Consider the following 55,095-nt stretch of genomic DNA (forward strand, 5'->3'; position numbering starts at 1 on the left):
TAGGCGCGGGTCAGGGCGGCGCCGCCGAGGATGACCGGGTAGCCGGAGGCCAGGCCGCGCTGGTTGAGCTCCTCCAGGTTCTCCTTCATGATCACGGTGGACTTCACCAGCAGTCCGGACATGCCGATCACGTCGGCCTTGTGCTCCTCGGCGGCTTCCAGGATCGCGGAGACCGGCTGCTTGATGCCCAGGTTGACCACGTTGTAGCCGTTGTTGGACAGGATGATGTCGACGAGGTTCTTGCCGATGTCATGGACGTCGCCGCGCACCGTGGCCAGCACGATGGTGCCCTTGCCGGCCTCGTCGCTCTTCTCCATGTGCGGTTCGAGGTGGGCGACGGCCGTCTTCATGACCTCGGCGGACTGCAGGACGAACGGCAGCTGCATCTGGCCGGAGCCGAACAGCTCGCCGACGACCTTCATGCCGTCCAGCAGGGTCTCGTTGACGATGTCGAGTGCGGGCCGCTCCTGGAGGGCCTCGTCGAGGTCGGCTTCGAGGCCGTTGCGCTCGCCGTCGATGATGCGGCGCTTGAGGCGCTCGTCCAGGGGCAGGGCGGCCAGTTCCTCGGCCTTGCCGGCCTTGAGGGACTTGGCGGTGGCGCCCTCGAAGAGCTGCATGAGCTTTTGCAGCGGGTCGTAGCCCTCGGCGCGGCGGTCGTGGATGAGGTCCAGGGCCGTCTGGACCTCCTCCTCGCTGAAGCGGGCGATCGGCAGGATCTTGCTGGCGTGCACGATCGCCGAGTCCAGGCCCGCCTTGACGCACTCGTCGAGGAAGACGGAGTTGAGCAGGATGCGGGCGGCCGGGTTGAGGCCGAAGGAGATGTTGGACAGGCCGAGCGTGGTCTGCACCTTCGGGTGGCGCCGCTTCAGCTCGCGGATGCCCTCGATGGTGGCGACACCGTCCTTGCGGGACTCCTCCTGGCCGGTGCAGATGGTGAAGGTGAGGCAGTCGACGAGGATGTCCTCCTCGCGGATGCCCCAGTTGCCGGTCAGGTCGTCGATGAGCCGTTCGGCGATCTCGACCTTCTTCTCGGCGGTGCGGGCCTGGCCCTCCTCGTCGATGGTCAGCGCGATGAGGGCCGCGCCGTGCTCCTGCGCCAGGGCGGTGACCTTGGCGAAGCGGGACTCGGGGCCGTCGCCGTCCTCGTAGTTGACCGAGTTGATCACCGCGCGGCCGCCGAGCTTCTCCAGGCCCGCCCGGATGACGTCGACCTCGGTGGAGTCCAGCACGATGGGCAGCGTGGAGGCGGTGGCGAAACGCCCGGCCAGCTCCTCCATGTCCGCGACGCCGTCACGGCCCACGTAGTCCACGCACAGGTCCAGCATGTGCGCGCCTTCGCGGATCTGGTCGCGGGCCATCTCCACGCAGTCGTCCCAGCGGCCCTCCAGCATGGCCTCACGGAACTTCTTCGAGCCGTTGGCGTTGGTGCGCTCACCGATGGCCAGGTAGGAGGTGTCCTGCCGGAACGGCACGGACTGGTACAGCTCGGGCTGCGGAGCGCGCTCGGTCGGGGTGACGTCCCGGACGCGCTCGACCAGCTGACGCAGGTGCTCGGGGGTGGTGCCGCAGCAGCCGCCGACGAGGGAGAGTCCGTAGTCCCGGACGAAGGTGCCCTGCGCCTCGGCCAGCTCGGGCGCGGTCAATGGATAGTGGGCGCCGTCCTTGGTCAGCACCGGCAGGCCGGCGTTGGGCATGCAGGACAGCGGGATGCGCGAGTGCCGGGAGAGGAAGCGCAGGTGCTCGCTCATCTCGGCGGGGCCGGTGGCGCAGTTCAGGCCGATCATGTCGATGCCGAGCGGCTCCAGTGCGGTCAGGGCCGCGCCGATCTCGGAGCCGAGCAGCATGGTGCCGGTCGTCTCGACCGTCACCGACACGATCAGCGGTACGGCGTGCCCGGTGGCCTCCATGGCCCGGCGGGCGGCGATGACGGAGGCCTTGGTCTGGAGGAGGTCCTGCGTGGTCTCCACGAGCAGGGCGTCGGCGCCGCCGGCGAGCAGGCCCTCGGCGTTCTGCTGGTAGGCGTCGCGGATGGCGCCGAAGGTGGTGTGGCCGAGGGTGGGCAGCTTGGTGCCAGGGCCCATCGAGCCGAGTACCCAGCGCTGCCGGCCGGTGCTGCGGGTGAACTCGTCGGCCACCTCGCGGGCGATCCGGGCGCCGGCCTCGGACAGCTCGGTGACGCGCTCGGGGATGTCGTACTCGCCGAGGGCGGTGAGGTTGGCGCCGAAGGTGTTGGTCTCCACGCAGTCCACACCGGCGTCGAAGTACTCGGCGTGGACCGAACGGACGATGTCCGGCCGCGTCAGGTTGAGGATCTCGTTGCAGCCCTCGAGGTTCTCGAAGTCCTCGAGCGTGGGGTCCTGCGCCTGGAGCATGGTGCCCATGGCTCCGTCGGCCACGACCACTCGGGTGGCCAGGGCTTCTCGGAACGCGGACACACGGGCCCGGCTGTCGGTGGAAGGGGTCGGCGGCAACGCGGCCATGGAAGAGGCTCCCTCGGATGCGACGGCTGTCGGCTTTGCGTCTTCCCGGACAGCCAGGGGGCATCCGGGGACGGGCGCACCGCGCCAGCGTAACCGGGAGTGGGCTTGGATGGGCAGCGCGTCCACGGGGCGGACTCCGGTGGCATCGGACCGGCCGTCCGGGTGACACGTCGGTCATCCTGGCGCAACAAAAGGCGACGAGCCATTAGCGAGAGGTCGACATCGACCGGTAGTGTTCGACATTGCCGAACGAGGGCTGTGGTGACGCTCGTCGGCGGTCGAAGGGGACGGAGGCAGTACGGCGATGGCACGGAACATCCAGTCGCTCGAACGGGCGGCCGCGATGCTGCGGCTGCTCGCGGGCGGCGAGCGGCGGCTCGGCCTGTCGGACATCGCCTCGTCGCTGGGCCTGGCCAAAGGCACCGCCCACGGCATCCTGCGCACCCTCCAGCAGGAGGGCTTCGTGGAGCAGGACGACGCCTCCGGGCGCTATCAGCTGGGCGCGGAGCTGCTGCGCCTGGGCACCACCTACCTGGATGTGCACGAACTGCGGGCGCGCGCCCTGGTGTGGGCGGACGACCTGGCCCGGTCCAGTGGCGAGAGCGTCTACCTGGGGGTTCTGCACCAGCAGGGCGTTCTGATCGTGCACCACGTCTTCCGGCCCGACGACAGCCGCCAGGTCCTGGAGATCGGGGCCATGCAGCCCCTGCACTCCACGGCGCTGGGCAAGGTGCTGTCCGCCTACGACCCGGTGGCGCACAGCGAGGCGCTGGAGGCCGACCGAAAGGCGTTCACCGACCGGACGGTGTGCGAGCCCGAGGGCTTCGAGCACATCCTCGACGTCACCCGCGCGCGTGGGTACGCGGCGGACGTGGAGGAGACCTGGGAGGGCGTGGCCTCCATCGCCGCCCCCATCCACGACCGGCGGCGCATGCCGGTCGGCTCGGTGGGCATCACGGGCGCCGTGGAGCGCCTGTGCCGACCCGACGACGAGGCAGCGCTGCGGCCCGAGCTGATCGCGGCCGTACGGGACTGCGCCCGCGCGGTCTCACGGGACCTGGGCGCCGGGCGGTTCTGAGGGCACACGAGCGGACCGGGGCGCCACAGGGCGTTCCGGTCCTCGGCATGTCCGCGCTCACCTGCGGCAAAGATCACTGGGGCGGCGGCGATCAGTAACGATCAGATTTTCGAGTCCACAGCCCTTGACGTGCTCGTAACGCCGAAGCAAGACTCCCGTCCATCGGTCGACATTGTCGAACAGCTACCGGCAATACGCGCTAGAGTGTGACAACGCCAGGCCGGTATCGAACTTCCCTGGACGTAGGACAAAGGAGTCGCGGGTGTCCAGCTCCGACATCTTCATCGGCGAGACCATCGGTACCGCCATACTCATCCTCCTCGGCGGCGGCGTCTGTGCCGCCGTCACGTTGAAGGCCTCCAAGGCTCGTAACGCCGGCTGGCTCGCCATCACCTTCGGGTGGGGCTTCGCGGTGCTCACGGCCGTCTACACCTCGGCGCCGCTGTCCGGCGCCCATCTGAACCCGGCCGTGACGCTGGCCATCGCCATCAAGGACGGCGACTGGAAGAACGTCCCGGTCTACTTCGCCGGCCAGCTCCTCGGCGCCATGATCGGTGCCGCTCTGGTCTGGGTCGCTTACTACGGTCAGTTCCACGCGCACCTCACCGACCGCGAGATAGTCGGCGGGCCGGGTGCGCAGGACACCACGGCCAAGGCCGTCGAGGCCCAGGAGCAGGGCGCCGGCCCCGTGCTGGGCGTCTTCTCCACCGGTCCCGAGGTCCGGGTCGCCTGGCAGAACATCGCGACGGAGGTCATCGGCACCATCGTGCTGGTGCTCGCCGTGCTCACCCAGGGCCTGAACGACAAGGGCAACGGCCTGGGCAACCTGGGCGCCCTGATCACCGCGCTCGTCGTGGTCTCGATCGGCCTGTCCCTCGGCGGCCCGACGGGGTACGCGATCAACCCGGCCCGTGACCTCGGTCCGCGCATCGTGCACGCCCTGCTGCCACTGCCCAACAAGGGCGGCTCCGACTGGGGCTACGCCTGGGTCCCCGTGGTGGCTCCGCTGATCGGCGGCGCCATCGCGGCGGGCATCTACAACGTCGCATTCGCCTAGGAGCGATTCCCCGTCCTGACGGGAAACTTCCAGCACGCGCCGTACGTAAAGCCCCATAAACCCGGAATTACCAGGAGCACACAGTGACCGACGCGCACACCGCCGGCCCGTTCATCGCCGCCATCGACCAGGGCACGACCTCCAGCCGCTGCATCGTCTTCGACCGTGACGGCCGGATCGTCTCCGTCGACCAGAAGGAGCACGAGCAGATCTTCCCGAAGCCGGGATGGGTCGAGCACAACGCCACCGAGATCTGGACGAACGTCCAGGAGGTCGTCGCCGGAGCCATCGAGAAGGCCGGCATCACCCGCGACGACATCAAGGCCATCGGCATCACCAACCAGCGCGAGACGACCGTGCTGTGGGACAAGAACACCGGTGAGCCCGTCCACAACGCCATCGTGTGGCAGGACACCCGCACCGACGCCCTCTGCCGCGAGCTCGGCCGCAACGTCGGCCAGGACCGCTTCCGCCGCGAGACGGGCCTGCCGCTCGCCTCCTACTTCGCCGGCCCCAAGGCCCGCTGGCTGCTCGACAACGTCGACGGCCTGAAGGAGCGCGCCGAGGCGGGCGACATCCTCTTCGGCACCATGGACACCTGGGTCATCTGGAACCTGACCGGTGGTGTCAACGGCGGCAAGCACGTCACGGACGTCACCAACGCCTCGCGCACGATGCTCATGAACCTGCACACCATGCAGTGGGACGACAAGATCGCCGAGTCGATCGGGGTGCCGCTGCAGATCCTCCCCGAGATCCGCTCCTCCGCGGAGGTCTACGGCGAGATCACCGGCGGGAAGCTGGGCGACCTGCTCGGCGGCATCCCGGTCGCCTCGGCGCTCGGCGACCAGCAGGCGGCCCTGTTCGGCCAGACCTGTTTCGCCGAGGGCGAGACCAAGTCGACCTACGGCACCGGCACCTTCATGGTGATGAACACCGGTGACAAGATCATCAACTCCTACAGCGGCCTGCTGACGACGGTCGGCTACAAGATCGGCGACCAGAACACGGTCTACGCCCTGGAGGGCTCGATCGCCGTCACCGGTTCGCTGGTGCAGTGGATGCGCGACCAGATGGGCCTGATCTCCACCGCCGCCGAGATCGAGACCCTCGCCCTGTCGGTCGAGGACAACGGCGGCGCCTACTTCGTGCCGGCCTTCTCCGGTCTGTTCGCCCCGTACTGGCGCTCCGACGCCCGCGGTGTGATCGCCGGCCTCACCCGGTACGTCACCAAGGCGCACCTCGCGCGCGCCGTCCTGGAGGCCACCGCCTGGCAGACGCGGGAGATCGCCGACGCCATGACGAAGGACTCCGGCGTGGAGCTGACCGCCCTCAAGGTCGACGGCGGTATGACCTCCAACAACCTGCTGATGCAGACCCTCGCCGACTTCGTGGACGCCCCCGTGGTGCGCCCGATGGTCGCCGAGACCACCTGCCTCGGCGCCGCCTACGCCGCCGGTCTCGCCGTCGGCTTCTGGAACAGCACCGACGACCTGCGCGCCAACTGGCGCCGGGCCGCCGAGTGGACCCCCCGCATGGACGCGGAGACCCGCGCCCGTGAGTACAAGAACTGGCTCAAGGCCGTCGAGCGGACCATGGGCTGGCTCGAGGACGAGGAGTAAGAAACAGCATGACCACCAAGTCCACCCTGCAGTCCGTGCCTGCCCTGGGGACGCACCCGGCCTCCGGCTCGAACCCGAGCCGAGCCGAGACCAGGGAGCAGCTCTCCAAGGCGTCGTACGACCTTCTCGTGATCGGCGGCGGCATTCTGGGCATCTCCACCGCCTGGCACGCCGCGCAGTCCGGCCTCAGGGTGGCTCTGGTGGATGCCGGCGACTTCGCCGGCGCCACGTCCTCCGCCTCCTCCAAGCTGCTCCACGGCGGTCTGCGCTACCTGCAGACCGGCGCGGTGAAGCTGGTGGCGGAGAACCACTTCGAGCGCCGTGCGGTCTCCCGCCAGGTGGCTCCCCACCTGGCGAACCCGCTCACGTTCTACCTCCCCGTGTACAAGGGCGGGCCGCACGGCGCGGCGAAGCTCGGCGCGGGCGTCTTCGCCTACTCCGCGCTCTCCGCGTTCGGTGACGGCGTCGGCCACCTCCTGTCCCCCGCCAAGGCGGCGCAGGACGTGCCGGAGCTGCGCACCGAGAACCTCAAGGCCGTGGCCGTCTACGGCGACGACCAGATGAACGACGCGCGCATGGCGCTGATGACGGTCCGCGGGGCCGTCGAGGCGGGCGCGGTCGTCCTGAACCACGCCGAGGTGACGGGCCTGCGCTTCACGCAGGGCCGGGTCACGGGTGCAGAGCTGAAGGACCGTCTCTCCGGTGACGAGTTCGGTGTCAGCGCCCGGCTGGTGCTCAACGCGACCGGCCCCTGGGTCGACCACCTGCGCAAGATGGAGGACCCGAACGCGGCGCCGTCCATCCGCCTGTCGAAGGGCGCGCACCTGGTCCTCAAGCGCACCTCTCCCTGGAAGGCCGCACTCGCGACCCCGATCGACAAGTACCGCATCACCTTCGCCCTCCCCTGGGAGGACATGCTGCTGCTCGGCACCACCGACGAGGAGTTCGAGGGCGACCCGGCGGACGTCTCGGTCACCGAGAAGGACATAGCCCAGATCCTCGACGAGGCCGCCTTCTCGGTGCGTGACCAGCAGCTGGACCGCGACCTGATCACCTACTCCTTCGCGGGCCTGCGAGTGCTGCCGGGCGGCCCGGGCGACACCTCCAAGGCCAAGCGCGAGACGGTCGTCACCGAGGGCAGGGGCGGCATGCTGTCCGTCGCGGGCGGCAAGTGGACCACGTTCCGCCACATCGGCCGGACGATCATGAAGAAGCTGGAGGCGCTGCCGGGCCACCCGCTGGGCGACGACTTCGAGCCGATCAGCGCACTGCCGAAGAAGCTGCCGCTGCCCGGTATCGCCAACCCGCGCGCGGTCGCCCACCGGCTGCTCACCGACCGGCCGGCCCCGGGCCCGCGCATGGCGGCGGACACGGCCAGGCACCTGGCCACGCACTACGGCTCGCTGGCCTTCGACATCGCCCGCCTGGCCAACGAGAGCCCCGAGCTCGCCGAGCGCGTCCACCCGGACGCCCCGGAGATCTGGGCGCAGGTCGTCTGGGCCCGGGACCACGAGTGGGCCGAGACGCAGGACGACGTGCTGCGCCGCCGCACGACGCTGACGATCCGCGGCCTCGCCACGGACGACGTCCGCGCCAAGGTGCAGGACGTGCTCGACAAGAAGTAGACGCGGGTACCGGGGGACCCCATCCCGGCAGGGGCGGCTCCACGCCGACGGAGCCGCCCCTGCCGCGTTCCCGTGGCCGCATAATGACCTGATACGTCGGAGGTCTTAAACGCACAGGGAGGCCGCCATGGCAGTCACCGACGAGGCGATCGAGAAGATCAAGGGGATGATCGTCTCCGGCGCGCTGCGCCCGGGCGACCGGCTGCCCAAGGAGAGCGAACTCGCCGCCGACCTCGGGTTGTCGCGCAACTCCCTGCGGGAGGCCGTGCGCGCCCTGTCGCTGATCAGGATCCTCGACGTGCGGCAGGGCGACGGCACGTACGTCACCAGCCTCGACCCGCAACTCCTGCTGGAGGCGATGAGCTTCGTCGTCGACTTCCACCGCGACGACACGGTGCTGGAGTTCCTGGCCGTACGCCGCATCCTGGAGCCGGCGGCGACCGCCATGGCGGCGCTGCGGATCAGCGAACAGCAGCTGGACGCGCTCGGCGCCCAGCTGGACAAGCTCGGCGACACCCCGTCCGTGGAGGACCTCGTCGCCTGCGACCTGGAGTTCCACCGGGGCATCGTGCAGAGCTCGGGCAACTCCGTGCTGTGCTCGCTGCTCGACGGTCTGTCAGGGCCCACGACCCGGGCCCGCATCTGGCGCGGTCTCACCCAGGAGGACGCCGTCGCCCGCACCCTGCACGAGCACCGCGCGATCCTGGCCGCCCTGCGCGACCGGGACCCCGAGGCGGCGCGCTCGTGGGCGACCGTCCACGTCGCGAGTGTCGAGCAGTGGCTGCGCTCCACCCTGTGACCAGGGCCTCGCGGACTGTCCGGGCGCATCCGGGGTGTTCAGGAGCGGATCACGGGGCAGTGATGGGGTCACTCCCCCTGCAAGGGGGCTGCGGGCGCCCCCGCGGCACGCCGTAAGGTTGGGTGGTCAAGCGAGGGCACGTCGGAAGGAGGCGCTGGGTGATCGAGCTCGAGGGGGTTCCCGAGCTGGTCGACCCGGTCATGGTGGCCGCGTTCGAGGGCTGGAACGATGCCGGCGACGCCGCCTCCACCGCGGTCGCGCATCTGAACCGGGAATGGAAGGGCGAGGTGTTCGCGGCGCTGGACGCCGAGGACTACTACGACTTCCAGGTCAACCGCCCCACGGTGTTCATGGAGGCGGGCGTCCGCAAGATCACCTGGCCCACGACCAGGCTGTCGGTGGTCCGGGTCGGCGGTGAGAAGCCGCGCGACCTCGTCCTCGTCCGGGGCATCGAACCGTCCATGCGGTGGCGTTCGTTCTGCAACGAACTGCTGGGCTTCGCGCACGAGCTGGGGGTGGAACTGGTGGTCGTCCTGGGCGCCCTGCTAGGCGACACCCCGCACACCCGTCCGGTTCCGATCAGCGGCACGACGTCCGACCCGGACCTGGCCCGCCGCATGGACCTGGAGGAGACCAAGTACGAGGGCCCCACGGGCATCGTCGGCGTCCTCCAGGAGGCGTGCACGCACGCGGGTGTCCCGGCCGTCTCGCTGTGGGCCGCGGTGCCGCACTACGTGTCGCAGCCGCCGAACCCGAAGGCCACCCTGGCGCTGCTGAACCGCCTGGAGGACCTGATCGACGTGCGTATCCCGCTGGGCGAGCTGCCCGAGGACGCGCGCGCCTGGCAGGTCGGCGTGGACCAGCTGGCCGCCGAGGACAGCGAGGTCGCCGAGTACGTCCAGTCGCTGGAGGAGGCCCGGGACACCGCCGAGCTGCCGGAGGCGTCCGGGGAGGCCATCGCCCGGGAGTTCGAGCGCTACCTGCGGCGCCACGACGGCGGCGGGCCGTCCGCGCCCGGCGGTCACGCCACGGCGGACGGCAGCGACAGCACGTCGTACCTGCGGGACAACCCCAGCGGCCGCACCCGCCCGCCGAAGCCGCCGAAGCCGGGCAAGGACGACGACGAGTCGTCGGAGGACTGAGCACCGCACGCATACGCCGCAGGGGCGTCTCCCGTCCGGGTGACGCCCCTGCGTGTGCCTCTCGTTACAGCGCCACGCCCAGCAGCGCGTCCACCGCCCGGGAGACCACCCCGGGCGCGCCGATGTCCGTGCCGCCGTCACGCTCCTGGAGCGCGACCCAGCGGTCGACCGCGGCGAGCGCGGCCGGGGCGTCCAGGTCGTTAGCGAGGGCCTCGCGGATCTCGTCGACGAGCGCCTCCGCCGGCGGCCCGTCGGGCCGGGAGACGGCGGCCCGCCAGCGGCCGAGCCGCGCGACGGCGTCCTGGAGTACCTGGTCGGTGTACTCCCAGTCGGCGCGGTAGTGGTGCGCGAGCAGCGTGAGCCGGATGGCGGCCGGGTCGACGCCGTCGTGCCGGAGCCTGGAGACGAACACCAGGTTGCCCTTGGACTTGGACATCTTCTCGCCGTCCAGGGCGACCATGCCGGCGTGCACGTAGGCCTTGGCCATGGGGAACTCGCCGGTGAGGGCCTGGGCGTGCGAGGCGCCCATCTCGTGGTGCGGGAAGGCCAGGTCGGAGCCGCCGCCCTGGATGTCGAAGCCCATGCCGAGGTGGTCGAGGGCGATGGCCACGCACTCGATGTGCCAGCCGGGGCGTCCGCGCCCGAGGGATCCGCCGTCCCAGCTGGGCTCGCCCTCGCGGGCCGCCATCCACAGCATCGGGTCGAGCGGGTTCTTCTTGCCGGGGCGGTCCGGGTCGCCGCCACGCTCGGCGGACAGCAGCCGCATCGCCGCGGCGTCGAGGTTCGAGACCTTGCCGAAGTGCGGGTCGGACTCGACGGAGAAGTAGACGTCCCCCTCCAGTTCGTAGGCCGCGCCGGCGTCCCGGAGCCGCTCGACGAGCGGGACGATGCCGGGTATGGCCTCGACGGCGCCTATGTACTGGCGGGGCGGGAGCATCCGCAGCGCCGTCATGTCCTCGCGGAAGAGGGCCGTCTCCTTCTCGGCGAGCGCGGCCCAGTCGACGCCGTCACGCTGCGCCCGTTCCAGGAGCGGATCGTCGACGTCGGTGACGTTCTGGACGTAGTGAACCTGCCGCTTGGTGTCGAGCCACACGCGCTGCACGAGGTCGAACGCGTTGTAGGTCGCCGCGTGTCCCAGATGTGTGGCGTCGTAGGGGGTGATGCCACAGACGTAGATACGGGCGACGGGACCGGGGTCGAGGGTGACGAGGCCGCCGGTCGCGGTGTCGTGGATCCTCAGGTCGCGGCCCTGACCAGGCAGGGCGGGGACCTCGGAAGCGGGCCAGGCATGCATGCCATGAGCCTAACCGGACTGAAGTTCCATATACGAATGGGAGCGGGCCACACGACCGAGAAGGCGCTCTTGCGGTGGCCCTCACGACTGTGCTGCTACACGGGTGGCCAGGGGATCGCCGGCCACTCACCGCTCGGTTCCGGGTGGGTCCCCGAGGCGAGCAGGGCAGTGACCCGTGCGCGGGTGGCCTCGATCTCGGCGCCGGTGATCAGCGGTTCGAGCCGCGCGGCGAGCGTCCCGCCCTGCGCCAGGTCCTTCCTGAGCCCTTCGAGGACGTCGGTGGCCTCCTGGGTGAGGGGCTCCCCCGCCCAGCCCCACAGCAGGGTCCGCAGTTTGTTCTCGGCGTTGAAGGTGACGCCGTGGTCGATGCCGTAGAGCCGCCCCTCACCGGTGGGCAGCAGATGTCCGCCCTTGCGGTCGGCGTTGTTGATGACCGCGTCGAGGACCGCGAGCCGCCGCAGCCTTTCGTCGTCGGCGTGCACGAGCAGCGCGGTGCGTCCTTCGCCGACCTCTGCGAAGCCGACCGCCTTCCAGCCCGGCTCCGGTTCCTCCGCGTCGACCAGGGCGAGCAGTTCCGCCTCGGGGCTCACCTCGACCCACAGCTGGCACATGCCCTCGCCGTAGGGGCCGTCGCGCAGCACGGTGGGCGGCACGAGGCTCCAGCCGGTCGCCTCGGAGACCTCGTACGCGGCGACCTCGCGCTGGGCCAGCGTTCCGTCGGGGAAGTCCCACAGGGGCCGCTCCCCCGCGACCGGCTTGTAGACGCAGGCCGCGTCCTCGCCGTCGTGGGACACCGTGCAGTACAGGGCCGCGTTGGAGGCCTCGCGGATGCGTCCGCGTACGGTCAGCTCGCCGCGGGCGAGCAGCTCGGCGGCGTTCGCGGGAGTCGTCACGCTCCGCGGCGGTATCCGTTCTGGCGCGGACATACGTGTCCTTCCGGGTCGAGCGGGAGGCTGCACAGCGGGCACGGCGGCCGTCCGGCGTTGACGACGTCGAGGGCGCGCTTGGCGAAGGCCCTGGCCTGGGTGCCGGTGAGGCGGACCCGCAGCATCGGCGGCCCGTTCTCCTCGTCCTGGAGCAGCCGCTCCTCGGCCTCGGCGAGGTCCTCCTCGGATTCCGCTTCCAGCTCCACGAGCGCCTGCGCCTCGACGATCATGAGCTGCTCGTCACCGTCCCAGGCGAGCGCCATGGTGCCGACCCGGAACTCCTCCTCGATGGGGGTGTCCAGCGGGGCGGTGTCGGTGTCCGAGGGGGCGACGGCGGGGACGTGGGCACTGCCGCCGCTACGGCGCACGACCTCGTCGAGCAGTTCGTCCATGCGCTCGGCCAGGGCGGCGACCTGGGTCTTCTCCAGGGCCACGCTGGTCACCCGGGAGCCGGCGGAGGCCTGGAGGAAGAACGAACGGCGCCCGGGCAGTCCGACCGTACCGGCCACGAAGCGCTCCGGATGGTCGTAGAGGAACACCTGACGGGACACGTCCTGTCTCCATTGGAATCGTGGGAACCGTGTGACCACGGCACTGCTGCGACCGCTTCACCCTACTGCGGTGAACGATCACGGTGCGCCCGCACCACCCCCGACTTCGGCCTCGCCGCCCGGCGCTTCCTCGCGCGGCACGAGGGACGTGAAGTCACCCGTGTCGCCGAGCCGTACGAGAAAGGGCCGCAGTCGTGTGTAGCGGATCGCTGTGATGGAACACGGTTCGACGGAAATCCGCTGGAAGAGGTCGAGGTGAAGCCCGAGGGCATCCGCCACGAGCGACTTGATGATGTCGCCGTGCGAGCACATGAGGTAGACGGCGTCGGCGCCGTGGTCGCGCTCCACGCGCGCGTTCCACTCGCGTACGGCCTCGGCGGCCCGCGTCTGCATGGACCGCATGGACTCCCCGCCGGGGAAGGCCGCCGCGGAGGGGTGCGCCTGCACGACCTCCATCAGGGGCTCGTCCGTGAGTTCGGCGAGCTTGCGCCCCGACCAGTCGCCGTAGTGGCACTCGCCGATGCGTTCGTCGGTGTGCGGGCTCAGCCGCGGCCGGGCGTCGAGGAGGGGCTGGATGGTCTCCTGGCAGCGCTGGAGCGGGCTGGTGACGATTTCGGAGAGGGGCACTTCGGACAGTCGCCCGGGCAGCGCGGCGGCCTGCGCGGCGCCGCGCTCGTCGAGGGCGACGCCGGGCGTCCAGCCGGCGAGCAGTCCCTCGGTGTTGGCGGTGGAGCGTCCGTGCCTGACCAGGATCAGCGTGGGCATGCGCTCCAGCGTAGGCGCACGCGCGCGTGTGGTGTCGTTCGAGTGACGGGAGACTCGTTTCGTGATCGTCGACTGTGCCATCTATCGCGACGGACAACGGACGGAGGGCCCTGAGGACCTCTCCGACGCCCTGGGGGACGCCCGCACGGCCGGCGGTTTCGTGTGGATCGGGCTGCACGAGCCGACGGAGGACGAGTTCGACCATGTGACCCGGGAGTTCGGGCTGCATCCGCTGGCCGTCGAGGACGCCCTCAAGGCCCATCAGCGGCCCAAGCTGGAGGTGTACGACGACTCGCTCTTCGTGGTGCTCAAGCCGGTGGCGTACGAGCCGCAGAGCGACACCGTGTCCTCCGGCGAGATCATGATCTTCCTGGGCGACTCGTTCGTGGTGACCGTCCGGCACGGCGAGGGCTCCCCGCTCAAGGCCGTGCGTCACCGGTTGGAGCAGGAGCCGGAGCTGCTGGGCAAGGGCCCCACGGCCGTGCTGTACGCGGTCGCCGACGCCACGGTCGACCACTATCTGGATGTGGCGACCGAGTTGCAGACGGATCTGGAGGGTCTGGAGGCGGAGGTCTTCTCGCCGGACGGCGGTGGCTCCCGCAACACCGCGTCGCGGATCTACGACTTCAAGCGGCAGGTGCTGGAGTTCCGGCGGGCGACCGGGCCGCTGGCCCCGCCGATGAGCCGGCTGGCGGGCACGGCGTCGACCGGCGTGACCGTGCCGTTCGTGGACGACCGCGCCCGGCCGTTCTTCCGCGACGTCAGCGACCACCTCACGCGCGTGAACGAGTCCGTGGAGAACCTGGACCGGCTGGTGTCGGACATCCTCTCGGCGCATCTCGCGCAGATGAGCGTCCGGCAGAACGACGACATGCGGAAGATCTCCGCGTGGGCTGCGATGGCCGCGATCCCCACGATGTTCGCGGGGATCTACGGCATGAACTTCGAGCACATGCCCGAGCTGCACTACATCTGGTCCTACCCGGCGCTGATGGCCCTGATGGCCGTCCTGGAGGTCATGGTCTTCCGGCTGTTCAAGCGCCGGGGCTGGCTGTAGCGCTGCTCAGGCGAACTCGGGCTCCGGGGTCGCGGGGCCGCCCAGGGCGTTGCGGCGCTCGGGCGGCGTCAGTGACACCATCCGGCGCCAGCCGCCCACGCGTTCGTAGGCGTACATCGCGTGGATGCCCGCCACGAGTACCGCCGACTTGGCCTTGGACCAGCCGAGGATGCGGCCCATGTGCGCCATCACGGCGAGGCTGACGTCGCGGTAGATCCGGATCTCGGCGAGCGCGCACTCGCGCAGGGTGCGCTGGATGACCCTGCCGTGGCCCGCGTAGGCGAAGCGCAGCAGTTCCTCGTGGCAGTAGGCGAGGTGGTTGTCCTCGTCGTGGGAGATCTGCTTGACCGCGCGGCCGATGTCCGGGTGGTCGGCGAAGTGCCTGCGGAGCAGATCCATCTGCTCCGAGGCGCGCTGCTCGGTGACCCTGCTGTGCGAGAGGTAGGTGACGATGTCGCGGACCGCGAGCCGCTCGTCACGCCTGAGCTGCTCGTGCGCGAGGCCGATGCCGTTCTTCTCCAGGAGCATGGTGTAGTCGGTCTCGGGCGGGACCGGGACGGGGTCGAGGCCGCGCTTCTTCATCAGGGCGCTGAAGATCCGGCCGTGCTTGTCCTCGTCGGCGCCGTGCCGGCTGATCTTGGGGGCGAGTTCCCGCTCGGCCTCGGGCACGAGCGCGGCGATACGGGCGTTCTCCCAGCCGCCCTGGGACTCGCCGCTCGCGGCGATGGAGCAGAACAGGGCGAAGGACTCGTCGTTGTCGAGGATCTCCTGGAACAGACTCTTGGCCGAAAGCATCGTGGGCACCTCTCCCGCGCGCGTGGGCGTACTGCGGCCTTCCGCAGGGTTCCGCGAACAACGAGTCAAGTGCGGGGTGGAGGGTGCTGCAACAGGTGTGGGGGACAACTCCGCCGAATGGAGGACGCGGGGGCCGCGACAGCCGGGCCGGAGAAGAGGCGGCGGTGCCGTAACCGCGGGCGGTCCCGGCGCGTTGTTCCGCGTGACGGCCGTGGCGGGGAAGACCCCCGAGCCCCCACCACGGCCGCTGAACTTCCGGTCGGGTTCAGGCGAGCCCGGCGCGCTCCAGGGCCTCCGTGCCGGCCCGCAGGGACGCGAGCCGCTCGTCGAGCGTGAAGCCCGCCGGTGCGAGGGACAGAGTGGTGACCCCGGCCGCGGCGTAGGCCTTCATGCGGTCCGCGATCCGGTCGACGGAACCGAGCAGGGTCGTCTTGTCGATCAGGTCGTGTGGCACGGCGGCCGCGGCGCCCTGCTTGTCGCCGGAGAGGTACTTGCTCTGGATCTCGGCGGCCTCCTGCTCGTAGCCCATGCGCTGGGCGAGCTGGTTGTAGAAGTTCTGCTTGGGGCTGCCCATGCCGCCGACGTACAGCGCGGTGTAGGGACGGAAGGTGTCGGCCAGCGCGGCCACGTCCTTGTCGTCGCCGACGGCGAGCGGCAGGGTCGGGCAGACGTCGAACCCGTCGAGCGTCTTGCCGGCCTTCTCCCGCCCGGCGCGCAGGTGCGTGATCGTGGTGTCCTCGAGGTGCTCGGCGGACGGGAAGATCAGCAGGGCGCCGTCGGCGATCTCGCCGGTCTGCTCGAGGTTCTTCGGGCCGATCGCGGCGATGTACAGCGGGATGTGCTCGCGCTGCGGGTGCACGGTCAGCTTGATCGGCTTGCCCGGGCCGCCGGGCAGGGGCAGCGTCCAGTGCTGCCCCTCGTAGGACAGCCGCTCGCGGGTCATGGCCTTGCGGACGATCTCGACGTACTCGCGGGTGCGGGCGAGCGGCTTGTCGAACTTGACGCCGTACCAGCCCTCGGAGACCTGCGGGCCGGAGACGCCGAGGCCGAGGCGGAAGCGGCCGCCGGAGAGGGAGTCGAGGGTGGCGGCGGTCATGGCCGTCATCGCGGGCTGGCGGGCCGGGATCTGGAAGATGGCGGAGCCCACGTCGATGCGCTCGGTCTGTGCGGCGACCCAGCTCAGCACGGTGGCGGCGTCGGAGCCGTAGGCCTCGGCGGCCCAGCAGACGGCGTACCCGAGCCGGTCGGCCTCCTGGGCGACGGCCAGATTGTCCGCGTCCATTCCGGCACCCCAGTAGCCGAGGTTGATACCGAGCTGCATGCCACATCCCCTTACTGATCAGTAACGTGCCTGTGCGGGCACCTTAGCGCGCGGGCCGGGGAGAGGTACACGGCCGCAGCCCGACCCGCTGCGGTGGCCCCGGGGCAACGGACCGGCCACCCGGGGAAATCCGTCGACGGCGGCCACCCACACGTAGGTTCTGGCCAGTAATCTCGGCGTTCATGGAGCAGAGGCATCTCGGCCGCACCGGCCTTCGTGTGTCCCGCATCGGACTCGGCACCCTGACCTGGGGGCGGGACACCGACGAACACGACGCCGCGGACCTGATGAAGACGTTCTGGGAAGCGGGCGGGACCCTCGTCGACACCGCGGACGTGTACGGGGACGGTGAGGCCGAGTACCTGCTCGGCAGGCTCATGGACGGGCTGGTGCCTCGCCGGGACCTGGTCATCTCGACCAAGGCCGGCAGCGTGCCGGACCCCGACCGCCGGTTCGACGGCTCCCGCGGTCACCTCCTCACCGCGCTGGACGCCTCGCTCGCCCGGCTCGGCACGGACCACGTCGACCTGTGGCACGTGCACGCCTTCGACCCGGACACCCCGCTGGAGGAGACCCTCCAGGCCCTCGACCTGGCGGTCTCCAGCGGGCGTGCCCGGTACGCCGCCGTCTCCAACTTCTGCGGCTGGCAGCTGGCCAAGGCCGCGACCTGGCAGCTGGCGGCCCCCGGCACCCGGACCCGGCTGGCCGGTACGCAGTTGGAGTACTCCCTGCTGCAGCGCGGTGTGGAGCGGGAGGTGCTGCCGGCCGCGCTGGACCTGGGCATAGGCCTGCTGCCCTCCTCGCCGCTCGGGCGCGGCGTGCTGACGGGCAAGTACCGGGGGGACACGGTGCCGCCGGACTCGCGTGGCGCCTCGGAGCACCTCGCGCCCTTCGTCGCGCCGTACCTCGACGACACGGCGAGCCGCATCGTGGACGCCGTGGCGACCGCGGCCGACGGGCTGGCGGTGACGCCGCTCCAGGTGGCTCTGGCGTGGGTGCGCGACCGGCCCGGCGTGGCCGCCCCGATCGTCGGCGCGCGCAACGCGCAGCAGCTCACGGCGGCATTGTCAGTGGAGACCCTTAGTCTTCCTGACGAGATCTGCCGGGCGCTCGACGATGTGTCGGTGCCCGTGCACCGCTATCCCGATCACGACTGGAGCACGCTGTGAGCACGGAGCCCGAGACCACGGAGAACGCCGAGCCGGGGACGCCGGGCGCCGAGGTCACACCGGCACCGGCCGAGGGGGTCGGCAGCGGCGAAGGGACCGACGCGGGCGCCGGGGAGAACCCGGGGGCGCAGAGCGGTGACGCGGGAACCGGTGAGAGCCGCGATGCGGGTGCCGGGGAGGTGGCCGAGGCCGAGAGCGAAACCGCGAGCGCCGGAGAAGCAGCCGAGGGCGCCGGGCAGCTGTCCGAAGCGGAGGCCGAGCTTCGGGCGCAGCAGGTCGAGCGGGAGCGCATCGAGCAGCGCAAGGCCGAGAAGAAGGCGCCGATCGACAGCGGCACCAAGCTGAGCGGCAAGGCCGCCGATCTGCTCGCGGCCGTACGGGCCGTGGAGAGCGGCGAGAAGCCGGTGGCCACGGTGTTCGAGGAACCCCCGCCCGCCCCGCGGCGCCAGGCACCCGAGCCGGAACGGCGGCCGCAGCCGGTGGCTCCCCAGCCCGTCGCCGCGTCGGCGGCTCCCGTGCCGGAGACGGTTCAGGCCGTCCGGCAGGTGCTCGGCGAAGGCGGTGCGCCTGAGGTGCTCGCCCCGCAGATCGCCGCGGTTCTCGGTGAGGACGCCCCCGGACAACTGCGCGCCGACCCCTGGCAGCTGCTGCGGATCGCCGGGGTGCGTCCCGAGCAGGCCGACGGTTTCGCGCGGGCCTTGCTCGGCGCGGGGTGCGGGCCGGACGACGAGCGGCGCGGCCGGGCCCTCACCGGCTGGCTCCTGGAGCAGGCGGCGCTGGCCGGGCACACCGCCCTGGAGATGCCCGCGCTCCTCGAGGCCCTGGCGAAGCGGGGGGTGCCGGACCCCGACGGCGCCGTGCAGGGCGCGATCGCGGAGGGCGAGGCCCTGGTCTTCCAGGACGCCCTGGAGACGGAGGCCGGCACCCCCAGCCGGGCCGACGAGGACGGCACGGAGGAGGACGAGGAGCGTCCGGTCCGTGTCCTGATCGGGCTGGAGCGGTACGCCCTGGCGGAGGAGAGCCTGGCCGACGGCCTGGCCCGGCTGGTCAACTCGACTCCGAAGCAGGACGGTTCGGCCTCGGACTGGGAGCGGGCCGCCGCCGCGGCCCAGGGCTCCACCGCGGAGCTGATCCGGGCGGTGGCCAGTCAGGGCCTGGTGCTGCACACCGGCGGGGAGGCGTCCCTGGCCGAGCCCGCGGCCCTGCTGAACGCCGCGCGGTCGCTCGGAGTGCGGGCCTGGGCGGCCACGCACGGCCCGATCGGCCGCACCCGTTTCGCGGCTCTGCTGGGGAGGGCCGACGGGTCGGCGGGTGAAGCGGCCGACGCTCCCTTGAGCTCGGGCCGCCCCGTCGCCACCGTCTCCGGCCTGCTCGCGGGCCTCGAAGGGCCCGGCCGGGACGCGGACGGGGCCCTCGATCTCGATCTGCTCGTCGTGCTCGACGCGCCTCAGCTCGATGTCGAGACGGCGGCTCTGCTGACCGAGTCGATGCCGGACGGGGCACGGCTGGTCATGGCGGGAGACCCGGCGGTGCTGTGGTCCGTGGGTCCGGGCCGGGTGTTCGCGGATCTGCTCGCGGCGCGGATCTGCCCCCAGGTGGCCTCGCGACGGCCGGACCCGGGGCCGCTGGGCGAGCTGGTCTCCGGTGTCGGCATCGGCGAGCTGAACAAGGTCGAGGCTCCTGGCAAGGAACTCGTGATCGTGCCGGTGCGCGATGCGGGCGAGGCCGTGCACCGTGCGGTCCAGCTCGTCGTGGACTCGGTGCCGCGGGCGATCGGTGTGCCGGCCGAGGAGACCCAGGTGATCACCCCCGGGCACGGCGGGGCCGTCGGGACGCGGGTGCTCAACGCCGCGCTGAAGGAGCGGCTCAATCCGGGCCCGGGCCGCTTCGGCGGCTTCGACCCCGGCGACCGGATCGTCCACTCCCCCGTGCCGGGGCGTGCGCTGCCGGGACGGGTGGTGAGGGCGGACGCCGAGGGGCTGCATCTGTCGTGCGGGGGCGAGAGCGTCGTCGTCCCGAAAGAACTGGTGGAGCAGTCGGTGCGGCACGGGTGGGCGCTGACCGCGCACCAGGCCGTGGGGAGCCGGTGGCCCGCGGTGGTCGTCGTGCTTCCCGGCGATGCGGCCCAGGCACTCAGCCGGCCGTGGGTGTACACGGCGTTCAGCCGGGCCGACCGGCATCTGTCCGTGGTGCACGGGGTGGAGCAGGCACTGCCCCGTGCCGTGGCCGGGGTTCCGGCGAAGCCGCGCACGACCCGGCTTCCGGTGCTGCTCGCGCCACAGGTCAGCGGCGCGTGACGGGGGTGGTGGTCACAGGCCCGGGCCCCTGACCACCACCCCCGCGGTCGTCGGCGTGTGCGCTCAGCGGCGCTCCGCGTCCAGCGGCTCCAGGTCCTCGTCCAGGTCGTCGCCGAGCTCGTCCTCCAGGGCGTCGCCGTCCTCGTCATCGTCGATCTCGTCGTCGAAGACGGCGCTGACGTCGAAGCGGCAGACCACCTGCTGCGGGTCGACCTGCTCGAAGGGCGCCTCCAGCCACTCGCCGGGATCGGCCGGTTCGTCCGCCGCCGTCACCCAGAGCGTGGAGTCGCCTTCCTCCAGCCCGAACTCCTTGTGGCGGGAGGCGATTTCGTCGGGCTCGAACTCGCCGAACAGCAGCCCGAGCGCGCCGTGCACCGTCCCCGAGGCCGGAGAGCCGTCATCGCCCTCCGCGGCCTCGATCCGCTCTGCCTGCGCCAGCAGGCGCTGCGGTTCGGAGACGGCGTAGTCACGACGGATCAGTACGCTCAGCGCGTTGGGTTCCTCGGGGCCCGTGTACGGGGGCAGCGCGTCCTCCGCACCGGGGATCTCGAAGGGCGTGACCTCGTCGTAGCGGTCGTAGAGCAGTTCGTCGTACACCTCTGCGGCCGCGGCCAGCTGGTTGAACGCCTCGAACACGGCCGGGTCGTCCTCCCCCGACCTGCGTTCGACCGCGGCCAGGTGGCGGTCGAGCGCGGTCTTGACCGCCTCGGCGGCGGCGCGTACCTCGGCAGCGGTGGGCTGCGCAGCATCAGACATAGTGCAGACGCTATCCGTACCGGGGCCCAGCCCGCACAATAGATGCGATGCCGGAATACGAATTTGTCGACGTGTACGTGCCGCGCGGGGTCTCCCGCAAGGAGGCGGCACGTCTGCTGACCGACCACGCGGAGTACGGACACTGGGAGTTGTACCGTCTGAGCCTGCTGCGCGACGGCAGCCGCAGGGTGCGGTTGCGCCGGCGGATCATCCGCCAGGTGCGGGCCACGTGGTGAGCGAGGACGGGGCACGGGAAGAAGGCACATGACGGAACGGGCCCCGCGGCTGCGGGGCCCGTTCCGTTCGCGGGGGTGTCAGGCCGAGGCCCGCGCCTTGCGGTAGAGGACCGCGCCCGCGAGCAGCGCGCCCGCGCCGGCCGGCAGGACCAGGCCGAGCGGCAGGTCACTGCCGGTGCTGGCGAGCTGGGACTCACCGTGGGGCTGGGTGACGAACCGGCCGCTCGGCTTGTCGCCGTGCGAGGAGCCGCCCGGGGTCTCGCCGCTCGTGGAGGGCGGTGTGCCCGGAGTGCCGGGGTGACCGGGCTCACCCGGGTGGCCGGGGTTCCCGGGAGTGCCAGGTTCACCCGGGTTGCCGGGAGTACCGGGCTCACCCGGGTTGCCGGGGTTCCCAGGGTTACCGGGCTCGCCCGGATTACCGGGGTTGCCGGGATTACCCGGATTGCCGGGGTTACCCGGCTGACCCGGGGTTTCGTGGCCGCCGCCACCGTTCGAGCAGTCGTTGCCCGTGCTGGGGTTGGCGACGCCGATGACGTCGACACTGTTGCCGCAGACGTTCACCGGCACATGGACCGGCACCTGAATGTGGTTGCCCGAACCCACACCGGGCGAGTCGGTGGCCTGCCCGCTCGCGTGGGAGCCGCTGTGTCCGCCGTGGCCGCCGTGGCCGCCCGACGGCTTTCCACCGCTCTTGTTGGCGCACTTGTTGCCCACCGACGGGTTGAGCAGACCGATGACGTTGACGGTGTTCCCGCACACGTTGACCGGCGCGTGCACCGGCGCCTGCACCGAGTTTCCGGAGAGCACGCCGGGCGAGCCCGACGCCGAACCCTGGGCGCCCGCGTCGGCGTGGGCGGAGCCGCCCGCGGCGGCGATCACGCCGGTCGCGGCCGCCACGGTCATCAGACCCTTGCGGGTGACCTGTCGCATTTACTGAATACCTGCCTTCGACCCTGTCTCGAATTCTTCTCGAATTCCCCGAAAGAAGCGTTCGGTCCCGGAGCGCATGGCATGCGCTCCGGGACCGATGGCTTGGGGCTCCCCTCAACGAGGGGAAAGCATCACTTGTTGATGCAGGTGTTGCCGAAGGCGGGGTTCAGCAGCCCGATCACGGAGACCGTGTTGCCGCAGACGTTCACCGGGACGTGAACGGGCACCTGGACAACGTTGCCGGACAGGACGCCCGGGGAGTGCACGGCGGCACCCTGAGCACCCGAGTCGGCGACGGCCAGGCCCGCGCCCGCGAGAACCAGCCCACCGGTGGCAGCCGCAGCAGCGACGACCTTCTTGATCATTATTCCTCCTAGTTGGCAAAGCGACCCATCTTGCGATCGCATTACCTGTAACGAGGAGGGAGTAATGAGGCTACGAGCTTATGGTCGCATTCACTCTTCCCAGTCGATTCCGTACGCGCGAGCGAATACCGGCGTTTTCGCAGGGCTGGCTCAGGACAGGTCGATGAAGCGGTCGAGCACCCGCACGCCGAACTGCAGGCCCTCCACCGGCACCCGCTCGTCCACGCCGTGGAACATGCCGGCGAAGTCCAGCTCCGGCGGCAGCTTCAGCGGCACGAAGCCGAAGCCCCGGATGCCCAGGTCGTCGAAGGACTTGGCGTCCGTCCCGCCCGAGAGCATGTAGGGGATCGCCTTGGCGGTCGGGTCCTCGGCCAGCAGCGCGGACTGCATCGCCCCCACGAGCGCCCCGTCGAAGGTGGTCTCCACGGCCTTGTCGGCGTGCACGTCCTCACGGCGCACGTTCGGGCCGAGGATGCGGTCGAGGTCGGCGAGGAACTCCTCCTCGTGGCCGGGCAGGAACCGTCCGTCGACGTGGGCGGTCGCCTCACCCGGGATGACGTTGACCTTGTAGCCCGCGCCGAGCTGCGTCGGATTGGCCGTGTTGCTCAGGGTCGCGCCGATGAACTTGGCGATGCCGCCGAGCCTGACGAGGGTCGACTCCATGTCCTCCGGGTCGAGTTCGGTGCCGAGCGCGTCACCGAGTTCGTCGAGGAAGGCCCGGGTGGTCTTGGTGACCCGCACCGGGAACTTGTGCCGCCCGAGCCGCGCGACGGCCTCCGACAGCTCGGTGATCGCGTTGTCCCGGTGGATCATCGATCCATGCCCGGCGGTGCCGGCCACGGTGAGCTTCATCCAGTGCATGCCCTTCTCGGCCGTCTGGATCATGTAGAGCCGCCGCTGCTCGCTGACGGTGAACGAGAACCCACCCACCTCGCTGATCGCCTCGGTGACGCCCTCGAACAGCTCGGGGTGCTTGCGCACGAGGTGCTTGGCGCCGTAGGTGCCGCCCGCCTCCTCGTCGGCGAGGAACGCGAGGACGATGTCGCGCGGGGGCTTGCGACCGCTGCGCAGTCGGTCACGGACGACCGCCAGGGTCATCGCGTCCATGTCCTTCATGTCGACGGCCCCGCGGCCCCACACGCAGCCGTCGGCGACCTCGCCGGAGAAGGGGTGGTGGGTCCAGTCGTCGGCGTTGGCCGGCACGACGTCGGTGTGACCGTGGATGAGGAGCGCGGGCCGGGAGGGGTCCTCGCCCTCGATCCGGGCCACCGTGGAGGCGCGGCCCGGGTGCGACTCGAAGATCTGCGGTTCGAGTCCGACCTCGGCGAGCTTCTCGGCGACGTACTCGGCCGCCTTCCGCTCGCCCGGACCCGAGTGGTCGCCGTAGTTGCTGGTGTCGATCTGGATCAGCTCGCGGCAGAGGTCCACGACCTCGTCCTCGCCGGTGACGCTCCTGGCCGTGTCCGTCTCGCTCACGTGCTTCCTCCCGGTGTCACTGCTGGTGGGTCCCCCTCATCCTCTCTCTCCCCGGCCCGCGCCCCAAGAGCGCTCCCGGCCCGTCACACGCCGTTCACGCCTCGCCGGGGCGCGGACGGGGGGTGATCGGCCACCCCGGAAAGCCTGGTAATGTTTACGTCGTCGCCGCGGGGAGAACCCACGCGACAGACACCTTGTCCGGGTGGCGGAATGGCAGACGCGCTAGCTTGAGGTGCTAGTGCCCTTTATCGGGCGTGGGGGTTCAAGTCCCCCCTCGGACACTTGAGGCTGAGGGCCGTGACCGCGAGGTCACGGCCCTCAGGCGTTTCCGTGACAGAGGTGACCATGACCAGGCGTTCCTGCCCCTGCGGGCTCCCCGAGGCCTACGACGCGTGCTGCGGTCGGTTCCACTCCGGGGCCTCCGCGGCGCCGACCGCCGAGGCGTTGATGCGGTCGCGGTACTGCGCCTTCGTGCAGGGGGACGCGGCCTACCTGCTGCGGACCTGGCATCCGCGGACGCGGCCCGGGACGCTGGAGCTGGATCCGGGTATGCGATGGACCGGGCTGGAGATCCTGGGCGCGAGCGGCGGCTCGGCGTTCCACACCACCGGGACCGTGGAGTTCCGGGCGTCGCACCGGGGCGGGTCGCTGCACGAGCGGAGCCGGTTCGAGCGGGTCGACGGGGCCTGGGTGTACGTCGACGGGGAGTTCCCCGCGTAGCGGGTGCTACGGCGCCAGGATGTCGAGTTCCTGGAGGGCGCCGACCGTGATCTCGCGGGTCAGTTCCTCCGCGCGGGCGGCGTCTCCCGCGCGGACCGCCTCCGCGACCTGGACGTGCAGGGTGACGGCGGCCGGGTCGGGATCCTCGAACATCACGTCGTGCTGGGTGCGGCCGGTCAGGACCTCGGCGACGACGTCGCCGAGACGGGCGAACATCTCGTTGCCGGATGCCTCCAGGACGACGCGGTGGAAGGCGACGTCGTGCAGGAGGTAGCCCTCCAGCTTGTGACCGCGCGAGTGGGCGACCATGCCGAGGGCGCATTCGGTGAGCTCGGCGCACTGCTCCGCCGTGGCGTGCCGGGCGGCGAGGCCGGCCGCGACCGGTTCGATCGCCGAGCGCAGCACCGTGAGGGACCGCAGCTGCCGGGGGCGGTCCGCGCCGGCCAGCCGCCAGCGGATGACCTGCGGGTCGTAGACGTTCCACTCGGACTTCGGGCGGACCGTGACGCCGACGCGGCGGCGGGACTCCACCAGGTACATGGACTCCAGCACCCGAACCGCCTCGCGCATCACGGAGCGCGACACGTCGAAACGCTGAGCGAGCTCGTCGGTGCGCAGGACACTGCCCGGCGGGTACTCACCCGCTGTGATCTCGGGGCCGAGGGTGTCCAGTACACGGCCGTGCAGCCCCCGGCCCGGTGTGGTCATGCACTCAGCGTACGGGGTAGATCACGGAGACAAAAAGTCAGACTTATTAGTGACGAGCTCTTGAATTCGTCGTACCTAATGGGTTTCAGTGGCGTCGACATCACGTGTCGACCGCGGACAGCAGACAGTGAGGCAGCGATGAAGACCCCCCACGTCGTCGTGGTCATGGGCGTAGCGGGCACCGGCAAGACCACCATCGGTCCCCTGCTCGCGGCCCGGATCGGCGTTCCCTACGCCGAGGGCGACGACTTCCACCCGCCGGCCAACATCGCCAAGATGTCGGCCGGTACCCCGCTCACCGACGAGGACCGCCTGCCGTGGCTCGACTCCATCGGCGCGTGGGCGCACGGGCGGGCGGGGCTCGGCGGGGTGGTCAGCTGCTCGGCGCTGAAGCGGTCGTACCGCGACCGGCTGCGGGCCGCCGCACCCGGCGTGGTCTTCGTGCACCTCGCCGGTGACCGCGCGCTGATCGAGGACCGGATGTCGCACCGGCAGGGGCACTTCATGCCCACGGCGCTGCTCGACTCCCAGTTCGCCACGCTCCAGCCCCTGGAGGCGGACGAGGCGGGGGTCGAGGTGAACGTCTCGGGCAGTCCGGAGGAGATCACCCGGCGGGCGGCGCTCGCTCTGGAGGACCTCCCCGAACCCGTCCGGTAGCCCCTGCCGGCCGCTTCCCCTCCCCTACTCCCCCAACGCAAGGGAACCCACCCGTGACCAGACTCAGCGTCGAGATGCTGGCAGCGGACGCACCCGAGCCGATCACCTCGGCCGGCCACGCTCAGCTGGGCATCGCCGTCCTGGCGGGCATCGCCGTCATCGTCCTGCTCATCACGAAGTTCAAGCTGCACGCCTTTCTGTCGCTGACCATCGGGTCACTGGCGCTCGGCGCGATCGCCGGGGCGCCGCTGGACAAGGTGCTCACCAGCTTCAGCGCAGGACTCGGCACCACGGTCGCCGGCGTCGGTGTGCTGATCGCCCTCGGGGCGATCCTCGGCAAGATGCTCGCCGACTCCGGCGGCGCCGACCAGATCGTCGACACCATCCTCGCCAAGGCCGGCGGGCGGTCGATGCCGTGGGCGATGGTGCTGATCGCCTCCGTGATCGGGCTGCCGCTGTTCTTCGAGGTCGGCATCGTGCTGCTGATCCCGGTCGTGCTGATGGTGGCCAAGCGCGGCAACTACTCGCTGATGCGCATCGGCATCCCGGCGCTCGCGGGCCTGTCCGTGATGCACGGGCTGGTGCCGCCGCACCCAGGTCCGCTGGTCGCGATCGACGCCGTCGGGGCGGACCTCGGTGTGACGCTGGCGCTCGGTGTCCTGGTCGCCATACCGACCGTGATCATCGCCGGCCCGGTGTTCTCGAAGTACGCGGCCCGCTGGGTCGACGTCCCGGCTCCCGAGAAGATGATCCCGCAGCGCCCCTCCGAGGAGCTCGACAGGCGCCCCGGCTTCGGTGCCACGCTGTTCACGGTGCTGCTCCCGGTGATCCTCATGCTCGCCAAGGCGCTGGTCGACATCGTGGTCGACGACCCCGAGAACCCGGCGCAGCGCGTCTTCGACGTCATCGGCGCCCCGCTGATCGCCCTGCTCGCCTCGGTGTTGGTCGGCATCTTCACGCTGCTGCGGCCCGCCGGGTTCTCCAAGGAGCGGCTCTCCCCGCTCGTCGAGAAGAGCCTCATGCCGATCGCGGGCATCCTGCTGATCGTCGGCGCGGGCGGCGGCTTCAAGCAGACGCTGATCGACACCGGTGTGGGCCAGATGGTCTTGGACGTCTCCAAGGACTGGGCCATCCCCGCGCTGCTGCTGGCCTGGCTGATCGCGGTGGTGATCCGCCTCGCGACGGGTTCGGCGACCGTGGCCACGGTCTCGGCGGCCGGTCTGGTCGCCCCGCTCGCGGCCGACATGTCGACCACGCACGCCGCCCTGCTCGTCCTCGCCATCGGCGCCGGCTCGCTCTTCTTCAGTCACGTCAACGACGCCGGGTTCTGGCTGGTGAAGGAGTACTTCGGGCTGAGCGTCGGCCAGAACATCAAGACCTGGTCCGTGATGGAGACGATCATCTCGGTGGTCGCCGGGGGCCTGGTCCTGCTGTTGTCCCTCGTGATCTAGGAGTACGGCGATGACGGCTCATCCCCTCTTCGACATCGGCGGCCGCACCGCCCTGGTCACCGGATCCAGCCGGGGCATCGGACTCGCTCTCGCGCGCGGTCTGGCGGAGGCCGGCTGCACGGTCGTCCTGAACGGACGTGACGGGGCCCGGCTCGCCGAGGCCGCCGCCGGGCTGCCCGGCGACCGGGTGCACACGGCCGCGTTCGACGTGACCGACGGACGCTCGGTGGCCTCGGGGGTCGCCGAGGTCGAGGAGCGGGTGGGCCCGCTCGACATCCTCGTCAACAACGCGGGCATGCAACTGCGGGCCCCGCTGCTGGAGTTCGGCGAGTCCGACTGGCACCGGATCCTGGACACCAATCTGACCAGTGCCTTCCTGGTCGGCCGGGAGGCGGCGCGCCGGATGACGGAACGCGGCCACGGGAAGATCATCAACATCTGTTCGCTGCAGAGCGAGGTGGTACGGCCCGGGATCGCCCCGTACGCCGCCACCAAGGGCGCGCTCAAGATGCTCACCAAGGGCATGTGCGCGGACTGGGGGCCGTACGGGGTGCAGGTCAACGGGCTGGGGCCGGGCTACATCGAGACCGAACTGACCCGGCCGCTGGTGGAGGACGAGGAGTTCAGCTCCTGGGTGCGGCGGCGCACACCCGCCGGGCGCTGGGGGCGTACGCAGGACCTGGTGGGCGGGGTGCTGTTCCTCGCCTCCCCCGCGGCGGACTTCGTCAGCGGACAGGTGCTGTATGTCGACGGCGGTATGACGAGCGTGCTGTGACCTGCCGGGAGGCTTCCATGCTGGGTTGTGTGATCCACGGTCAGGGTGATCTGCGGGTGGCGGAGCTGCCGGTGCCGGAGCCGGGGCCGGGGCAGGCGCTGATCGCCGTGCGGTACGGCGGGGTGTGCGGGTCGGATCTGCACTACTGGCGGCACGGCGGAGTCGGTGACTTCCGGCTGCGCGAGCCGATGGTGCTCGGGCACGAGGTCGTGGGGACGGTGGTGACGTACGGCCCCGGTGGCGCGGGACCGGCTCCGGGTACCGCGGTCGCCGTGCATCCGGCCACGCCGTGCGGGGTGTGCCCGGAGTGCGGGGCCGGGCGGCGCAACGTCTGCCGGGACACCCGGTATCTCGGGAGTGCGGCGCGGTTTCCGCACGTGCAGGGGGGTTTCGCGGATCGGGTGGTCGTGCCGTCCGGGCAGGTGCGGGCGCTGCCGGACGGTCTGGGGCTGCGGCGGGCGGCGCTGGCCGAGCCCTTGGCGGTCGCTCTGCACGCGGTGCGGCGGGCCGGGGAGGTGGCGGGGCGGCATGTGCTGGTGACGGGCGCCGGGCCCATCGGGTGCCTGGTGGTCGCGGCGGCGAAGGCGGCGGGGGCCGCGCAGGTGACGGTGTCGGACCTGCTGCCCGAGGCGTTGGAGTACGCGCGGATCGCCGGGGCGGGGACGGTCGTCAGGGCTGATGATCCCGATGACCGTGGATGGCCCGGGGAGGTCGATGTGGCCGTGGAGGCGTCCGGGGTGGCCGCGGGGCTGGACACGTGTCTGCGGCGGGTGCGGCGGGGTGGCGTCGTGGTGCAGCTGGGGATGCTGCCGGCGGGGCACAGTCCGTTCGCCGGGAACCTGGTGGTGAGCCGGGAGATCGAGCTGCGGGGGGCGTTCCGCTTCGACGGGGAGTTCGATGACGCGCTGACTCTGCTCGCCGGGGTGCCTGCGTTCGACGGGCTGATCAGTGCGGTGGTTCCCGTGGGGGAGGTCGAGTCGGCGTTTGCTCTGGCCGCTGACCGGAGTCGGTCGTGCAAGGTGCTGTTGGATTTCGCGCCTTCGTCGTAGGGGTGTATGCCGTTCGGCGGGTGCGGGTGCGTCGTGGTTGTTCGCGCAGTTCCCCGCGCCCCTGGGGTGAGGGACTGCGGGCGCCTTCTGAGGTGCTGGTGCGTTGTTGTCGATCGCGCAGTTTGCCGCGCCCCTGGGGCACACGGCTACCGGCGCCATAGAGGGTGCTCTCTGTCTGCCCACTCTCTGGCCACCTCGCCCGTGCGCATGCCCCTTCTCGATTCCGGGTCCGCCAGCGCCATGCCGATGTGGCTGGCCAGGACGATGCCGATGGTCAGGGCCAGCCAGTCGTGGACGAAGGTGGCGCTGGTGCGCCAGAGGAGCGGCGTGAGGTGGGTGAACCACATCATCAGGCCCGTGGCGAGCATGACCAGGGTGGCGCCGGCGATCCAGGCGGCGTAGAGCTTCTGCCCCGCGTTGTACTTGGCGGCGGGGCGTGACGCGGGGCGTTTGTCGCGGTGCAGGGCGGCGCGCAGCCAGGTGCGGTCGTGCGGGCCGAAGCGGTTGAGGCGGCCGAGGTCGGCGCGAAAGACCCGGGAGGCGAGGCCGGCCAGGACGGGGACGGGCAGCGCGAGGCCCGACCACTGGTGCAGGGTGACGACCAGGTCGCGGCGGCCGACGAGTTCGGCGAGCTGGGGGAGGTAGAGGCAGGCCGCCGTGCCGACGCAGACGCCCATCAGCGCGGCGGTGGTGCGGTGGATCCAGCGCTGCAGCGGGGTGAAGCGGCGCACTCGGGCCGTGGCCGGGGGCGTGTCAGCTCGTAGGGTCATCGTCGCGTCCGTTCGAGCGGCCCACCCAGGCGTCGACGTCGTAGCCGCGCTCCTCCCAGTAGCCCGGCCGGACCTCGTCGGTGACGGTGATGCCGGAGAGCCACTTGGCGGACTTGTAGAAGTACATGGGCGCCACGTAGAGGCGGACCGGGCCGCCGTGGGAGTGGCCGAGGTCCTTGTCCTGCATGCGCAGGGCGACCAGGACGTCCGCGCGACGGGCCTGGTCGAGGGTGAGGCTCTCGGTGTACGTGCCGTCGAAGCAGGTGAAGCGGATCGCCTTGGCCGTGGGGCGGAGCCGGGCCGCGTCCAGGAGCCGGGAGAGGCGTACGCCCTCGAAGGGGGTGTCGGGGACGCGCCAGCCCGTGACGCACTGGACGTCGCGGACCATGCGGGTCTGGGGCAGGGCTCTCAGGTCGTCCAGGGTGTACGTCGCGGGGCGGTCGACCAGGCCGTTCACGGTGAGGCGGTAGTTGCCTGCGGTCTTGCGCGGGACGGACGAGGCGACCGAGTAGTAGCGGAAGCCGCCGCCGTTGGGGAGCAGGCCGGTCAGGCCGGTGGGGTCGTTGTCGGCCGCGCCGCCGAGGAAGCGCTCCAGGCCGCGTTGCAGCGGCGGGGCCGCGACCACGCCGACGGCACCCAGGGCCAGGGTGCCGAGGAAGACGCGGCGGCCGATCGGGGTGCCCCGTTCTTCGGGGTGTTCGTCGCTCACACCCTTGGGTACGTCCTCGTTCACGTACTCATTCGAACACCCGCGGCCCCGGTACGACAGGGCTCGCGGGTGCGCGTCAGACTTCCGTAACCACTTCTTACGGGAGCCGCCTCAGGAGGAGGCCGCCTTGTCCAGCTGGAACGCCTCGTTGCCGAGGCCGATCCGGGCGTGCCTCTCGGGGGCGCGGGCGCGCAGCACCACGCCGAGGACCACGCCCGCGAGCGCGGCCAGGCCGATGATGCCGGGAAGCACCCAGCTCAGCGAGGAGTCGGGGCCGGCGCCGACCAGCACCTCGAAGTCCTTCACCGTGTAACCGGCGATCACCAGCAGGGCGATGCCCGCCAGTGCGGACGTGACCAGCCGCCAGGCCTGGGCGGCGGCGGCGCCGCGGCGGACGAAGAAGACCACGACGGACAGGGACGCCGCCGCCATCAGCACGATCACGCCGAGGGCTCCGACGTTGCCGAACCAGGTGAACAGCTGCAGGACGGGCGCGGTCGGGTCGCCGACCGGCTTGTCGTCGGCGATCGCGAAGGCGGCCACGACCACCACGGCCACGGCGGTCTGGAGCAGCGAGCCGGTGCCGGGTGCGCCGCTGCTGCCGCTGGTGCGGCCGAAGGCGGCGGGCAGCAGGCCCTCGCGGCCCATGGCGAAGGCGTAGCGGGCGACGACGTTGTGGAAGCTGAGCAGCGCGGCGAACATGCCGGTGACGAACAGGACGTGCAGGGCGTCCGTGAAGGTGCCGCCGAGGCGGGACTCGGTGAGGAAGAACAGCAGCCCGGCGCTCTGCTTCCGGGCCGTGCCGACGATGGCGGCGGGGCCGGTGGCGACGGTGAGGGCCCAGCTGCTGAGGGCGAAGAAGACGGCGACCCCGCCGACGGCGAGGAACATCACGCGCGGCACCAGGACGTGCGGGCGGCTGGTCTCCTCGGCGTAGACCGGGGCCTGCTCGAAGCCGAGGAACGCGGCGATGCAGAAGCACAGCGCGGTGCCGACACCGGCGCCGGTGAGGGTGTCGGGGTCGAAGGCGTGCAGCGACAGGCCCTCCTTGCCGGGGTCGGCCAGGGCGGCCACGTCGAAGACGACGACCAGGAGCACCTCGATGACCAGCAGCACTCCGAGCACGCGGGCGTTGACGTCGATCTTGAGCCAGCCCAGCAGCCCGACGGCGAGCGCGGCCACGAGCGCCGGTATCCACCAGGCGATCTTCAGGTCGGCGTAGGTGGCGAGGAGTCCGGAGACCTCGAAGCCGAAGATGCCGTAGATGCCGACCTGGAGCGCGTTGTAGGCGACGAGGGCGACCAGGGCGGCGCTCGCGCCCGCGGTGGCTCCGAGGCCCCGGCGGATGTAGGCGTAGAAGGCGCCGGCGTTGTGGACGTGGCGGCTCATCTCGGCGTATCCGACGCTGAACAGGATCAGGACGACACCGAGGATGACGAAGAGCAGCGGCTGGCCGACGATTCCCATCACCGCGTATGTGGTGGGCATGACACCCGCGACGACCATGAGCGGGGCGGTCGCCGCGAGGACGGAGAGCAGCAGTCCCCCGGTGCCGAGCCGGTCCGCCCGCAGGGCGCGCTCCTGCCCTTTGAACGTACTGATGCCGCCGGAGGCGGATGGGCTCGTTCTCGAACTGTCCGTGGTCATCGGGGGAGCGTCCTCACTCTTCGGGGCGGGGGGCGTCAGGCCGTGCCCAGCGCGGCGGCGCGGGCGGCGGCGAAAGCGGTGTGCGGGTCGCGGTGCGGGTACGACCAGGGGGCCGGGGTGGCGTGCCGGCCGATCCGGTGGAAGAGGGCGGCGGCCTCGGCTCCCCGCCCCTCGCAGAATTTGGCGTGGGCGAGGAAGTTCAGGTCGATCAGCCGCCGCGGGTGCCCCTCCAGCTCCCACTCCAGCCACCAGTCGAAGGCGGCTTTCATGACCTGCCGGGCGCGGCGGCCCGTCCAGTGGCCGGAGGCGGCCGGGTCGGCGCTTTCGTGCCCGGCGGCGGCCAGCGCGCGGTAGCGCTCGGCGTGCGCGATGACGGGCAGGATCGCGAGCGGGGAGTCGGCGGGTGCTTGTTCGGCGGCCCAGTTGGCGAAGTCGTAGACCTCGTGCAGCGGGTCCGGGCCGGCCTCGGTGCGGCGGGTGGCGAGCCGGGCCACCATCAGGTGGTGGGCGTGGTGGTGGTCGGTGTACCGGCCGCGTACCGCCTCGAAGCTGCGGACGGCGTCCTCGTCACCGCCGATCGCGCACTCCAGCATGAGCAGGCCCAGCCAGGGGGTGGGGTCGGCGGGGACCCGGGCGGCGGCGGTCCGGCACGCCTCACGGGCGTGGTCGGGTTTGGCCTTCCCCTGCAGCGCGCGCCGGACCTGGGCCAGGGCGAGCAGCACGGCGGCGTCGGCGGACTCGGGTTCGGCCAGGAGCCACTCCCGGGCCCAGGCGGCGCAGGAGGACTCCCGGGCGAGAACGGTGACGCGGTGGGCCCGCCGGTCCCAGTCGTCCCCGGTGTGCACCAGCAGGGAACGGGTGTTCTGCCAGCGGCCCTGCGCCAGTGCGGCGCGCGCGGCCACGAGTTCGGCGTCGTCGAGGGCCTCGTCGAAGGCCTGCGCCGCACGTCTGCGGCCACGGCCGAGGGGAGGCGGGGGTGGGGACACCGCGGGACTTCCTCACGCGCTCTTCTGGTGTTTCGGCTCACGGCGGCAGAAGGAGCGCGCATGTGCGCATCGCCATGGGCTGATCACGCACAGCCAACCCCCAGCCAATGGTCGCCGTCAAGAGCCGTCGGGGTGTTACACGCGTCAACTGCCGCCACTTGTGAGCCTTTTGTGATTCAGGAGGCGGCAGAGGCGCCTGTGAGCCGCATCCGATTTTTCCGTTACGTCCTTTGTGACGTACGTCATAGCGTGAGCTGTCACCGCCCCCGACGATGGCAGGACGTACGGGCGCGCCGGGTGGAGCCGGCCGGTACAGTCGGCCCCTACGCAACCGTGAACCCGACCTGACGATCGAGGTACACCGCGTGTCGGTTCCAGTCCTGGCGCTCGCCCTGGGTGCCGCCTGCTGTCTCGGCTTCGGCTTCGTCCTCCAGCAGAGCGCGGCTCAGCGGGCCCCGCTGAGCGATTTCCTCTCCTTCCGGCTGCTGCTCGACCTCGTGAAGGTGCCGCGCTGGCTCGGCGGCATCGCGCTGATGGTGGCCGGCATGGGCCTGGGCGCGGCCGCGCTGGGGCAGGGCGAGCTGTCCCTGGTGGAGCCGCTGCTGGCGACGAACCTGCTCTTCGCGCTGGCGCTCTCCCGCCGGCAGAGCCGGCAGCCCTTGGGCCGCCAGGGCTGGGCGGGCCTCTTCCTGCTGGCCGGCGGCGTGACCGCGTTCATCGTGGCGGGCCGGCCGGAGGGCGGCGCGGCCACGGCCGATCCGGTGCGGCAGTGGCTGATCATCGGGATCATGATCGGGCTCGCCTTGCTGCTCACGACCCGCGGCAAGCGGTCCCGGCTGAGTTCGGGTCCGGTGCTGCTGGCCCTGGCCGCCGGGCTGCTTTACGGCGTGCAGGACGCGCTGACCAGGGTCAGCGGGCAGAAGGTCTCCGACGGCGGCTTCGCCGAGCTGCTCACCGGCTGGGAGCCGTACGCGGTGATCGCGCTCGGGGTCACGGGGCTGGTCCTCGTACAGAGCGCGTTCGAGACCGCGTCCCTGCGCAAGTCGCTGCCCGCCCTGACCGCGGCCCAGCCGCTCGCCGGGATCGTGTGCGGCGTCGGCTTCCTGGGCGACCGGCTGCGCACCGACGCGGTGGCCCTGAGCTGGGAGGCCGGTGGCCTGCTGGCAGTCGTCGCCGGGATCGTGCTGCTGGGCATGCACCCGGCGATGCCGCACGGCGCACCGGAACGGGCCCGTGTGAACACACCCGCGGTGAGCCCGGCCTCACCCTGAGGGCCCTGCCCCGCCGGCGTCCCCTGCCCTGCTTGGATGAGGGCATGAGCGCTGCTGACGAGATCCTCGACATCGTCGACGAGAACGACCAGGTCATCGGGCAGGCCCCACGCGGCGAGGCCTACGCCCTCGGGCTGCGCCACCGGTGCGTCTTCGTCCAGGCCCGGGACGCCGAGGGCCGGATCTTCGTGCACCGGCGCACCCCGACCAAGCTGGTCTTTCCCTCCCTCCACGATATGTTCGTCGGCGGAGTCGTCGGCGCCGGCGAGTCCTACGACGCCGCCGCCCTGCGCGAGGCCGAGGAGGAACTCGGAGTGACCGGTCTGCCGCGGCCGCGGCACCTCTTCACGTTCCTGTACGACAACGGCTCCGGCCGGACCTGGTGGTCGGCGGTCTACGAGGTCCGCTGCGAGCTCCCGGTGCGGCCGCAGGCCGAGGAGGTGGCCTGGCACGACTTCCTGTCCGAGGCCGAGGTCGAGCGGCGCCTGGCCGACTGGGCGTGGGTGCCGGACGGGCTCGCGGCGTACGAGCGGCTCAGGGCGTTCCGGTCGGCCGGCTCGCGGGGGCTCGACGGGGCGCCCGGGTAGGGTCGCGCACGTGATCGAGTTCGTACGGAACGTCCGGTTGTGGTTCGCGCCCGCGGAGGTCAGGGAGGACGGCGAGACGCCCGACTACCGGTTCTCGCTGGCGAACGAACGCACCTTCCTCGCCTGGGTGCGCACGGCGCTCGCGCTGATCGGCGGCGGATTCGCCGTGGACCAGTTCCTGCCGGACCTGCGCTGGGGCTGGCGGGTCGGGCTGGCGCTCGCGCTGCTGGCCGCGGGCGTGCTGTGCTCGCTGCGGGCGGTCAACCACTGGGTGCGCTGCGAGCGGGCCATGCGCCGCGGCGAGGACCTGCCGGTGTCCCGGTTCCCGGCACTGCTGAGCCTGGTCGTCGCGGTCGTGGCCGTGGCCATGGTCGTGGTGGTGCTGGTGGGGTGGGAGGGGTGAGCGGTCCGGCCGTCCGGCAGCGGGACCCCGACCGCGACCCCGGACTGCAGCCGGAGCGGACCCGGCTCGCGTGGCGGCGCACGACCCTGTCGGGCACGGTCGTCGCCGTGCTCGCCGTGAAGACGGTGCTGCACGGCGGGGCCTCCGCTGCCGGGATCGTCGCCTGCGCCGTGTGCTGTGTGCTCTGGCTGGGCTTCCTGAGCGTCGCCCACCTGCGTATCCGCGCTCTCGCGATGGCAGCGACCCCCAGGGCGTTCGCGCCCCGGCACGCGGCGGCCGCGGTGCTGTGCACGGTGGCGATGGCGGTGTGCGGGGCGGCCCTCGTGCTCTGACCTGCGTCCGGCACCCAGCCCTGCCGGGAGGTCAGTCCCACGCGTTGAACAGCACCCCGCCCAGTGTGGTGAGCCCGTGGAGACGCACCTGGCGCCACTCGTCCCGGGTCAGGACCGAGGTGTCGACGTCGGGGAGCGGCAGGGTGAGCTGTGCGCGGTCGAGCACCGTGAATCCCAGGTCTGCGAAGGCCCCGGCCCACGGTGGCGGCGAGCGGAACTCGTCGGTGTACCAGTCCCGGCGTTCCCCGGCGAAGGCGATCCAGGGGTGGTGTGCGTGACAGAGGACGGCGCGCTCGCCGGCGGCCTCGACGACCGTCGCGGTGTGGAACGAACGGGGGTATGCCTGTTCCTCCATCTCGCCCACCCGGCCACCGGCCGCCCGGGCGGCCGCGTACAGCGCTGCCCGGAACGCCCGCGGGTCGCTTTCCGGCAACGGCCCGTCCTTCGGCCGGAAGAAGCCCGTGGCGCCTCGCGGCAGGGTGAACACCGCGTTCTTCTCCACGGCCACGGGGCCCCTTCTGCCTCGGAGGCCCGGCCGTCCCGGGCCGGCGCTCCTGAGCCTATGCCTCACCCTCGCTCTCCCAGTCCACCGTCACCACGATCTTGCCGCGGGTGCGGCCCTCCTGGCTCAGCCGGTGCGCGTCGGCGGCCCGCTCCAGGGGGAACGTCTCGTCGATGTGCACGCTGATCACGCCCTGTTCCGCCAGGCCGGCCAGGCGCCGCAGGTCCTCGGCGTCGGGGCGGACGAAGTAGTAGCGGCCGCCGTAGGTCACGACGTCGTTGTCGGCGATCGACGCCAGGCAGCCCTCGGGCGCCAGCAGGTTCGCCGACACCTTCAGGGCGTCCCCGCCGACGGTGTCGAACACCGCGTCCACGCCCTCCGGGGCCAGTCCGCGCACCCGCTCGCCCAGGCCCTCGCCGTACACCACCGGCTCCCCGCCCAGGCTCCGCACGAAGTCGTGGTTGGACTCGCTCGCCGTACCGATCACCCTGGCGCCGAGGTGCACGCCGAGCTGGACGGCGATCGATCCGACGCCGCCGGCCGCTGCATGCACCAGCACGGTCTCGCCCCGCTTCACCTGGAGCACCTTGACCAGCATCTGGTAGGCGGTGAGACCGACCAGCGGCAACCCGGCCGCCTCCTCGAAGGAGAGGTTGCGCGGCTTGCGCGCGAGGGTGCGCAGGGGTGCGGCCACGTACTCGGCGAAGGTGCCGCGGGAGAGGAAGTCCTCGCGCACGTACCCGATGACCTCGTCCCCGACGCCGAACTCCGAGACGGCCACCCCCGGCCGCACGACGACGCCCGAGACGTCCCAGCCGGGCACCACGGGGAAGACGGGGGCGAGGATCCCGTCGAGATACCCCTCCCGGCACTTCCAGTCGACGGGGTTCACGGACGCCGCCCGCACCTTGACCAGCACCGCGTCGGGGCCGACCTTCGGATCGCGCACCTCCCCGAACGCCAGCGCCTCGGGACCGCCGTACCGTGAGTAGCTGATGGCCTTCATGGCTTTGACCTTCCGGGCTCGCCGGGCGACGCGCAAGCCGGATGACCTGAACGAACCGGCCGAAACCTCCCCGGCCGCCGCACGGGAGGCCCCCTCGGCCTATCGTGGCCCCGATCACGTTTCGGTCCCGCTCTGGACGACATACCGACCGGTCGGCATCATGAGTCGGGAACTGTTCACCTGCCCGTAGGAGCGACGCATGAGCCCCGACCATCCGCCCGGACTGGATCTCGAACGGTTGCGCGACCTGCTCGACCGCGAGCGGCCCGGCCTGGTGAACGGCCCGCTGTCCGGCCGGCTGATCGAGGGCGGACGCTCGAACCTCACCTACGCGGTCTCCGACGGCACGTCCCGCTGGGTCGTGAGACGGCCCCCGCTCGGCCACGTCCTGGCCACCGCGCACGACATGAAGCGCGAGCACCGGGTGATCAGCGCGCTGCACCCGACCGCCGTGCCGGTCCCGCGTCCGGTGCTGCTGTGCGAGGACGAGGAGGTGCTCGGGTCGCCCTTCTACGTCATGGAGTTCGTCGACGGCACCCCGTACCGCACCGCCGACCAGCTCGCCCCGATCGGCGCGGAGCGGACCCGGGGCGCGGTGCTGAACCTCGTGGACACGCTGGTGGAGCTGCACGCGGTCGACCCGGGCGAGGTGGGCCTGGCGGACTTCGGCCGGCCCGAGGGCTTCCTGGACCGGCAGCTGCGGCGCTGGGGCAAGCAGCTGGACGCCTCCCGCAACCGGGACCTGGACGGCATCGACGAGCTGCACGCCGCCCTCGGGCGCGAGCTGCCCCACTCCCCCGCCCCGGCCGTCGTGCACGGCGACTACCGGCTCGACAACGTCCTCATCGGCGAGGACGACCGGATCAGGGCCATCCTCGACTGGGAGATGTCGACGCTGGGCGATCCGCTCACGGACCTCGGCCTGCTGGTGATGTACAGCATGCCGCTCGGCATGCCCGACTCGCCCGTCTCCACGACCGCCGAGGCCCCCGGGCACCCGGCGCCGTCGGAGCTCATCGAGCGGTACGCCGCCCGCTCGGGGCGGGACGTCTCCGCGGTGTCCTGGTACACGGCGTTCGCCTGGTTCAAGCTCGCCGTGATCCTCGAGGGCATCCACTACCGCTACACGCTGGGCCAGACGGTCGGACGCGGCTTCGACCGCATCGGCGACCTCGTCCCCGTCTTCGTCCGGCACGGACTGACCACGCTCCACGAAGGCCTCCAGGAGGGCTGATCCACATGGACTTCGCTTTCGACGCGCGCACCGAAGAGCTGCGCGCCAAGCTCCTCGCCTTCATGGACGAGTACGTCTATCCCGCCGAGGCGGTCGCTCACGAGCAGCGCGAACAGCTCGCCTCCCCGTGGGAGAACCCGCCCGTGGTGGAGGAGCTGAAGGCCGAGGCCCGCAGGCAGGGCCTGTGGAACCTCTTCCTGCCGGACTCCGAGTACGGAGCGGGGCTCACCAACCTCCAGTACGCGCCGCTCGCCGAGATCATGGGCCGCTCCCCGCAGCTGGCGCCGACCGTGACGAACTGCGCGGCTCCCGACACCGGGAACATGGAGGTGCTCACCCAGTTCGGCGACGAACAGCAGCGCAAGCAGTGGCTGGAGCCGCTGCTGGCCGGCGAGATCCGCTCGGCGTTCGCGATGACCGAGCCGGACGTGGCCTCCTCGGACGCCACCAACATCACCACGCACATCGAGCGCGACGGCGACGAGTACGTCATCACCGGCCGCAAGTGGTACATCTCCGGGGCGATGCACCCCGACTGCAAGATCTTCATCGTGATGGGCAAGACCGATCCCGAAGGGGAGGACATCCGCCGCCAGCAGTCGATGGTGCTGGTGCCGCGCGACACCCCGGGCGTCACGATCAAGCGGGCCATGCAGGTGTTCGGGTACGAGGACCACTACCACGGCGGCCACGCCGAGGTGATCTTCGACCACGCGCGCGTGCCGGTCTCGAACCTGGTCGGCGAGGAGGGCGGCGGTTTCGCCATCGCGCAGGCGCGGCTCGGTCCCGGGCGGATCCACCACTGCATGCGGCTGATCGGGATGGCGGAGCGGGCGATCGAGCTGATGTGCCGGCGGGCCGTCTCCCGCACCGCGTTCGGCAAGGCGCTGGCGCAGCAGGGCGTGGTGCACAACTGGATCGCGGACGCGCGCGTGACGGTGGAGCAGCTGCGGCTGCTGGTGCTCAAGACCGCCTGGCTGATGGACACCGTGGGCAATCGCGGTGCGCACACCGAGATCCAGTCGATCAAGATCGCCACGCCTCGGGCCGTGGTGGACATCCTCGACCGGGCGATCCAGTTGCACGGCGCCGGCGGCGTGAGCCAGGACTTCCCGCTGGCGGAGCTGTACGCCGGGGCGCGGACGCTGATGATCGCGGACGGGCCGGACGAGGTGCACCAGCGGTCGCTGGCACGCCGGGAGCTGAAGCGATACCTGTGACGTGCCGCGGTACGGCGGGGGGCGCCCCCCCCCACCCCCCCCCCCCCGCCGGGGCACCCCCCGGTGTGGGCGGGGGGTTGTGCGCGGAGTGTGAAACATCGCACGGTCTCGTGAACGCCCGTCCGGGTAGGGCGGGCATTTCGCGGGGTTTCCCGCCACGAACTCGTCCCTCGCCGCACCCTGGGCGATTCGGGTGCTTGCACCACGCACCCGGACTGAGGGACTGTGCACCGAGACAGTCCCCGTCCGTCTTCGCAGAGTGAGGTGTGGGTCACGCGTAGGGGCCCCGTACATGACTTCTTCCCCGGCCAGGCCCCGCACCGGTGCGCTGAGCACGGTGAGCGCCGCCTCGGCCCCCTGCCCGGTGGTGGTCCTGGACACGGACGGGCACCTCGCGGAACTCAACGACCCGGCCCGTGCCCTGCTGCCCGCGGCCCGGGTCGGACAGCCCCTGTCCTCCCCGGCCTGGCTCGTCGACGCCGACCGCGCCTGCCCGGCCCCCGTCGGCGGGGAGGTGGGCGACCGGTTCTTCTCGGCGCACCCGTCCGTTCTGGCGGGCGGCGGCACGGCCTGGTGGCTGACGGAGCAGACCGCCTACCGCTCCGCCGTGGCGGAGCTGACCGCCGAGCGCGGACGCACCCGGTTCCTCACCGAGGCCTCGGCGGCCCTGCTGGCCTCGCTGAACCTCGAGCGGTGCATGGAGGTGACGGCCCGCCTCGCCACCGAGCATCTGGCCGACGCCGCGCTGGTCGTCGCGCCCACCTCGGCCAGGTCACTGCCGGTGGTCTCCTGTGACCACCGGGGCGAGCTCACCCACAGCACGGTGCCCGAGCCGCCGGACAGCGTGCCGGGCCTCGCGGAGGCGCTGCGGGGCTTCCCCCCGGTTCCCTCGCGGTGGATCGACCCCGCGACGGCCCCCGACTGGCTGATCCCGCCCGGGTTCGGCGAGGTCGGCTCGCTGGTGATCACACCGCTTCCGGGACTCGGCGTGCCGGCCGGGGCGCTGGTCCTGCTGCGCCGGGCGCAGCAGCACGCGTTCACCGAGGCGGAGGAGTCGCTGGCCGGGCTGTTCGCCGCCCGGGCCGGCGCGGCGATGTCGGCCGCCCGCCTCTACGCGGAACAGAACTCGATCTCCGACACCCTCATGCGCGAGCTCCTGCCGCCCACCCTGCGGCAGACGCAGGGCGTGGAGTTCGCGGGCGGCTACCGGGCCAGCAAGGACACGGAGCGCGTCGGCGGCGACTTCTACGACGTCCACCCGCCCGCCGAGGACTCCCCCGAGACCCTCGTGGTACTGGGGGACGTGGCCGGCAAGGGGCTGGAAGCCGCGGTGCTCACCGGCAAGATCCGCAACGCCCTGCACGCTCTGCTGCCCCTGGCCGACGACCACGCCCGGATGCTGCGTCTGGTGAACAACGCCATGCGGACCAGCCACCACACCCGTTTCGCCACCCTGGTGATGGCCTCGGTCCGCCGGGAGGAGCGCGATGTCGTGCTGCGGCTCACGTCGGCCGGGCATCCCGCGCCCCTGATCATCCGGCGGGACGGCACCGTGGAGGAGGCCGACACGGGCGGCACCCTCATCGGCGTCCTGCCGGCCATCACCTCCCGCACCGCGCGGGTCCGTCTCGCGCCGGGGGAAACCTGCCTGCTGTTCACCGACGGCGTCACCGAGGCCAGGGGCGGCCCGCTGGGCGACACCATGTTCGGTGACCAGCGCCTCAGGCGCGCCGCGGCCGAGTGCGCCGGCCTGCCCGCGGAGGCGGTCGTGGAACGCGTGCAGATGGTCACCTCGCAGTGGATCGGCGACGGGCGCCACGACGACATCGCCGTCCTGGCCATCACCGCACCGCGCGGTGCCCACCTCAGCGCGGTGGACGGGGCCACCCGGGGCAGGTACACGGCATGACCGCACACCTCACCGGCCTCGACGAGGGGCAGGACCGCCACGGCGTGGCCGCCCGTCACCCCGCGGCGCACGGCGGGTCCGCTCCGTGGGCGGACAAGCTGTGGGCCGCCGTACGGGCGGCGGACGAGTACACGGCCGTCGACGTCGTCACCGACGCCCTCGATGACGGGCTGGAGCCCGAGTCCGTGCTGCTGGACGTCATCGGCACGGTCCAGCACAAGGTCGGCCTCGAATGGGCGGCCAACCGTATGAGCGTGGCCGACGAGCACGCCGCGACCGCCATCAACGACCGTGTCATCGCCGTCCTGCCGGCCCGGCGTCCGGCGAACAGCCGGGGCCGGGTCACGGTGGCCTGCGTGGACCAGGAGTGGCACGCCCTGCCCGCACGCCTGGTGTCCGAGACGCTGCGGCTGCGCGGCTGGCACGTGGACTACCTCGGGGCGCAGGTCCCCACCGCCCACCTGATCAGCCACATCCACCGCACCGGCCCGGACGCGGTGTGCCTGTCCGGCTCGCTGCCCACCCGGCTGCCCGGCGCGCACAGCGCCATCACCGCCGTCCAGGCGGCCGGCACCCCGGTCATGGCCGGTGGCCCCGCCTTCGGTGCCGACGGCCGCTACGCCCGCCTGCTGGGCGCCGACGCCTGGGCACCCGACGCACGCGCGGCCGCGGACCGGCTCGCGGCCGGTCCGTTGAGCCGCCCGTCGCCCGCCCACCAGGCGAGCGACGACCTGCCGCACCTGCGGGACCAGGAGTACACGCTGGTCGCCAAGTCCTCCACCCGCCTGGTGCGCGACACCTTCCGGTCTCTGGAGGAGCACTTCCCCGCGATGCGGGACTACAGCGACGAGCAGCGTGAGCACACCGCCGAGGACATCGCCCACATCGTCGCCTTCCTGACGGCCGCCCTGTACGTGGACGCCGACGACGTGTTCGTCGGCTTCCTCGTATGGACCGCCGAGGTGCTCACCGCCCGCGGCGTCCCGGCCCGTTCGCTGCTGCCGTGCCTGGACCTGCTCCAGGAGCAGCTGCACGACTTCCCCCGCGCCTGCCGGCTGCTCGAGGCCGGGCGCGGCGCGCTCACCCCCCGCCCCTGACCCCGAGACGCTGGACGAACCCGTGACCCCCTCTTTCGGCACCGGCCCGCACACCGTGCGGCTGGCTCTCACCGGCGATCTGGACTACGACTCCTGCGCGGAGCTGCTCGAGCGGGTACGCAGGGCCCTCGACGACGGCGGGGAGGTCCAGGAGCTGCACCTGGACTGCCGGGAGCTGGGTCTGGTCGACTCCATGGGGCTGTCCACCCTGCTGCAGATCCACCGCTCCGCCTGCCGGGACGGCATCGCCCTCCACCTGGCCGACGTCGGCCCGGCGCTGCGCCGCCTGCTCGAACTCACCGGCACCTACGAGTACCTGACGACGCCCCGGCAGTACGAACCCCCGGCGGAGAGCGGCCACGGCCGCTCCTGAACGAAGGGGCGGTGCGGCTGCTACGGACGCAGGGCGCGCAGCAGCAGGTCGGCCAGGTGGTCGGCGACCTGCTGGGGTGTGAGGGGGCCGTCGGGGCGGTACCACGTCGACAGGTGGTGGACCGAGCCGAAGTGGTAGTCGACCACCAGGTCCGCCGGGGTCACGTCGGAGAAGACTCCGGACTTCTGGCCCTCCTCGACGAGCGCGCGGAAGCGCTCGTGGTAGCGGCGCCGCTCGGAGCGGACCTGCTTGTCCTTCTCGGGGCTGAGGTGGTGCATCGACCGCCAGAAGATCATGGCGTCGTCGAGGTTCTCGATGGTCGTCACCACGACGTCCGCGGCGGCGTGCCGCAGCCGCTTCTCGACCGGCTCGTCGGCACCGGCCACGGCGTCCAGCCGCTCCTGCTGGATGCGCAGCACGCGCGCGTACACCTCGTGCAGCAGGTCGTCCTTGGAGCCGAAGTAGTGGTACAGCGCTCCCTTGGTGACCCCGGCCGCCTCGACGATCTCCTGCACCGAGGTGCGGTCGTAGCCCTGCTCGGCGAAGAGCCGGGTGGCGGCGGCCAGGAGCCGCTGAGGCACGGGCGTGCCGTCCGAGTCCGTGGTCCTGGGCACTGCCGCCACCTGCCTTTCCGTTCTGTTGTCAGTCGCCTTGCGTACGGGAACGCAGTTCCCGCCGGAGGATCTTCCCACTGGCCGTTTTCGGCAAGTCCGGCAGGATCTCCACCTGGCGCGGATATTTGTAGGCGGCCAGTCTCTCCTTGCAGTAGGCGGCGAGCGCATCCGGGTCCGTGTCGGCGTCCGGACGCAGGCTGATGTAGGCCTTGACGGTCTCCCCGCGATACCCGTCGGGCACCCCGACGACGGCGGCCTCGCGCACCGCCGGGTGCGTGTAGAGGACGTCCTCGACCTCACGCGGCCACACCTTGAAGCCGGACGCGTTGATCATGTCCTTCTTGCGGTCGACGACGTACAGCCAGCCCTGCTCGTCCATGAAGCCGATGTCTCCGGTGCGCAGTTCGCCACCGGGGAACGTGGCGGCGGTGGCGTCCGGGCGGCGCCAGTAGCCGGGCACGACCTGCGGGCCGCTGACGACGATCTCGCCCTGCTCGCCGAAGGGCACCTCCTCGCCGGCGTCGTCGACGATCCGCACCACCGTGTCGGGGCCGGGCAGTCCCACGGCGAGAGTCCCGGAGACCGGGTCGACCGGCGCCTGAAGACCCGGCGGCACCGAGGCGCAGGGCGCGGTGCACTCGGTCAGCCCGTAGCCGTTGCGGATGTACGGCCCGAATCCGGCCCGGAACTTCTCCACCAGCGCGGGCGGCAGCGGGGCGCCGCCGGAGGAGATCACCCGGAAGGAGGAGAAGTGGTCGCGGGTGACGGAGGGGTGGGCGGCCAGCGCCATGAAAGCGGTGGACGGCCCCACCGTGTAGTGCGGACGGTGCTCGGCGAACGCGTCGAGCACCACGCCCGGCTCGAAGCGGTAGGCCAGCACGAGCGTGCCCCCGCTGGTCAGGCAGGCGCCGAACTGGCACACCATGCCCGTGATGTGGAACAGCGGCGCCAGCGCGAAGTAGACGGGCCGCTCCGGCAGCCCGAGGCCGGTGCGCTGCCGCTCGGCGTTGTACATGATGTTGCCGTGCGTGTTGGTGGCGCCCTTGGGTGTGCCGCTGGTGCCCGACGTGTAGCTGATCAGCGCGATGTCCGAGGGGCCGGGATCACGGTCCCCGGGCGCCTGGTGGCCGGCGCGGGCCACGGTCGCCAGGTCGTCGGCGTCCGGGGCCTGCGGAAGGCGCTCGAAGGTCAGCACACGTGCGTCGCCGCGGCTCTGGAAGTCGAGCTCACATCCGGTGAGCACGATCCGCACGGGCGAGTCGGCGGCCGTCTCGCGCAGATACGCCTCCCAGGCCCGGTCCGAGCAGATCAGCGCGGCGACCTCGCCGTCCCGCAGGACATGCGCGACTTCGCCCGACTTGTACATCGGGTTGACCGGCACGACGACCGCGCCCGCCTTCCAGGCGCCCAGGAGGGCGAGCACGAAGTGCGGGGAGTTCTGCAGCAGCACCGCGACGCGTTCGCCGGGCCGCAGACCGCGCGCCGCGAGGTGCCCCGCTACGGAGTCGCTGAGCTCGTCGGCCTCCCGGTAGGTGAGCCGGCCGTCGAAGTAGGCCAGGAAGTCGCTTTCGGGAGTCTCGGCCACGGCCCGGCGCAGGGCGTGCACGAGGGAGTCCGGCGGGCTGATCGCGCCCTTCTGGGCGTCGCCGAGCAGGGCGAGCCAGGGCTTGGCGGCGTAACGGGACCCGGTCACCGGTTTGCCTCCCACTGCTGCTGGATGCGGTTCATGCCGGACAGCCACCGGTCGGGGTCGCCGGCCCGCGCCTGATGGTAGGCGCCGACCTCGGGGTGCGGCAGGATCAGGAACCTGTCCTCCTCGATGCCCTTCAGCAGGGCGTCCGCCACGGTCTCCGGCTCGATCGCGGTCGGTTGGAGCACGAGGTCACCCGCGCTGCCGGTGGCGGCGAGCATGTCGGTGCGCACGCCCTGGGGGCAGATGGCGTGGACCTTCACCCCCCGGTGCCGGTACGTCAGCGACAGCCACTCGGCGAAGGCGAGCGCGCCGTGTTTGGTCACGGCGTAGGGCGCGGCCCCGATCATGGTGAGCAGCCCGGCGGCGGACACGGTCGAGACGAACCGCCCGCTGCCACGCTCCAGCCAGCCGGGCAGCAGCGCGTGGGCGGCCCGGACGTGCGCCATCACGTTCACGTCCCAGGAAGCGGCCCAGGCCATCTCGTCCAGCGGCCCGTCGGCGGCCCCGCCCTCGAAGGCGACACCGGCGTTGGCGCAGTAGACGTCGACGCTGCCGCCGAGGGCGTCCCGGGCGTCCTCGACGATCGCCGAGGCGTCACCGGGCACGGCGATGCCGCCGACCTCGTCCGCGACCCGCTTGGCCCGCTCGCCGTCCAGGTCGTTGACCACGACCCGGGCTCCTTCGGCGGCGAACCGCCGGGCCAGCGCGGCCCCGATTCCGCCGCCGCCCCCCGTGACAACGACTCCGGCGTCTTGAAAGGCTCCCACCATCGGTCTCCTCGGTCGCGGCTCTGCAATGACGTCAGACTAACCGGTCGGTATGTACCAGGGAAGGGGTACCGGGGGTGCCCCGAAAGGGGCGCGGGGCTGTACCCATATGCGGCTCCGCCGCGCGGGCGCGACCGGCCACCCACCACCCGCACCCTCCCCACGGCCCGCGGCAGCGCATACCGTGCCCATGCCGACGGTCCCCGCTCAAGGAGGTCACCGCATGCGCCCTTCCAGACGAGCCGTACTCACCACCGCCACGGCGGCAGCCGTATCAGCCACATCCACCGCATCCGCATCCGCCGCCCAACGCCGCAGGCACCTGCGCACCGGCTTCGAACGCCTCGACCACGACGGCTACACCCTGCTGGAAGGCCAGAAGGTCGGCATCGTCACCAACCCCACCGGCGTCACCCGCGACGCCCGCCACATCGTCGACGTCATGCATGCCGACGCCCGGGTCGACCTCAGGGCGGTCTTCGGCCCGGAGCACGGCTTCCGCGGCACCGCCCAGGCCGGCGGTTCCGAGGGCCGCCACGACGACCCGGCGACCGGCCTGCCCGTCTACGACACCTACCTCAAGAGCGGCCGGCCCCTCGCCGACATCTTCACCGCGTCCGGCGTCGACACGGTCGTCTTCGACATCCAGGACGTGGGCGCCCGCTTCTACACGTACATCTGGACTCTCTACGACTGCATGGAGGCCGCCCGGCTCGCCGGCAAGCGGTTCGTGGTCCTGGACCGGCCCAACCCGGTGACCGGCCGGGCGGCGCTCGGCCCGGTCCTGCACCAGGAGTTCGCCACGTTCGTCGGACGGCAGCCGATCGCCCAGGCCCACGGGATGACCGTCGCCGAGCTGGCGCGGCTGTTCAACGGCGAGTTCCTGACCGAGCCCGTGCCGCTGCAGACCGTGACGATGTCGGGCTGGAAGCGCTCGGAGTTCTACGACGCCTCCGGGCTGCCCTGGGTGCCGCCCAGCCCGAACATGCCGACGCCGGAGACGGCCCTGGTGTACTCGGGAACATGCCTGTTCGAGGGCACGAACCTGTCGGAGGGACGTGGCACGACCCGGCCGTTCGAGCTGCTGGGCGCGGAGGGCGTCGACCGGCGCTGGGCGGCGGCCGCGAACGAACTCGCCCTGCCCGGCGTGCGGTTCAGGGAGGCCTACTTCGCGCCCACCTCCTCGAAGTTCCAGGGGAAGACGATCGGCGGTGTGCAGGTCCATGTGCACGACCGGGCCGCCTTCGATCCGGTCCGCACGGGGATCGCCCTGCTCGTGACCGCGAAGAAGGTCTGGAGCGGCTTCGCCTGGCGCCCGGACAACTGGATCGACAAGCTCACCGGCTCGGCGCGCGTGCGGACGATGATCGACGCGGGTGCGGACACCGACGAGGTGGCGGCCGGGTGGCAGGAGGACCTGGCGGCGTTCCGCAGGACCCGGCGGAAGTACCTCCTCTACCGCTGAGCCGAATGCGCCCGTGACGTATGGCCAAGCTCCCCCGTTGGCAGGACGATGCGCCCACACATGGCGTCACACAGGGGCTAGGGGGCCTGTCATGGCGGATCCGGCGATGAGTGTGACTCCCTACTGGGAGCTGGTCTTCGACGCGGACGGGGACCCGGAGAGCCGCCTTCGCGACCGGCTCCTCGCCGGGGTGGCCGAGCGGGGCGTGCGCGATCTGATCGTCTTCGCTCACGGCTGGAACAACGACCGCTCCGGGGCGACCCGCCTCTGCGACCGCTTCTTCGCGCCCGTGCCGCGGCTGGCCCCGGCGGCACGGGTCGGGTACGTCGGGGTGCTGTGGCCGGCGATGCGGTTCGCCGACGAGCCGATCCCGGACTTCCCGCGGGCCGTGGCGGCCGGTCCGCCGGGACGTCCCGTGCTGGACAAGGACACCCGGCACGCGTTGCTGGAGACCTTCCCGGGCCGGGCGATCCTGGTCGACCAGATCGCCCGGCTGCTGGAGCAGCAGCCGCCGGAGGAGGCCGAACTGGAGGAGTTCGGGCGGCTGGTGCGGACGCTGGTGGAGGTGGTCGGGCCGGGGCCGCAGGCGCTGTTCGCGGCGGACACGGTGGCGGAGGGCGTGCCGCAGAGCGAGCCGGAGATGTTCGCCGGACCGTCGGCGGCGGCGTGCGAGGAGTTCGCGCGGGCGCTGGCGCAGTCCGAGGCTCCCGGGTCGCCGCGGGGCTTCAGGATCCCCAACCCGTGGGACGGTGCGCACGAACTGCTGCGGCAGGCGACGTACTACGCGATGAAGCGGCGCGCCGGGACCGTCGGCGAGCGGGGGCTCGGCCGGGTCGTCGGGCAGCTCGCGAGGGCGGCCCCGGGGGTGCGGGTGCACCTGGTGGGGCACAGCTTCGGCGCGCGGCTGGTGTCGTTCGCGCTGCGGGGACTTCCCGAGGGCGTGCGCACGGTGAAGTCGGTGACGCTGCTCCAGGGGGCGTTCTCGCACTACGCGTTCGCGGACCGGCTGCCGCACGACGCCCGGGCCGGAGGGGTGCTCCAGGGGCAGCAGAACCGTGTCGACGGGCCCTTGGTGTGCTGCCACTCCCGGCATGACGCGGCCCTGGGCACGATCTACCCGCTGGCCTCGCGGATGGCGGGTGACAGCCGGTCGGCCGCGGAGCCGGCCCTGGGGCGGGTGCTGAGCGCCAAGTGGGGCGCGATGGGCCACGACGGGGTGCAGGCGGTGCCGGGCACGCGCGCGTACACCCTCGCCGAGGCCCTGGAGGCGAGACTTCCCGCCTCGGGGTGCGTGAACGTCGACGCGGCCGCTGTGGTCCGGCGGGGCGGCCCGCCGGCCGGTGCGCACAGCGACATCCTGCACGCGGAGCTGGCCCGGCTGGTCCTGGCGGCGGGCCGCGTGCGCTGACCCGCCGCCGGACGGTGCCTCACCGGTGTGAGGTGAACTCCACGACCTGCTGGTAGGTCGGCCGGTTCTGCCAGCCGATCTTGCCGTGCTTGATGCCTCCGAGGGTGCGGTGGTTGATCGAGTCGGCGCACCACTGGTCGCCCGCCGCGCACACGTCGTCGCCGGGGTAGACCTGGGCCGCGGTCTTGCCGGCCGCCTCCTTCAGGGTGCCGAGAAGGGTGTCCCGGCAGGCGCCGAGGCTGCCGTCGCCGCAGTACTTCCTCGCGAGCGGCCCCTTCACCTGCTCGCCGAGCACCGCGCGGACGTCCTTGTCGACGTAGCTCCACCAGCCGTACTGGAAGGAGCTCCCCGCGTGCGAACCGGTCGGGCCGTGCGCTGCCGACGGGGACTCGTCGACGGGGAGGCTGGCCGTCACGGCTTCGTACAGCTCGCTGCCGAGGCCCGGTTCGAACTCGGCCTTGACCAGGAGCGGCCACCAGGCGTCCAGGATGCGGATCGCGTCGGCGTCGGCGTACTTCCTGGAGCCGGCCGCGGTCTCCGTGCGCTTGCCGCCCGCGGCGGCCCAGGCCTGGAGTTTGCTCACGGCGGCCGCCGCGGCCGGGTCGGTGACGGGTGCGCCGGTGACGACCTTCAGGAGCTTGGGCAGGACGTCCTCGGCCCGCAGGTCCGCCAGCCCGGCGTCCGCCATGGCCTTCACCAGGGCGGCGCGGGTCACCCCGCCCTGCTGGACCAGCTTCCTCACCCGGTCCTCCAGGAGGTTGCCGCGGTGCACCGAGCCGTTGCCCCAGGGCGCGGCCGTGTAGTCCCTGGCCTGCTTGTTGTTCCAGGAGACGTAGTAGTCCTGGTCGATGGAGTTCGGGTGGGCGGAGGGCGGGGTGTAGTCGGCCGTGTTGGTCGCCGGGTCCCAGCCGCGCCACTCGTGGGCCGGCCGGGCCCACGCCGGGAACTCGGAGTCGACGCCGGCCGCGCGCACCGGGTTGTCGCCGCTGTTGTAGTACGCGGTGTGTTCGGAGTCGGCGTAGAACCAGTTGAAGGTGTAGTTGATGTGCTGCACGGCTGTCTGGAAGGACTCGGGGCCCTTGACGTGGTCCGGGTCGTTCAGCATCTGGAAGCCGATGATGGAGTCGGCCTCGTGCAGGAAGGACGAGCGCAGGGTGGTGTAGGCGACCTTCTTTCCGCCGACCGTGGCGCGGTACTCGACGGGTCCGTACTTGGTGCGCCAGACGCGCATCGTGTACGAGCCGGCCGCGGTGCCGTCGGCGGTCGTGGGCTTCCAGGCGTTCTTCTGCTCGACCTTCTCCATCGGCGTGCAGGTGCCGCGGTACAGGTAGTGGTAGTCGTCCTGGCACAGCTCGACCGCGTAGGAGTCGATGATGTCCTGGCCGGAGGTCGTGGCGCTCCAGGCGTAGTCCTGGCCGCGGCCGAGTTCGACGTACATGCTCAGGCCGGCGAAGGATGCGCCGCGGGCGCTGATGCCCGGGCCCTGGATCTCCTGGAGCAGGAGCAGTTGGGGGGCGAAGTAGCCGGTCTGCGGGCCGAACACGGCGACGGGGTGGCCGCTCGCGGTGTGCTTGCCGCTGACCACGAGGGCGTTGGACATGCCGCGTTTGGCGGACGACGTGGCGGCTTTCGCGGCCTGGCCGGACGCGCCGGTCGCCGCGGCTGTCGCCGCACTGCCGGTGCGGTCGTACACGAGCGGCTCGGGCTCCACCGAACCGGCGTCGGGCAGGGCCGTGCCCTGCGGGTCGGCCGGCTTGGCGCCGTAGGGGAAGCTGCCGTCGTGCTGGGTGAGGACGGCCTCCGGGTCGTTGCGCATCCGGAAGGACTCCCAGACCTTGGTGCCCTCGGTGACGCCGTACTTCTCCTGGGCGGCCATGAGCGAGAGGGCGTTGTTCACCTCACCGCCGCCGCCCGAGCCGAACAGCGCGCCGATGACGGAGGCCAGCGCGACCAGGTCGGTGATCTTGAAGTGCTCGATGGTGCCGGCGTTGGTGATTGAGTCCTTGTGCCCGGTGAGTACGTATTCACCGGGGAAGGTGCGCCCCTTGTCGGAGGCGTCGATGTAGGCGTTGATGCCGTCGAGGTAGGCCTTGACGTCGGCGAGGGCCTGCTTGCCGCGCTCGCCGTTGGTGGCCACGGCGTTGTCGATCTGCGCCTGCAGATCGGCCTCGCTGTACGGGGCGTGCCGCCAGAACTGCTGCTCCAGGCCCTGGTTGGAGGGCGCACCGCCCGCGAAGGAGGTCAGCTGACCACGCCCGACGTGCCGGAAGACGTCCATGAGCCACAGCCGGTCCTGGGCTGCCGCGTATCCGGCGCCGAACTCCGTGCCGTACCGGGTGGTGCCGGTGATGTGCGGCACACCGGTCTTCTTGTCTCTCACGATCGTCACGTCACCGCGTCCGGCGGGTTTGACGCTGGAGGCGACCTGGTCGGCGGGGACTCCGAAGGACGCGTCGTTGAAGAAGGTGTTGATCTTGTCGTTGGTGAGGGCGGGGTAGCCCTTGGCGAGGTCGGCGTAGGGGCCGAGCTGGTCCTCTGCGTGCTCGGGCTGGGTGCCGAAGGCCTGGTTGAGGAGGATCTGGGCGAGGGTGGCGTTGCCGTTCTGGCCGGGCGGGAGGATGTCCGAACACTGGTTGCCGCAGTGGTCGTTCGCCGCGGCGGTGGACCGCGTGGCCGCTGTTTCCGATGCGGCAGCCGGGGCAAGCGGCGACAAGAGACCTGCGATCAGGGTGCATACGGATGCTGTCTTCAGGAACCCGGGGATTCCGCTGGGAGTTCTCATTCTGTCGAGAACGGTGCGTGGGGCACGCCGTGGCATGGGGGGCTCCTCCCGACGGGGGTGGGCCGGATGTTACCGCCGGTATCCCCCGGCTTGAAGATGAACAAGCGTCACTTTTTGAAGTCGGCACAACAGACACACGGATCACGGCAGTCGACCGGCGGCCTCTTCGGGCCGCTTATGGAGGCCATTTGAAATCGGATGGAGCCGATTCGCTTGTCGATACGTCTATTCGGCGACGTCCTTACGACGACGCCGAAGTGACCGGATTACAGGTGCAGGTGTGACGGAGGTGCAGGACGATGGCCGGTTTCCGGAGTCTGGCGAGACAGGTCCGCGACCCGCGGTGCGATCTGGCCCTGCGGCGCTATTCGCTGCGTAAGTGCCTTGAGAGATTCGCCCCGTACGGGCACAGGGCGACCTGGGACCATCTGTGCTCCCGGGCAGGGTTCGGCCCCGAGGACCGCTCCCCCGATCCGGCGCGGCTCGTGGCCGCACTGGAGGAACTGGAGGAGGCGCGGGCGGTCTGGCTGGCCTACGAGGTCGAGTTCGCCGAGCGCCGCAAGAAGGAGAAGCACGACGGACTGCGCAGGCCGGGCAGTGTGGACGACTGGCACCGGCTGACCTGGGGCGGTTTCGGTGTGGCATGGTGCGACGACCCGGCGGTCCATCCCCGTGAACCGCTGGCCGAGGTGCTGCGCCGGCTGATCGCCGCGCTGGAACGCGAGCCGGGCTCGGCGTGCCCGGTGTGCGGCGGCGCGCAGCTCGTCTGGAGGTACGACCTGGACCACGAACCCTCGTCCGGTCCGGTCTGCGCGGACTGCGGAATCCTGGTGCCGCGTCCCGTGCTCACGCCCGAGGCCCTGGCCTACGCCAGGCGGACCAGGTTGCTGGTGTCGGCTTGACGGATGCGGGTGCGCGGGGGGTGCGCCGGGGATGCCGCACCCCCACTGTCGGTGGTGACTGGCACCATCGACGTCATGATGCAGGTGTGTCTGAACGGTTCGCGGACGGCCGCTGACGGCGTGGCCGTGCCGCTGACCCCGGAGTCGATGGCCGCATCGGCCGCCGGGGCCGTGGCCGCGGGGGCGACGGACATCCACGTCCATCCGAAGACGCCCTGTGGACGGGACACGTTGTCGCCGACGGTGCTCGCCGTGACGCTGGCGGCTATCCGGGCGCGGGTGCCGGTGCCGGTGGGGGTGACCACGGGCGAGTGGGCCGAGCCCGACCCGGCCGCCCGGCTGGAGCGGATTCGCGGCTGGACCGTCCTGCCCGACCACGCCTCGGTCAACTGGCACGAACCGGGGGCGGAGGAGACGGCCGCGCTGCTCATGGAGCGCGGGGTCGGAGTGGAGGCCGGCATCTGGTCCGGCACGGACGGGGCGGAGCGGTTCGCGGCGTCGGCGCTGGGGCCGAGGGTGCTGCGGGTGCTGGCCGAGGTGACGGACCCGGACCCGGTGAGCGCGGTCGCTTCGGCACGGGGACTGCTGTCCGACCTGGGGTCCGCGCACGGCCGTCCCGTGCTGCTGCACGGTGAGGACGGGGGTGCGTGGCCGGTGCTGCGGCTCGCGGGGCGGTTGGGGCTGGCGACCAGAGTCGGACTGGAGGATGTGCTGGTGCGGCCCGACGGGGTGCGGGCGGGGTCCAACGCGGAGTTGGTCGCGGTGGGGCTGGCGGAGCACCGACGCTCGTGAGGCGATCGGCGCGCCGGGGCACGGCCCGCCCGTCCGTGGTGTCCCGCGGCCAGGCGCGCTCCCCTCAGCCCTGTCCCCGAGGGCCCCGTTCGACCAGCAGCCGGGAGCCGGCGAGCCGTTCGCCGAAGACGTCGTCCGGGTTGGACAGGACGCAGGTGTCGAGGGAGAGGCAGCCGCAGCCGATGCAGTCGGCGAGATGATCCCTCAGGCGGTTCAGCTGCTTGATGCGCTCTTCCAGTTCCGTGCGCCAGGCTTCGGAGAGGTGCGCCCAGTCCTCCCGGGTGGGCGTGCGTTCCTCAGGGAGCTCGGCGAGCGCCTCCCGAATCGTCGCCAGGGGGATGCCCACCCGTTGCGCCGCCCTGATGAACGCGACCCGGCGCAGCGTGTCACGAGAGTAGCGGCGCTGGTTGCCCGCGGTCCGGCGGCTGCTGATCAGGCCCTTGGACTCGTAGAAGTGCAGGGCTGAGACGGCGGCACCGCTGCGCGTGGCGAGCTGGCCGACCGTGAGCTCGTGGATCTTCTCTGGAATCCTGTGCACCCCGCGAACCCTACCGATTCCGTTGACACAGCCCCCGCGGCCGACCATGCTAAGCAGTCGCTTAGAGATATGAGCGCGCAGACTCCCGCACACGAGAGGCCTGGAAGACATGGCAGAGCCGAGGATCTTCACGTCCGTCGACGACCTGAAGTCGGCGGTGGGCGAACAACTGGGGTACACCGACTGGCTCGACATCGACCAGAAGCGGATCGACCTGTTCGCGGAGGCCACCGGCGACCACCAGTGGATCCACGTCGACGCGGAGAGGGCCGCCGCGGGCCCGTTCGGCACCACCATCGCGCACGGCTACCTGACCCTGTCCCTGCTGCCCCTCTTCGGGCCGCAGCTGATCGCCGTCGAGGGCGTGAAGATGGGCGTCAACTACGGCACGAACAAGGTGCGTTTCCCCGCGCCGGTCCCCGTCGGGTCCCGGCTGCGCGCCACCGCGACGATCAGCGGCGTCGACGAGGTGCCCGGCGGCGTCCAGGTGGCCGTCGCCTTCAGCGTGGAGCGCGAGGGCGGCGACAAGCCGGTCTGCGTCGCCGAGTCGGTGGCGCGCTACTACTTCTGAGGCCGGGGCCCGTTGTGAGACCGGGGCCCACGGCCCCTCAGGCCGTCGGGCCCCGGGCTCCGACCATCCGCAGCACGAGGTCGGCGTACAGCTCGCCGACCTCCTCCGGCGTCCGGGGCCCGCCGACGTTGAACCACCGCGCCACGTCGATGCAGAGGGACAGCACGGCGAGCGTCGTGCCGTGCACGTCGATGACGTCGAACTCGCCCGACCGCACACCCTCCTCGATGATCCCGCGCACCTCGCCGTCGACCTCACGGCGCAGCGCGAGGATCTCGGCGCGGGCGTCGGGACCCAGCGATTCGAGTTCGTACTGCACGACCCGGGCGGTGGTACGGCCGCCCGCGTGCCAGCGCACGAAGGAACTCACCGCGTCGGCGAGCCGCTCGGTGGGGCTGCCCTCCCGCCGGGACGCC

General features: G+C 71.6%; 53 protein-coding genes and 1 tRNA gene (1 of these 54 only partly in view). 30 read left to right on the forward strand and 24 right to left on the reverse strand.

The annotated features are described in order from the left end of the window. Positions 1-2,480: methionine synthase (metH, locus tag ADK65_RS28870; RefSeq protein ID WP_053673927.1), on the reverse strand; the 2,480-nt coding region annotated here is incomplete at its 3' end. Between the two features lie 304 nt (positions 2,481-2,784). Between metH and ADK65_RS28875 the strand changes: the two genes are divergently transcribed. The 6 genes from ADK65_RS28875 to ADK65_RS28900 all read left to right on the forward strand — a co-directional run bounded on the left by ADK65_RS28875 (position 2,785) and on the right by ADK65_RS28900 (position 9,803). Then, positions 2,785-3,558: an IclR family transcriptional regulator gene (locus tag ADK65_RS28875; RefSeq protein ID WP_053673928.1), complete on the forward strand. Its 774-nt coding sequence runs from the start codon at positions 2,785-2,787 to the stop codon at positions 3,556-3,558. A gap of 262 nt (positions 3,559-3,820) precedes the next feature. After that, positions 3,821-4,615, forward strand: a complete 795-nt coding sequence (locus ADK65_RS28880) for an MIP/aquaporin family protein (protein WP_053673929.1) — start codon at positions 3,821-3,823, stop codon at positions 4,613-4,615. 83 nt (positions 4,616-4,698) lie between these two features. Beyond that, positions 4,699-6,237 carry a glycerol kinase GlpK gene (gene glpK / locus ADK65_RS28885; protein WP_053673930.1) on the forward strand — a complete coding sequence of 513 codons (1,539 nt, stop codon included), beginning with the start codon at positions 4,699-4,701 and terminating at the stop codon, positions 6,235-6,237. An 8-nt stretch (positions 6,238-6,245) separates the two neighbouring features. Then, on the forward strand, positions 6,246-7,862 hold the full coding sequence (locus ADK65_RS28890) for a glycerol-3-phosphate dehydrogenase/oxidase (RefSeq protein WP_053673931.1): 1,617 nt from the start codon (positions 6,246-6,248) through the stop codon (positions 7,860-7,862). Between the two features lie 127 nt (positions 7,863-7,989). Beyond that, positions 7,990-8,661, forward strand: coding sequence for a FadR/GntR family transcriptional regulator (locus tag ADK65_RS28895; protein ID WP_053673932.1), 672 nt, complete (start codon positions 7,990-7,992; stop codon positions 8,659-8,661). A gap of 158 nt (positions 8,662-8,819) precedes the next feature. Further along, positions 8,820-9,803: a PAC2 family protein gene (locus ADK65_RS28900; protein WP_053673933.1), complete on the forward strand. Its 984-nt coding sequence runs from the start codon at positions 8,820-8,822 to the stop codon at positions 9,801-9,803. Positions 9,804-9,867: 64 nt separating this feature from the next. Here ADK65_RS28900 and mshC read toward each other — a convergent pair whose 3' ends face one another. From mshC to ADK65_RS28920, 4 genes are all read right to left on the reverse strand, one after another. Continuing rightward, positions 9,868-11,097 (reverse strand): cysteine--1-D-myo-inosityl 2-amino-2-deoxy-alpha-D-glucopyranoside ligase, encoded by a 1,230-nt coding sequence (gene mshC, locus ADK65_RS28905; protein ID WP_053673934.1) that lies wholly within the window; start codon positions 11,095-11,097, stop codon positions 9,868-9,870. A 95-nt stretch (positions 11,098-11,192) separates the two neighbouring features. Then, positions 11,193-12,023 carry an SCO1664 family protein gene (locus ADK65_RS28910; protein WP_199825724.1) on the reverse strand — a complete coding sequence of 277 codons (831 nt, stop codon included), beginning with the start codon at positions 12,021-12,023 and terminating at the stop codon, positions 11,193-11,195. Then, entirely contained in the window at positions 11,987-12,574 is a 588-nt protein-coding gene (locus tag ADK65_RS28915) for a DUF3090 domain-containing protein (protein ID WP_053673936.1), read from the reverse strand. The genes ADK65_RS28910 and ADK65_RS28915 overlap by 37 nt, the downstream gene beginning before the upstream one ends. 78 nt (positions 12,575-12,652) lie before the next feature. After that, positions 12,653-13,339, reverse strand: coding sequence for a histidine phosphatase family protein (locus tag ADK65_RS28920; protein ID WP_053673937.1), 687 nt, complete (start codon positions 13,337-13,339; stop codon positions 12,653-12,655). A gap of 61 nt (positions 13,340-13,400) precedes the next feature. Here ADK65_RS28920 and ADK65_RS28925 point away from each other — a divergent pair, with 61 nt between their 5' ends. Next, positions 13,401-14,396 carry a magnesium and cobalt transport protein CorA gene (locus ADK65_RS28925; RefSeq protein ID WP_053673938.1) on the forward strand — a complete coding sequence of 332 codons (996 nt, stop codon included), beginning with the start codon at positions 13,401-13,403 and terminating at the stop codon, positions 14,394-14,396. A gap of 6 nt (positions 14,397-14,402) precedes the next feature. Here ADK65_RS28925 and ADK65_RS28930 read toward each other — a convergent pair whose 3' ends face one another. Together ADK65_RS28930 and ADK65_RS28935 are read right to left on the reverse strand one after the other, a co-directional pair. Then, positions 14,403-15,191, reverse strand: coding sequence for a hypothetical protein (locus ADK65_RS28930; protein WP_053673939.1), 789 nt, complete (start codon positions 15,189-15,191; stop codon positions 14,403-14,405). A gap of 265 nt (positions 15,192-15,456) precedes the next feature. Then, on the reverse strand, positions 15,457-16,512 hold the full coding sequence (locus ADK65_RS28935; protein WP_053673940.1) for an LLM class F420-dependent oxidoreductase: 1,056 nt from the start codon (positions 16,510-16,512) through the stop codon (positions 15,457-15,459). A gap of 182 nt (positions 16,513-16,694) precedes the next feature. Between ADK65_RS28935 and ADK65_RS28940 the strand changes: the two genes are divergently transcribed. Both ADK65_RS28940 and ADK65_RS28945 read left to right on the forward strand, forming a co-directional pair. After that, the gene (locus tag ADK65_RS28940; RefSeq protein WP_053673941.1) at positions 16,695-17,681 is read left to right on the forward strand and encodes an aldo/keto reductase; all 987 of its coding nucleotides are present in this window, start codon (positions 16,695-16,697) and stop codon (positions 17,679-17,681) included. After that, positions 17,678-19,978: an ATP-dependent DNA helicase gene (locus tag ADK65_RS28945; RefSeq protein ID WP_053673942.1), complete on the forward strand. Its 2,301-nt coding sequence runs from the start codon at positions 17,678-17,680 to the stop codon at positions 19,976-19,978. The genes ADK65_RS28940 and ADK65_RS28945 overlap by 4 nt, the downstream gene beginning before the upstream one ends. Positions 19,979-20,041: 63 nt before the next feature. On the opposite strand, the gene ADK65_RS28950 is transcribed toward ADK65_RS28945, so the two are convergent. After that, positions 20,042-20,734 (reverse strand): hypothetical protein, encoded by a 693-nt coding sequence (locus ADK65_RS28950; protein WP_053673943.1) that lies wholly within the window; start codon positions 20,732-20,734, stop codon positions 20,042-20,044. A gap of 47 nt (positions 20,735-20,781) precedes the next feature. On the opposite strand from ADK65_RS28950, the gene ADK65_RS28955 reads away from it, so the two are divergent. After that, positions 20,782-20,970 (forward strand): DUF5703 family protein, encoded by a 189-nt coding sequence (locus tag ADK65_RS28955; RefSeq protein ID WP_053673944.1) that lies wholly within the window; start codon positions 20,782-20,784, stop codon positions 20,968-20,970. A gap of 78 nt (positions 20,971-21,048) precedes the next feature. Here the strand turns inward: ADK65_RS28955 and ADK65_RS39835 are convergent, their stop codons facing one another. The 3 genes from ADK65_RS39835 to ADK65_RS28970 all read right to left on the reverse strand — a co-directional run bounded on the left by ADK65_RS39835 (position 21,049) and on the right by ADK65_RS28970 (position 23,741). Further along, entirely contained in the window at positions 21,049-21,900 is an 852-nt protein-coding gene (locus ADK65_RS39835; protein ID WP_053673945.1) for a chaplin, read from the reverse strand. Positions 21,901-22,031: 131 nt separating this feature from the next. Then, complete coding sequence (gene chpH / locus ADK65_RS28965; protein WP_030608446.1) at positions 22,032-22,265, reverse strand: chaplin ChpH; 234 nt, start codon at positions 22,263-22,265, stop codon at positions 22,032-22,034. A 150-nt stretch (positions 22,266-22,415) separates the two neighbouring features. After that, entirely contained in the window at positions 22,416-23,741 is a 1,326-nt protein-coding gene (locus tag ADK65_RS28970) for a M20/M25/M40 family metallo-hydrolase (protein WP_031108618.1), read from the reverse strand. A gap of 196 nt (positions 23,742-23,937) precedes the next feature. On the opposite strand from ADK65_RS28970, the gene ADK65_RS28975 reads away from it, so the two are divergent. Both ADK65_RS28975 and ADK65_RS28980 read left to right on the forward strand, forming a co-directional pair. Next, a tRNA-Leu gene (locus tag ADK65_RS28975) sits at positions 23,938-24,022 on the forward strand. A gap of 64 nt (positions 24,023-24,086) precedes the next feature. Beyond that, a complete protein-coding gene (locus ADK65_RS28980) occupies positions 24,087-24,461 on the forward strand; it encodes a YchJ family protein (protein WP_053673978.1) in 375 nt (124 codons plus the stop codon). Positions 24,462-24,467: 6 nt separating this feature from the next. Here ADK65_RS28980 and ADK65_RS28985 read toward each other — a convergent pair whose 3' ends face one another. Beyond that, entirely contained in the window at positions 24,468-25,169 is a 702-nt protein-coding gene (locus ADK65_RS28985) for a FadR/GntR family transcriptional regulator (RefSeq protein ID WP_053673946.1), read from the reverse strand. Positions 25,170-25,307: 138 nt separating this feature from the next. Here ADK65_RS28985 and ADK65_RS28990 point away from each other — a divergent pair, with 138 nt between their 5' ends. Genes ADK65_RS28990 through ADK65_RS29005 form a run of 4 tightly spaced genes read left to right on the forward strand, consistent with a single transcriptional unit; the run spans position 25,308 to position 29,101 of the window. Beyond that, complete coding sequence (locus ADK65_RS28990; protein WP_053673947.1) at positions 25,308-25,826, forward strand: gluconokinase; 519 nt, start codon at positions 25,308-25,310, stop codon at positions 25,824-25,826. 53 nt (positions 25,827-25,879) lie between these two features. Then, positions 25,880-27,277: a gluconate:H+ symporter gene (locus ADK65_RS28995; protein ID WP_053673948.1), complete on the forward strand. Its 1,398-nt coding sequence runs from the start codon at positions 25,880-25,882 to the stop codon at positions 27,275-27,277. Positions 27,278-27,287: 10 nt separating this feature from the next. Then, positions 27,288-28,052, forward strand: coding sequence for an SDR family oxidoreductase (locus ADK65_RS29000; RefSeq protein WP_053673949.1), 765 nt, complete (start codon positions 27,288-27,290; stop codon positions 28,050-28,052). A gap of 17 nt (positions 28,053-28,069) precedes the next feature. Further along, complete coding sequence (locus ADK65_RS29005) at positions 28,070-29,101, forward strand: L-idonate 5-dehydrogenase (RefSeq protein ID WP_053673979.1); 1,032 nt, start codon at positions 28,070-28,072, stop codon at positions 29,099-29,101. Positions 29,102-29,247: 146 nt separating this feature from the next. Here ADK65_RS29005 and ADK65_RS29010 read toward each other — a convergent pair whose 3' ends face one another. The 4 genes from ADK65_RS29010 to ADK65_RS29025 all read right to left on the reverse strand — a co-directional run bounded on the left by ADK65_RS29010 (position 29,248) and on the right by ADK65_RS29025 (position 33,213). Continuing rightward, positions 29,248-29,871, reverse strand: coding sequence for a cytochrome b/b6 domain-containing protein (locus tag ADK65_RS29010; RefSeq protein WP_053673950.1), 624 nt, complete (start codon positions 29,869-29,871; stop codon positions 29,248-29,250). Beyond that, the gene (locus ADK65_RS29015) at positions 29,855-30,604 is read right to left on the reverse strand and encodes a molybdopterin-dependent oxidoreductase (protein ID WP_420709101.1); all 750 of its coding nucleotides are present in this window, start codon (positions 30,602-30,604) and stop codon (positions 29,855-29,857) included. Before ADK65_RS29015 ends, ADK65_RS29010 begins: the two co-directional genes overlap by 17 nt. 87 nt (positions 30,605-30,691) lie before the next feature. After that, a complete protein-coding gene (locus ADK65_RS29020) occupies positions 30,692-32,227 on the reverse strand; it encodes an APC family permease (protein WP_053673951.1) in 1,536 nt (511 codons plus the stop codon). 35 nt (positions 32,228-32,262) lie between these two features. Then, positions 32,263-33,213: a hypothetical protein gene (locus ADK65_RS29025; protein ID WP_053673952.1), complete on the reverse strand. Its 951-nt coding sequence runs from the start codon at positions 33,211-33,213 to the stop codon at positions 32,263-32,265. Positions 33,214-33,578: 365 nt separating this feature from the next. Between ADK65_RS29025 and ADK65_RS29030 the strand changes: the two genes are divergently transcribed. Genes ADK65_RS29030 through ADK65_RS29045 form a run of 4 tightly spaced genes read left to right on the forward strand, consistent with a single transcriptional unit; the run spans position 33,579 to position 35,806 of the window. Next, positions 33,579-34,484: a DMT family transporter gene (locus ADK65_RS29030; protein WP_053673953.1), complete on the forward strand. Its 906-nt coding sequence runs from the start codon at positions 33,579-33,581 to the stop codon at positions 34,482-34,484. Positions 34,485-34,528: 44 nt separating this feature from the next. Next, positions 34,529-35,071 carry an NUDIX hydrolase gene (locus ADK65_RS29035; protein ID WP_053673954.1) on the forward strand — a complete coding sequence of 181 codons (543 nt, stop codon included), beginning with the start codon at positions 34,529-34,531 and terminating at the stop codon, positions 35,069-35,071. A 10-nt stretch (positions 35,072-35,081) separates the two neighbouring features. Further along, the gene (locus tag ADK65_RS29040; protein WP_053673955.1) at positions 35,082-35,474 is read left to right on the forward strand and encodes a YidH family protein; all 393 of its coding nucleotides are present in this window, start codon (positions 35,082-35,084) and stop codon (positions 35,472-35,474) included. Beyond that, entirely contained in the window at positions 35,471-35,806 is a 336-nt protein-coding gene (locus ADK65_RS29045; RefSeq protein WP_053673956.1) for a DUF202 domain-containing protein, read from the forward strand. The genes ADK65_RS29040 and ADK65_RS29045 overlap by 4 nt, the downstream gene beginning before the upstream one ends. Positions 35,807-35,837: 31 nt before the next feature. Here ADK65_RS29045 and ADK65_RS29050 read toward each other — a convergent pair whose 3' ends face one another. Continuing rightward, positions 35,838-36,314 carry a hypothetical protein gene (locus tag ADK65_RS29050; protein WP_053673957.1) on the reverse strand — a complete coding sequence of 159 codons (477 nt, stop codon included), beginning with the start codon at positions 36,312-36,314 and terminating at the stop codon, positions 35,838-35,840. A gap of 52 nt (positions 36,315-36,366) precedes the next feature. Then, positions 36,367-37,314, reverse strand: coding sequence for an NADP-dependent oxidoreductase (locus tag ADK65_RS29055; RefSeq protein WP_053673958.1), 948 nt, complete (start codon positions 37,312-37,314; stop codon positions 36,367-36,369). Positions 37,315-37,513: 199 nt separating this feature from the next. On the opposite strand from ADK65_RS29055, the gene ADK65_RS29060 reads away from it, so the two are divergent. The 5 genes from ADK65_RS29060 to ADK65_RS29080 all read left to right on the forward strand — a co-directional run bounded on the left by ADK65_RS29060 (position 37,514) and on the right by ADK65_RS29080 (position 43,147). Beyond that, positions 37,514-38,548 (forward strand): phosphotransferase family protein, encoded by a 1,035-nt coding sequence (locus tag ADK65_RS29060; protein WP_053673959.1) that lies wholly within the window; start codon positions 37,514-37,516, stop codon positions 38,546-38,548. 5 nt (positions 38,549-38,553) lie between these two features. Beyond that, a complete protein-coding gene (locus ADK65_RS29065) occupies positions 38,554-39,768 on the forward strand; it encodes an acyl-CoA dehydrogenase (RefSeq protein ID WP_053673960.1) in 1,215 nt (404 codons plus the stop codon). A 292-nt stretch (positions 39,769-40,060) separates the two neighbouring features. Next, positions 40,061-41,677 (forward strand): PP2C family protein-serine/threonine phosphatase, encoded by a 1,617-nt coding sequence (locus tag ADK65_RS29070; protein ID WP_078956194.1) that lies wholly within the window; start codon positions 40,061-40,063, stop codon positions 41,675-41,677. Next, the gene (locus ADK65_RS29075; RefSeq protein ID WP_078956195.1) at positions 41,674-42,774 is read left to right on the forward strand and encodes a cobalamin B12-binding domain-containing protein; all 1,101 of its coding nucleotides are present in this window, start codon (positions 41,674-41,676) and stop codon (positions 42,772-42,774) included. The genes ADK65_RS29070 and ADK65_RS29075 overlap by 4 nt, the downstream gene beginning before the upstream one ends. 22 nt (positions 42,775-42,796) lie before the next feature. After that, positions 42,797-43,147: an STAS domain-containing protein gene (locus ADK65_RS29080; RefSeq protein ID WP_063788061.1), complete on the forward strand. Its 351-nt coding sequence runs from the start codon at positions 42,797-42,799 to the stop codon at positions 43,145-43,147. Between the two features lie 20 nt (positions 43,148-43,167). Here the strand turns inward: ADK65_RS29080 and ADK65_RS29085 are convergent, their stop codons facing one another. Genes ADK65_RS29085 through ADK65_RS29095 form a run of 3 tightly spaced genes read right to left on the reverse strand, consistent with a single transcriptional unit; the run spans position 43,168 to position 46,224 of the window. Continuing rightward, a complete protein-coding gene (locus tag ADK65_RS29085) occupies positions 43,168-43,761 on the reverse strand; it encodes a TetR/AcrR family transcriptional regulator (RefSeq protein ID WP_053673962.1) in 594 nt (197 codons plus the stop codon). 28 nt (positions 43,762-43,789) lie between these two features. After that, positions 43,790-45,454: a class I adenylate-forming enzyme family protein gene (locus ADK65_RS29090; RefSeq protein ID WP_053673963.1), complete on the reverse strand. Its 1,665-nt coding sequence runs from the start codon at positions 45,452-45,454 to the stop codon at positions 43,790-43,792. Continuing rightward, entirely contained in the window at positions 45,451-46,224 is a 774-nt protein-coding gene (locus ADK65_RS29095; RefSeq protein WP_053673964.1) for an SDR family oxidoreductase, read from the reverse strand. The genes ADK65_RS29090 and ADK65_RS29095 overlap by 4 nt, the downstream gene beginning before the upstream one ends. Before the next feature lie 220 nt (positions 46,225-46,444). Between ADK65_RS29095 and ADK65_RS29100 the strand changes: the two genes are divergently transcribed. Next, complete coding sequence (locus ADK65_RS29100) at positions 46,445-47,686, forward strand: exo-beta-N-acetylmuramidase NamZ domain-containing protein (protein ID WP_053673965.1); 1,242 nt, start codon at positions 46,445-46,447, stop codon at positions 47,684-47,686. 91 nt (positions 47,687-47,777) lie between these two features. Next, positions 47,778-49,094 (forward strand): serine/threonine protein kinase, encoded by a 1,317-nt coding sequence (locus ADK65_RS29105; RefSeq protein ID WP_053673966.1) that lies wholly within the window; start codon positions 47,778-47,780, stop codon positions 49,092-49,094. Between the two features lie 19 nt (positions 49,095-49,113). Here ADK65_RS29105 and ADK65_RS29110 read toward each other — a convergent pair whose 3' ends face one another. Continuing rightward, positions 49,114-51,912, reverse strand: coding sequence for a penicillin acylase family protein (locus ADK65_RS29110; protein WP_078956197.1), 2,799 nt, complete (start codon positions 51,910-51,912; stop codon positions 49,114-49,116). A gap of 263 nt (positions 51,913-52,175) precedes the next feature. Here ADK65_RS29110 and ADK65_RS29115 point away from each other — a divergent pair, with 263 nt between their 5' ends. Both ADK65_RS29115 and ADK65_RS29120 read left to right on the forward strand, forming a co-directional pair. Further along, positions 52,176-52,778: a hypothetical protein gene (locus ADK65_RS29115; protein ID WP_053673968.1), complete on the forward strand. Its 603-nt coding sequence runs from the start codon at positions 52,176-52,178 to the stop codon at positions 52,776-52,778. Between the two features lie 75 nt (positions 52,779-52,853). Continuing rightward, entirely contained in the window at positions 52,854-53,570 is a 717-nt protein-coding gene (locus ADK65_RS29120) for a 3-keto-5-aminohexanoate cleavage protein (RefSeq protein WP_053673982.1), read from the forward strand. Between the two features lie 64 nt (positions 53,571-53,634). On the opposite strand, the gene soxR is transcribed toward ADK65_RS29120, so the two are convergent. After that, entirely contained in the window at positions 53,635-54,108 is a 474-nt protein-coding gene (gene soxR, locus ADK65_RS29125; protein WP_053673969.1) for a redox-sensitive transcriptional activator SoxR, read from the reverse strand. Positions 54,109-54,217: 109 nt separating this feature from the next. Between soxR and ADK65_RS29130 the strand changes: the two genes are divergently transcribed. Beyond that, on the forward strand, positions 54,218-54,679 hold the full coding sequence (locus ADK65_RS29130) for a MaoC family dehydratase (RefSeq protein ID WP_053673970.1): 462 nt from the start codon (positions 54,218-54,220) through the stop codon (positions 54,677-54,679). A 37-nt stretch (positions 54,680-54,716) separates the two neighbouring features. Here ADK65_RS29130 and ADK65_RS29135 read toward each other — a convergent pair whose 3' ends face one another. Further along, on the reverse strand, positions 54,717-55,095 hold the 3' portion of the coding sequence (locus tag ADK65_RS29135; protein WP_053673971.1) for a TetR/AcrR family transcriptional regulator. The gene runs 257 nt beyond the window's last position; 379 of the gene's 636 nt are visible here — the last part of the coding sequence; its start codon lies beyond the right edge, outside the window; the stop codon is at positions 54,717-54,719.

Source organism: Streptomyces sp. NRRL B-1140 (genome assembly GCF_001280065.1).
Lineage (GTDB): Bacteria > Actinomycetota > Actinomycetes > Streptomycetales > Streptomycetaceae > Streptomyces.

What these genes read in the sequence shown, in the direction of transcription:
- ADK65_RS28875 (WP_053673928.1), top strand. Translation starts at nt 2,785, where the DNA reads ATGGCACGGAACATCCAGTCGCTCGAACGGGCGGCCGCGATGCTGCGG.
- ADK65_RS28890 (WP_053673931.1), top strand. Translation starts at nt 6,246, where the DNA reads ATGACCACCAAGTCCACCCTGCAGTCCGTGCCTGCCCTGGGGACGCAC.
- ADK65_RS28895 (WP_053673932.1), top strand. Translation starts at nt 7,990, where the DNA reads ATGGCAGTCACCGACGAGGCGATCGAGAAGATCAAGGGGATGATCGTC.
- mshC (WP_053673934.1), bottom strand. Translation starts at nt 11,097, where the DNA reads ATGCATGCCTGGCCCGCTTCCGAGGTCCCCGCCCTGCCTGGTCAGGGC.
- ADK65_RS28910 (WP_199825724.1), bottom strand. Translation starts at nt 12,023, where the DNA reads ATGTCCGCGCCAGAACGGATACCGCCGCGGAGCGTGACGACTCCCGCG.
- ADK65_RS28920 (WP_053673937.1), bottom strand. Translation starts at nt 13,339, where the DNA reads ATGCCCACGCTGATCCTGGTCAGGCACGGACGCTCCACCGCCAACACC.
- ADK65_RS28930 (WP_053673939.1), bottom strand. Translation starts at nt 15,191, where the DNA reads ATGCTTTCGGCCAAGAGTCTGTTCCAGGAGATCCTCGACAACGACGAG.
- ADK65_RS28935 (WP_053673940.1), bottom strand. Translation starts at nt 16,512, where the DNA reads ATGCAGCTCGGTATCAACCTCGGCTACTGGGGTGCCGGAATGGACGCG.
- ADK65_RS28940 (WP_053673941.1), top strand. Translation starts at nt 16,695, where the DNA reads ATGGAGCAGAGGCATCTCGGCCGCACCGGCCTTCGTGTGTCCCGCATC.
- ADK65_RS28950 (WP_053673943.1), bottom strand. Translation starts at nt 20,734, where the DNA reads ATGTCTGATGCTGCGCAGCCCACCGCTGCCGAGGTACGCGCCGCCGCC.
- ADK65_RS28955 (WP_053673944.1), top strand. Translation starts at nt 20,782, where the DNA reads ATGCCGGAATACGAATTTGTCGACGTGTACGTGCCGCGCGGGGTCTCC.
- ADK65_RS39835 (WP_053673945.1), bottom strand. Translation starts at nt 21,900, where the DNA reads ATGCGACAGGTCACCCGCAAGGGTCTGATGACCGTGGCGGCCGCGACC.
- chpH (WP_030608446.1), bottom strand. Translation starts at nt 22,265, where the DNA reads ATGATCAAGAAGGTCGTCGCTGCTGCGGCTGCCACCGGTGGGCTGGTT.
- ADK65_RS28980 (WP_053673978.1), top strand. Translation starts at nt 24,087, where the DNA reads ATGACCAGGCGTTCCTGCCCCTGCGGGCTCCCCGAGGCCTACGACGCG.
- ADK65_RS28985 (WP_053673946.1), bottom strand. Translation starts at nt 25,169, where the DNA reads ATGACCACACCGGGCCGGGGGCTGCACGGCCGTGTACTGGACACCCTC.
- ADK65_RS28990 (WP_053673947.1), top strand. Translation starts at nt 25,308, where the DNA reads ATGAAGACCCCCCACGTCGTCGTGGTCATGGGCGTAGCGGGCACCGGC.
- ADK65_RS29000 (WP_053673949.1), top strand. Translation starts at nt 27,288, where the DNA reads ATGACGGCTCATCCCCTCTTCGACATCGGCGGCCGCACCGCCCTGGTC.
- ADK65_RS29005 (WP_053673979.1), top strand. Translation starts at nt 28,070, where the DNA reads ATGCTGGGTTGTGTGATCCACGGTCAGGGTGATCTGCGGGTGGCGGAG.
- ADK65_RS29010 (WP_053673950.1), bottom strand. Translation starts at nt 29,871, where the DNA reads ATGACCCTACGAGCTGACACGCCCCCGGCCACGGCCCGAGTGCGCCGC.
- ADK65_RS29020 (WP_053673951.1), bottom strand. Translation starts at nt 32,227, where the DNA reads ATGACCACGGACAGTTCGAGAACGAGCCCATCCGCCTCCGGCGGCATC.
- ADK65_RS29035 (WP_053673954.1), top strand. Translation starts at nt 34,529, where the DNA reads ATGAGCGCTGCTGACGAGATCCTCGACATCGTCGACGAGAACGACCAG.
- ADK65_RS29055 (WP_053673958.1), bottom strand. Translation starts at nt 37,314, where the DNA reads ATGAAGGCCATCAGCTACTCACGGTACGGCGGTCCCGAGGCGCTGGCG.
- ADK65_RS29060 (WP_053673959.1), top strand. Translation starts at nt 37,514, where the DNA reads ATGAGCCCCGACCATCCGCCCGGACTGGATCTCGAACGGTTGCGCGAC.
- ADK65_RS29065 (WP_053673960.1), top strand. Translation starts at nt 38,554, where the DNA reads ATGGACTTCGCTTTCGACGCGCGCACCGAAGAGCTGCGCGCCAAGCTC.
- ADK65_RS29070 (WP_078956194.1), top strand. Translation starts at nt 40,061, where the DNA reads ATGACTTCTTCCCCGGCCAGGCCCCGCACCGGTGCGCTGAGCACGGTG.
- ADK65_RS29075 (WP_078956195.1), top strand. Translation starts at nt 41,674, where the DNA reads ATGACCGCACACCTCACCGGCCTCGACGAGGGGCAGGACCGCCACGGC.
- ADK65_RS29095 (WP_053673964.1), bottom strand. Translation starts at nt 46,224, where the DNA reads ATGGTGGGAGCCTTTCAAGACGCCGGAGTCGTTGTCACGGGGGGCGGC.
- ADK65_RS29100 (WP_053673965.1), top strand. Translation starts at nt 46,445, where the DNA reads ATGCGCCCTTCCAGACGAGCCGTACTCACCACCGCCACGGCGGCAGCC.
- ADK65_RS29105 (WP_053673966.1), top strand. Translation starts at nt 47,778, where the DNA reads ATGGCGGATCCGGCGATGAGTGTGACTCCCTACTGGGAGCTGGTCTTC.
- ADK65_RS29110 (WP_078956197.1), bottom strand. Translation starts at nt 51,912, where the DNA reads ATGCCACGGCGTGCCCCACGCACCGTTCTCGACAGAATGAGAACTCCC.
- ADK65_RS29115 (WP_053673968.1), top strand. Translation starts at nt 52,176, where the DNA reads ATGGCCGGTTTCCGGAGTCTGGCGAGACAGGTCCGCGACCCGCGGTGC.
- ADK65_RS29120 (WP_053673982.1), top strand. Translation starts at nt 52,854, where the DNA reads ATGATGCAGGTGTGTCTGAACGGTTCGCGGACGGCCGCTGACGGCGTG.
- ADK65_RS29130 (WP_053673970.1), top strand. Translation starts at nt 54,218, where the DNA reads ATGGCAGAGCCGAGGATCTTCACGTCCGTCGACGACCTGAAGTCGGCG.